This window comes from Streptomyces sp. NPDC005263 (assembly GCF_042872365.1).
GTDB lineage: Bacteria > Actinomycetota > Actinomycetes > Streptomycetales > Streptomycetaceae > Streptomyces.
Window position 1 is genome coordinate 227,295 of sequence record NZ_JBIAKJ010000001.1, and the last position, 56,841, is coordinate 284,135.

The following is a 56,841-nucleotide window of genomic DNA, read 5'->3' on the forward strand; positions in this document are numbered from 1 at the left end:
TGGCTCTCGCGGCGACCATTCGCCGGCACCAGCGTCCTCAAGCCGGGCGAGCTCTGGGTCCGGGAGAGGGCCCGGGGGCGAGCACCTGGCCGTTCCGCACGTCGGACATCGTCATCAGCCGCTTCCAGGAGGACCCGCCCATGTACGTGGACCCACCCCGCCGGAGAGCCTTGGCTCGCGTCGCCACCGCCGTAAGCGCGACAGCCGGTCTGCTGGTCCCACTGGCCGCGACCGGCCATGCCGCACCGGTCCCGGCCGTTCCCGAGGCTCACGCCCCCTCAGGCATCAAGACCGTTTCGTCCGGGCTGACCATCCCGTGGGGAGTGAGCTGGCTGCCGGACGGATCGGCTCTGGTCAACGAACGGGACTCCCTCAAGATCTTCAGGACCACCCTGTCCGGCAAGAAGACCGAGGTCACCGCGTCGCCACGGATCGCCGCTCCCAACAGCGGCCAGTCGCTGCTCGGGATCGCCGTCTCGCCCAACTGGAGCCGGGACCACTACGTCTTCATCTACCACGGGGCGAAGGAGGGCAGCCGGATCGCCCGGCTGACGTACGACGGCACCAAGCTCACCGGGTACAAGACGCTCGTGTCCGGCATCAAGAGAGGCCTGCACAACGGCGGCCGCATCAAGTTCGGCCCGGACGGCTACCTCTACGCCACCACCGGTGACGCGGACAACAAGCATTCCGCGCAGGACAAGAAGTCCCTGAACGGCAAGATCCTGCGCATGACCAAGGAGGGGAAGCCGGCGCCGGGCAACCCCTTCGGCACCCTCGTCTACTCCTACGGCCACCGCAATCCGGAGGGTCTGGCCTGGGACTCGCGGGGCAACCTGTGGGAGACGGAGATCGGCGACAACACGTACGACGAACTGAACCTCATCAAGCCCGGCAAGAACTACGGCTGGCCCACCTGCGAGGGCACCTGCTCCACCGCGGGCATGACCAACCCCAAGCACCAGTGGCGCCCCGCCAAGGGCGTGCCCAGCGGCCTGGCGTACGCCGACGGCGCGCTGTACGCCGCCGCCCTGAAGGGCAAGCGGCTGTGGCGCATCCCGGTCACCGGCACCAGCATCGGTACCCCGGTCGCGCACTACACCAACGGATACGGCCGGCTGCGGGACGTGGTGAAGGTCCCGGGCAAGAACGCCCTGTGGATCACCACCGACCAGGCCGGCAAGGGCGCGGACCGAGTGCTCCAGGTCAACCTCGGCTGACCTCGGCTGTGTGGTGACCGTCGTTAGGAAAGACGGTCGAGGAGGCCCCCGGAGCCGGATCGGTGCGGCTCCGGGTGCCTCCTCCGTTGGCCTGAGGGCTGAAGTGCTCACGCCGGGCGGGATTGGCGCGGTGGGGTCATGGCCCAGCGGATGGTCCGGGTCAGGGCCTGGCCGGTGGGGCGTACGGCGAGGTTTTCGACGACCGGCACCCGGGGCAGCCGCAGCATGCCGCGGGCCCAGGGCGGGAGCAGCGCGACAGCGTTCGCAGCCAGCCCGCCGTAGAAGGGCCGCACCGCGAGGGGCAGCGGAGGCTGGAACAGCAGGAAGCGGGCGGCGGCCCGGGCCTCGGATGTGGCGCTGAGTTCGTGCCGGTAGGCGGTCAGGCGCTCCGACAGCTCGCGGCGGTCGCGTGGAGGGTCGATCGCCCCCAGTGCCTCGGCGACGCGCGCGGTGTCGGCCACGTAGCCGTCGTAGCCCGCGGCGTCCAGCGGGCGGGCGCCGAAGCGTTCGTGGGCGCGCAGGAAGCTGTCCGTCTCGGCGGCGTGCACCCAGCCGAGCAGGTGCGGATCGGCCGCGTGGTACGGCGTGCCCTCGGCCGTCGTCCCGCGGATCCGCTCATGGATGCGGCGGACGTGGTCGACCGCCCGCTGAGCGTCGTCGGCGGTGCCGTACGTCGTCACGGCCAGGAAGGTGCTGGTGCGCTGCAGTCGGCCCCACGGGTCGCCGCGGTAACCGGAGTGCCCGGCGACGGCCGCCATGGCGAGTGGATGCAGGGACTGCAGCAGCAGGGCGCTCAGCCCACCGATGAACATCGACGCGTCACCGTGGACGGTGCGGATCGGGCGGTCCGGTTCGAACCAGCGCGGTCCGGGAGTGTCGTGGATGCGGGCACGCGTCGCCGGTCCGTCGGGGCCTGCGACACGGCGGAACAGGGCTTGGCCCAGCTGTTCACGGACAACGGTCAGCACGGTCGGCCTCCCCTCTCCTGCTCCCAGTGTCCGTGATGCCGCCCGGAACCGGGCGCGGCGGCGAGGGTCGCCGAGTGGGGCCCGCGATGGCGGGTCTGCTGTTCCTGTCGATCACGACACCGGTCGTCGTGGCCTTCAGCGCGTGATCACCCAGTCCGGCACCCAGGTCCGGGTGGCGTCCTGGTCGAGGGCGATGGCGGCGAGGTGCGCGCGGAGGGTGGCCAGCGCCGGGTGGGGGTTGTCTCGGTGCCAGAGGAGCGAGTGCGGGTAGACGGGCGTCGGGTCGGTCACCGGGATACGGCGCAGGCCGTGGCCGACAGGCCAGACGAGGCGGGTCTGCTCGGTGGTGAAGGTGGCCAGGGCCGGGGTGTCGGCGACGGTGTCGAGGAGCGCGTCGGAGCCGAAGTTGGGGCCGGTCGCCTCGATGGTGAGGCCGAACTCGGCGGCGAGGTCGTCGTAGTAGGCGGTCCACTCGGTGCCGGGGACGAGGCCGGGCATCCAGATCCGGTGCCCGGCGAGCTCGGCGAGGGTCACCGAGCGGGCGCCCGCCAGCGCGTGGGCGGGGCCGGTAAGAAGCTGGTGCGGCTCGTCGAGCACCCGGACGGACTCGATGTCGTCGGGAAGGGGCCGGCCGGGCGCGGCGACGGCACGGAAGGACGCGTCGATCGCACCGGACCTGATGGCTGCGACGGCCGTCTCGACGTCGAACAGCATCACCACGTCGAGCTCGATCTCGGGGTAGGCGCGGTGGAAGCCGCGCATCAGGCCCGACGGCGCGACGCGCGAGGCGATCACGTCGACGCGTAGCGGACGGCGGCCGGTGCGTACGGACGCCACCGCGCGGTCGGCTACGCGCAGCAACTGGCGCGCGTGGGGCAGGAACGCCTGTCCGTCGATGGTGAGCTCGGCGCCGCGCGGGGTGCGGGTGAACAGCCGCACCCCGAGGTGGCGCTCCAGCGCGGCGATGCGTTTGGAGACGGCCTGCTGGGTGACCGCCAGCTCGGCGGCGGCCTCCTGGAACTGCCCCGCGTCGGCGGCGGCGACGAAGGTCCGAACACTGTCGAGGTCCATGCACCTACCCTACGGACACAACCATCCGTTGTGGCTGGCGGCCCTGTGGTTGTTTGATACCCAGGTGCGTGGCTCGCTTTGATGATTCCGATCGCGGATCGGTTGTGCGGAGTGAGTGACGGGGGCGTCGGGCATGAGGAGCGGACACCGGCTGGGAGATCTGCTGGGACCTCGGTTGGGGCGGCGGTTCGGGTGGCTGTGGGGAGCGTACGCGACCAGCACGCTGGGCACGTGGCTCGCCTTCGGCTCGTTTCCGCTGATCGCGATCCAGGTGCTGCACGCCGGACCGGCCGAGGTCGCCGCGCTCGCCTCCATAGGGGCCGCGGTGGGTGCGGCCGTGGCGGTGCCGCTCGGCCCGTGGGTGGAGTTCCGCCGCAAGCGGACGGTGCTGATCGCGATGGACCTGGTGCGGTTCGCGGCGCTGCTGACGATCCCCGCCGCGTTCGCGCTCGGCGCGCTCACCTTCCTTCAGCTCCTGGTGGTCTCGGTCGTCGTCGCGGCGGCCGACGTCGCCTTCCGTGCCGCCTCCGGCGCGTACCTGAAGACACTGCTGCCCGCCGAGGACCTGCTCGTCGCCAACGCCCGGTTCGAGTCCACGTCCTGGACCGCGACGATCATCGGACCGCCCCTGGGCGGCGCGGCGATCGGGCTGCTCGGTCCGGTGGCGACGGTGGTGGCTGACGGAGTCAGCTACCTGCTCTCGGCTCTGGGCATCCGCGCGATGGGCGGGCACGAGCCGCGGCCCGAGCGCCGGAAGGCCGCGCGCCTGCGGGCCGGGGACCTGCTCGACGGCTGGCGGTACATCCTCGCCGACGGGGCGCTGCGCCCGCTGTTCTTCAACACCGCCTTGTTCAACGGTCTGGTGATGGCCGCCCAGCCGCTGCTGGCCGTCCTGATGCTCGGCCGGCTCGGGTTCACACCGTGGCAGTACGGCCTCGCCTTCGCCGCACCCTCGATCGGCGGGCTGCTCGGCTCGCGCCTGGCCCGGCCGCTCGTCACTCGGTTCGGACAGCACCAGGTCCTGGTCGTGTCCGGGTCGCTGCGCGCGGTCTGGCCCATCGGCCTTGCCTTTCTCGGGCCGGGCACCGCGGGGCTGCTGCTGGTGATGGGCGTCGAGTTCGGACTCATCTTCTGCTGCGGGGTCTTCAACCCCGTCTACGCCACCTACCGCCTCGAGCGCACCGCGACGGACCGGGTCGCCCGCACGCTGTCGGCCTGGCTGGTGACGACCAAGGCCTCGACCGCGCTGCTGACGGCCGTGTGGGGAGTGCTGGGCGGCCTGCTCGGCCCGCGCACGGCCATCGGTCTGGCCGGCGTACTCCTGCTGGCGACCCCTCTGTTGCTCCCCCGCCGCGCGGCAGCGCACCTCGCCGAACCGGCCCCGGAGCCGGAGCCCGAGTCAGGGCCACGGCCGGAGTCACGCCGCAGCTGACGGGCCACCACCGTCGTCACCACTCCGGCGACGTGCGTGAACGTCTGCCGGTGGCTGTCGAAGAGGGCCGCCAGGTCCTGGCAGGGTGACACCCTCGGCACCTAGGGTGTCGGAGGTGAGCGACGCCAGCGGGGTCGAGATAACCACCGCTCGGCGCCGTGGTCGCGCCCCGGCTGCAGGGGCGCATGCGTCTTGCCACCCTGGCCGGTGCCCTGCTGTTCGGCGCTGCGGCCTTGCTCATCCCGTCACCGCTGGTGGCGGCGCCGGTCGCCCTGGCGCTGCTGCTCGCGCCGGCCGCGAACGCCGCGCTGGTCGCCGTCGTACTGCGCAGCGCGCCGGAGGACGTGCGCGGCCGGGTCATCCATTGACAGCAGGTCAGGCCAGGCCGCGGCCGTTGGCGGTGCCGCCTCGCCACAGCGGGGCGACCATGAGGTCTCCGGCGTTCAGGTCACCGCGTCGCCCTTGAACCCTCTGCCGAAGACCTCACTCCATGAGCCTCAGAGTGGGTTGAGACGTGCCCTGAGCAGGCAGAACTCGTTACCTTCGGGGTCCGTCAGGACATGCCACTGCTCCTGCCCTGTCTGGCCGATGTCGGCCGGGCGGGCACCGAGCTTCAGCAGGCGTTCGAGCTCGGCGTCCTGATCCCGGTCGGTCGGGTTGACGTCGATGTGCAGCCGGGATTTCCCCTTCTCCGGCTCGTCCCTGCGACTGAGAATGATCGTCGGCTGCGGACCACCGAAGCCTTCGCGCGGACCGATCTCCAGCGTGCCGTCGTCCTCACGATCGAGTACGACGAAGTCCAGGACCTCGCACCAGAACCGCGCCAGCACCTCGGGATCGCGGCAACCGAGCACGAGCTCACCGATACGACATGCCATGACGAAACCTGCTCTCAGTCCGGGAACTGCGGGGAACACCAACGCGCGAACCTCATGGGCCCCAGCAGTGAAAACAATTCCGCGACGGTATCGGACAAGGAGACCGTGGGCGACATGATTTCAGGCCCGCCCACCCCTTCCGATCCAGCTCCGCTCCTGTCCGAAGGGGCAAGAACCTAAAGGGGCGAGAACCTAATGGTGCCAGGCACGCCCGCCGGTGTTGTGGATGAATCGCTGCAGCACCTTGAGGGTGGTCAAGTACTCCTCGTCGGAGACACCCGCGTGCCGTTCCGCCCACAGCTCTTCCTGAAGGGCCGCGGCCTTCTCGTAGAACGCCCTGCCTTCGGCCGTGATGCTCAGTCGTCCCTCGGGATCCTCGGTGATCCAGCCCCGGGCGATGGTCCTGTCGATCTCCCACCCCATGGTTTCCGAGCCGGTGTCGAGGTAGTTCCTGAAGAGACTGGTCAGTTCGTCGCGCGTGTGAAGGGTGTGGGCGCGTGCTACCCGAGCGAGGACCCACCACTGCGGCTGGGTGGTGCCGATCCGGGCCAGTGCGCCCCCGGTGCGGGTGACGACGGCCTTGAAGGCGGCCCAACTCCAGTAGCCGATGGGTTGCTGGATCAGTTCGGCGTCGTTGTGCGAGTAATCCACTGCCGGTCCCCTCCGTGACTTCTGGTGCGACAGGACCGACCGTAGAAGCTCAACACGACTTGAGGTCAAGACACTTCGATTGGGCTGTGTCTCGGCCCGCGCCAGTCCAGACAGAGCACGGTGGCGTCGTCCCGCACGGAGCCGTCGCAGGCGTCGGTGACGGCGGCGACCAGAGTGCGCACGACCTCGCGCGGGTGCTCGGAGGCTGTAGCACGGATCAGGTCGGGCAGGTCCACCGCTCCCGCTTGACGTTCTTGCATGCCGTCGGTGTAGAGCACGAGGCGGTCACCGGGACGCAGGTCGAGGTCCTGCACCCGATACGGGCCCTGCCCGACGACACCGAAGGGCAGATTCACGGCCAGGTGCAGTTCCTCGACCATGCCGTCGCGCAGCCGTAGCGGCCAGGGGTGGCCTGCGTTGACGAGCTCGGCACGGGTCCCGTCCAGGGCGATGCGCACCAGCTGGCCGGTGGCGAAGGTCCGTCGGCCGTGGTCGAGGAGGGCCTGGTGGGTCTGACGAGCCTGCTCGGCAAGGTCCTTGCCGGCGCGGCGGGCGCCGCGGGAGGCGTTGACCAGGAGGGTGGCCATGAGCGAGGCGTCGACGTCGTGCCCCATGGCGTCGGTGACGGACAGGTGCAGGGCATCGTGGTCGAGGGAGTAGTCGTAGGTGTCACCGGCGATGTCGGAGGCCGGCACCAGGGCGCCGGCAAGGGCGAATTCGGCGGCTTCGCAGGAAGAGGCCGAGGGCAGGAGCTGGCGCTGGATCTCCGCGGCCAGGCTGACCGAGTGGGTGCGATTGCCCCAGTGGTAGAGGTCGGTGAACCGGCGGTCGGTGACGATGATGTACGCCAGCGCGTGCGCGGCCTCTTCGACCTGATCCAGCACGTCCTGCGTGGCCTGGGCGAGGAACAACTCCAGGACACCGATGGTGTCACCGCGGTTCGTCACAGGGGCGAGTACCCGCTGCCCCTGCTCACCCTCCGTCGTGCGCACCAGCTTCTGGGACTGCAGGACCTCGTCGTAGACGCTGCCGGCGAGGGGGACCTGTTCGGCGCGGCGCTCCCGTTGCGTGGCCACCTTCTCGCTGACGCGCAGCAGGCGTCGGCCGACGACGTCGACGAACAGGAACGACACGTACCGTGCACCGAACCGGTCGCGCAGGTTGCGCGCCACCACATCGAGGGAGCCCACCGGCGCGGCATTCTCCGCCGCTGTCAGCACCTCAGCCAGTCCGATCCGATCCCGCGCCACATCAGCCTCCTTGGGTTACGGACTCTTCTTCCCGCCGAGAGGACCGACATGACAGGTGCGACACACGCCACAGCACGTACGCGCCGGGCGATGGCGCGGCCCGTCCGGTCGCCGGCCTGGCAGGATGGCGGCATGGAACGTGTGCTTGGAATCGGTGGATACTTCATGCGGGCCTCTGACCCGGCGGCCCTGGGCGCGTGGTATCGCGAGTGCCTGGGCCTGGACGCCGACGAGAACGGCCTGTGGCACCAGGGCGCCGGGCCGACGGTGTTCGCGACGTTCGATTCCGAGACCGACTATTTCGGGTCCCGCGCACAGCACACCATGCTCAACTTCCGCGTCCGCGACCTCGATGCGATGCTCACGCAGTTGCGCGCCAAGGGAGCGGACGTGGCCGCGGAGACGCAGGACATGGCGGGTGTCGGCCGATTCGGCTGGGTCACCGATCCCGAGGGCAACCGGGTCGAGCTGTGGCAGCCCGCCTGACCTCGTTCCACGCGGGCGGTGACGTGCTGGTGGCCACTGGTGCCCCGACAGCCGCCAGTCCGTGCACGGTGTTGTCCAACGGGACCACGTGCGCGGTCACTTCGTCGATTCGGTGGCGCGGCGGTATTCGGCGTTGATGCGCTGGGCTTCCTCAAGCTGGTCTTCGAGGATGATGATGCGGCAGGCGGCCTCGATGGGGGTGCCCTGATCGACGAGTTCCCGGGCGCGGGCGGCGATGCGCAGTTGGTAGCGGGAGTAGCGGCGGTGGCCGCCCTCGGACCGCAGCGGGGTGATGAGGCGGGTTTCCCCGATGGCGCGGAGGAAGCCCTGGGTGGTGCCGAGGATTTCCGCGGCCCGGCCCATCGTGTAGGCGGGGTAGTCGTCGTCGTCGAGACGGCCGTACGTGTCGTCTGCTGTCATCGCACCTCTCTGCGGAACGCGTCGAGGGGTCCTGGTGCTTGTCGCACCAGGACCCCGAAGGAACTGCTAGACCATCTGCCGGCCTTGTTACTGCGCCGGCTCCCTGTTTCCGCGGACCCGACCGAGATGCTGTCGGGGCTGCGGGGATCGCGGTTGCTTGACCGGAGACCACCTCACTATCGATGTCCTGCGGTACCCGGGTTCACGATTTCAGCCCGGGCGATCCTGATGGCGCGGGTTCCTCCGTTCTTTCCTCGGTGCTCACGTTCGTACTTGCGGGGTACTGCGTGCTGCTGGGTACTGCGAACTGCACTTGCGGTACTGCCACTGCGGGTACTGCTGACCGGCAGTTCGTTTCTGCCAGGTCCTGCTGTCTCTCTGGGTTACGAGAGAAACCATAACCATGCCAACGCCCAATGTCTACTCTGGCTGGCATAGATTTCCATGTGCCCGGCAGTGGGGAAATCGTGCTCGAACGGTGACGGGGCGCCCCGATGTCGATCAGCCCGCCATCCGGGTGAGGGCGGCCTCACCCGAGTGGACGGCGCGGCGGTCTCGCGGATCCGTGTGTCCCGGCAGGCGGGAGGCACCCACCTGCTCATGAGGAGGCGGGCGGCTCGCTTTGGGCCTCGGGCACGGCAGGGGTGCGGCGCTGGAAGGTCGCGTAGAGAAGCCACAGGGAGGGGACCAACAGGACCGCTCCGACGGCCAACGCGATCAGACACGCCGACAGCACGGACCTGTTCGAGGCAGCTTGATCGACTGTGGTGCTCCCGACGAGCATGGCGGGGTACTGCGCCACGCCCCAGGCCCACAGGATCGCGGCGACTGCCAGCGCGGCGGCGGGGCGTGCCACCACGTACCGGCGTCTGTTGAGCAGGATGAGTCCGGCGACGCCCGCGACGATGCTGAGGATGACGAGGGGCAGGGCGCGGTGGGTCAGACCGTGGAAGAGCTCGGGGGCGTCGGCGTGCAGGACGGCGACGCCGGCGCAGGCGACGGTTCCGCCGGCCACGCCGCTGATCGTGGCGCGGTGCGCGAAGGCCGAGGCGAGCGTGGTCCGGCCGTCGCGGGCGGCGTCGGCGCACAGGTATACGGCGGCGAGGTGGGCGCAGGTGAGGACGGCCAGGACGCCGCCGAGGACCGAGGTGGGGTTGAGCCAGCTCGTGATGACGTCGCCTCCGGCGATGCCGGGCGGGACCCGGCCGGAGGCGACACCGCCGGCCACGGCGCCGAGGAAGAACGGTGTGATCAGCGAGGAGAGGGCGAAGCAGGCACCGAACAGGCGCTGTTGCCACAGCTCACTGCTGGCCTTGCGGAAGGCGAAGGCGGCCCCGCGGGCGATGATGCCGAGCGCCGCGAGAGTCAGGGGCAGGTAGAGCGTGGACATCACGGCGGCGAAGACGGGTGAGAACGCGGACCACAGCAGCACGATCACGAAGATCAGCCAGACGTGATTGGCCTCCCAGACCGGCCCGATGGAGTGCTCGATGAGGTGGCGCTGCGCCTGTCCTCGTCGGGTTCCGCCGGCGAGCAGATCCCACACGCCGGCGCCGAAATCCGCGCCGCCGAAGAGGGCGTAGCAGGTGAGGCCCACCCACATGACAGCAAGAGCCGTGTCCGCGAGCACGGTCACCTCCAGTGGTACCGACGTGAACGGAGCGAGGGTGGTCTGTACGCCGAGCTGTACGACCTATACGACGGGGTAGCTCTCGACGTCCTCCTCCTGCGGCGCCATCGGCACGGCCGTGTTCTTGGCCAGGCGGCGAAGGACGTACACCGTCGCGACGGTCATGGCGGCGTAGACGACCAGGACCAGCCACAGACCGGTCATGAGGCCGGGCGCCGGATTGACGGCGTCCCGCACGGTCATGATCCCGTAGACGATCCAGGGTTGCCGCCCGAGTTCGGTGACACACCAGCCGCTCTCCAGCGCGACGACCGAGGCGGGACCGCCCAGGGCGGCCAGCCCCAGGAAGAGGCGGGAGCCGCGCTGGTCGAGCAGTTCGCCGTCCCTGTGTCGCCCGCGCCACCACGACACCAGCAGCCAGACCCCGAGGGCCAGCAGGAAGAACCCGATGCCCACCATCAGGTCGAACGCCCAGTGCACTCCGGTCACCGCCGGCCACTGGCTGCGGGGCACCTTGTCCAGGCCCTGGACGACCGTGCCGGGGTGGTACCCGACCAGCAGGGAGAGCCCGCTTGGGACCTCCAGCCCGTAGCGCAGGGAGTCGTCGAGGGCGACACCGCCGAGGGTGAGCGGGACGTGGGAGCCGGTGGTGTAGACGCCCTCCATGGCCGCCAGCTTGGTCGGCTGGTACTCGGCCAGAAACCGGGCGGCCCAGTCGCCCACGACAATCTGGAAGGGCGTCACCACCGCCCCGAGCGCGAACGGGATGCAGAAGCCTGCCTTGTGGTAGGCGTCCCGGCGGCCACGGAGCAGGGCGACCGCGTAGACCGAAGCGGTGAGGAAGGAGGCCATCATGAACGCGGCCAGAATCATGTGCACGGTCTGCGGCGGGCTTGCCGGGTTGAGCATGGCCGCCCACGGGTCCACGCCGATGACCTGGCCGTCGCGCAGGGTGAAGCCGCGGGGCTGGTTCATCCAGGCGTTGGCGCAGACGACGAAGAACGCCGAGGCGACGCCGGCCACCACGATCGGCAGGCCGGTGAGCAGATGCCGCTTGGGGGGCAGCCGGTCCCAGGCGTAGAGGTAGATGCCCAGGAAGATCGCCTCGATGAAGAAGGCGATGCCCTCCAGCGCGAAGGGCAAGCCGAGCACTTGCCCGTACGTTCCCATCAGTCCGGGCCACAACAGCCCCATCTCGAAGCTGAGGATCGTGCCGGAGACAGCGCCGACCGCGAACAGCACCCCCATCGCGCGGGCCCATCGACGCGCCAGCAGGCGGTGTACGGGTTTGCCGGTACGGATGCCGTACCACTCCGCGATCAACGTCAGCGCCGGCAGCCCCACCCCGAGGCAGGCCACGACGATGTGCCAGGCCAGCGAAAACCCCATCTGCGCGCGAGCCGCGGCAAGGTCACCTTCGGACACCTTGTCCGCGGCCAGGACGGCGATCGGCCAGGGAGCGGATGTCAACGGGTCGAACACGGGCACGAGTCGCTCCCCGAGTGGACGTGGGACGAGGCACGGCTTGCGGAGGGGCGTCGGAGAGTCCTTCCGCAGGGAAGGCGGCCCCAGCCCTGTTCCCGTACGTCAGTCCGCGGTTCTCGACACGCCGAGAACACGCCCGTCAGCCGACGACGACGCTATAGCTGTCACCGGGGAGGGCGGGGGTAGCCACGCGGCCACTCGTTGAAGGCGGTTGTGTTCCTCACCCTCGTGCCGTCGCTCAGGCGACGGCTGAGCACCTCGGTCCGTACGCCGGGCTTACCGGCACGGACAGTGATTCAGCGCCGACCGGGCGACCGCGCAGGTCGCGCCGTCGCCGTTCGCGTCGGCGCCTTTACAGGGAGACCCTCACAACCTGTCATGCAGTCGGCAGGTACGGCTGGTCGGCATGGTCTCTGCCGAGCAGCTCGGCTGCCTGGTGCTGCGTATGATCGGCGGCCATCTGGGCCTCGGCCACGACGTCGCCTCGTTCACGGACCAAGTCCTCGTAGATGGGGATGTGATCGCTTCCGCTGGGAGCAGGTGTCACAGCACTGTTCCTTCCGATGTCGTGCTCATTCCGGCTTGGGTGATTGCCAGGAATTCCGTCAGGCCCGGTTGAGCCGGGCGGCAATCCCATGACCGATCAGCAAATATATGACGGCCGGTAGACCATAATTGAGGACAACGCGTAGGCCGTCTGTGTCCATGGTGAAAATATCCTGTGCCCACCCGGACAACCAGTCCGCCGTTCCTCGCACGAACTCCACAAATGTGTTGGCCTGGTTGGCGTCGAGCAGGTAGAGCACGATCCACAGGCCCAGCACACCGGCCGCGATGTCAGCGATCGTGCAGATCGCAAGGGCTGCCCGCCGTGTCGCGGCCTGGTTGCGCGTGGCGTGGTCGGCCCTCGGGGGCTGGTCGTAAGGCTGATATCCGGAAACCGGGTCGGTGTTGTTCACAGTAAATCCGATCTGGCATGCGCTGTGTCGGCAGGTCCTCCCGGAACCGAGATTCAGCCTCGGCCAGTGACCCATTCTCCCTACTTCTGCGCCTTGCAGACGCCATCGTGTTACACCCGCACCAGCGGAGGCCTAAATATGGCGCCCTGTCCGGCGACTTACCGAAATGTTCGTCGGGAGGCATTTTGCGAACCGCACGGAAGAAGCTGTCCTGCGGGTGATGACGGCCGGCAGGCTCAGAGCAGGCTGACGGTGCCGTGCCCGAACCGGTGCCTGGGGCGGGCCGTGGTGGTGGGAGCCGGGCGCATACGCCGAGCGGCGGCGGTGAAGGACGTACCGCGTCTGCCGTCTTCTGTCGCGATCACACTGCCGCCAGGGGCGGGTGCGTGGATCGGGGCGGCCACGGAGCGGGCAGGCGACCGGGGGGAGGGCACCTGCCCGCTCCGTGGGCAAGACCCGCTCACGGGGGAAAAGCGGGTCTTGCGAGGGGCCGTGGTCATGGCCCTACTGCTCATAGCGCAGCGGGCCCCGCGAGTGTCACAGCCTCCGCGTTTCTCGCTCCCCACCTCGTCGCGTGGGCGGGCATCGGGAGGTTGCGTTCGGTGTGCACCGTCGACGTCCGGGTATACGCACGACCGAAAGCCGCCCAGAGCGGCGACCACGACGAAAGAACCCACATGGTCATCCCGCTTATGAAGCAGGCGGCAGATGAGCAGAGCACGGACGAGCTCACCACGCTGCGCTGCAGCGCGGTGTGGACCGATGGCGCGGCTTGCGCGATCGACGCTCGCCAGGCCCTTCGCGCCTTTCTCGCTCACGCCCCGCGCACCGGCCGCGCCCCTGTTCCCGCACTCGTGGCCATGGACGCCGAACTCACCGTCAGCGAACTGATCACCAACGCCATCCGGCACGCCCCCGGTCCCTGCGGGCTGAGCGTGCACCTCTCGAGTGAAGAACTGACGATCACCGTGTGGGACAACTCCACCGAGCAACCAAGGGTGAGGCAGGGCAACCGGCACCGGGTCGGTGGCCACGGCCTTCACATCGTGCACTCGGTCAGCGACAGAGTCATCTCGACGTTCTACGGCCGAGGGAAGCAGATCACTGCCCATCTACGCCTGGCGCCTCACGAGGCAACCGCTTCGAGCAGCGGCGCTCCGAGCGAGCCGGTCAGAACTGACAGGTGTCCATCCACCGCGTGACCAGGGACGTGTTGTTCTTGTCGGCGTCACGTGCCGGACCGCACAGGAACTGGCTGAAGCGGGTGTCGGCCCGCAGCCAGAGGCTGAAGAACGACACGATCCACTTGCCCTGCTTGGCCTTGTTGCCGTATCCGGTCATCGGGCACAGATGATCGCCGGGAACCTCGATGTAGAGCTTCTCGGCCTGGGACATGGAGTTGTACCAGGGCACCGCGTAGGTGTCGCCGTTTGCCACGGGGTCGCTGTCACAGGTCAGGAAGAACGTCGGCTCGGTGACTCCGGAGAAGTTGGCGTTCACGTGGTACGGCGCTGTGGGCACGCCCGCCCGGAAGCGCGGGTCGTCCCGGAGGGCCGCCATGACGCCACCGCCCCCCATCGAGTGACCGGCGGCTCCCAGGGTGCCGTTGACCTTCCCCGATATCGGGTTGCCGGAGGCGTTGCCGAGCGCCAGTAGCTGGGTGCCGGCGGCGGAGATCTGACGGCCCCGCGATTCGGGATCGTCGGTGAGTGTGTTGGTTCCGACGTTGATGACGACGAAGCCCCAGGAGGCGAGGCGGGGTGCGAGCCACTGCAGGTTCTGCTGGGTGCCCTGATAGCCCGGCATCAGTACGACGCCCGGGTACGCGCCGCCGGTCGTCGGGTAGGTGACCGTGCCTGAGCCGTATCCGACGGTCTGGGGGACGGTGTAGGTGGCCGTGGTCAGCGGACCGTCGGCGGCCTCGAGGGAAGCGGCGGTCGGGTCGGGGATCCCGGTGCCCGGAGGGGTGCCGCCCCGGGAGCCGTACACCTGGAACTCCCACAGCGAGTAGCCGTAGGCGGTGCCGCGCTGGGTGCCGTGGACGCGGACGTACCTACCCTTGCCGTTCACGTCGAGGGTCTGCACGCCGCCGACGCCGGTCGTGGTCGAGTAGAGGGTGCTCCAGGTGGTGCCGTCGTCGGAGGTCTGGACCTGGAATGCGCGGCCGTACCCGGCCTCCCAGCGCAGCACCACTTGGCTGATGGCGGCGGTGGCACCCAGATCCACGCTCAGCCACTGTGGATCACTGAACGCGCTCGACCAGCGTGTCCTGGGGTTGCCGTCCACCGCCGCCGACGCGGGGGTTGAGGTGTTCTCGGTCGACGAGGACGTCGCGGGCCTGCCCTGGGACAGCAGGTCGGCGGCAGCCGCCGGCGGCGCGGCGGCGGTCAGCAGGGTCAGGGCCAATCCGATGGTGGTGGCCAGCGCGATCAGCGCCTGCACGGACCGGGGCCGGGTCCGTAACGGCACGGTCGTGGTGGTTGAAGGACTGCGTGGACGCATCGTTGTACCTCCGGAATGCGGTGAGAGCGCGGTAACCGGACAGCGAGGTGCGCCCGCACTGTAAGCGCTGCCGGAGCGAGCCGGAAGGTGAGCTCTCACGGTGCGGAAGGAGAAGAAACGGCCGGAACCCTCGTGACCCGGGCGGGTCGAAGCGGACAAGGAGCGGAATCCTGTGACCGGCAATCACTCGGAACGGGGCCGGGACTGTTCGAAGAGCCAGTCGATGACCACGTCGTTCTCGTATGTCTGAACCCATGCCAGGTGTGGGTTCACCGGTGTCGTTCCTGGCGTGTAGCTCGTGAACAGTACGTGACTGCGGGTGGCCCGGGCCTGCCGCAGGAGCGCCCGGGAGCGGGCCTCGAACTGGGCCTTCGGCAGATCGTTGGCCCACTCCCCACGGGTGACTGGTGCGCCGGCGGTCTCCAGCGCGTTCATCAGGGTCCAGGTTCCGGGCTTGCCGAACCGGCCCTCACGGTAGGGGACGACCGGGTCGTCGACCGAGTGGTCGGCCCAGATCGGAATGTGTGTGATCCGGTCCATGGTGGCCGGGTCGCCCCAGCCGGCCGTGGGCAGGGCGGCCGCGAACACCTCGGGTCGCTTCGCCAGCAGGCTGTAGATGCCGCGCCCGCCCGAGGACAGGCCGACGACATAGAGCCGGCTTCTGTCGATGTTTCGGGAGTGCTCGCCCACGAAGGTGTCGATGAGTTCGATCAGCGCGGCCTGGACCTTGGCGTCGGTCCAGTCGGTGCCGTCGGGTCCGTCCATGGGCCGAGGCAGGGGAATCTGCGGAGCGAGGACGAACGCGGGGTTGCGGCGCTGCCGTTGCGGTGTGGCGAATGTGACCGCGACCCGGTTGGAGGTGAGCTGGGTCATGTTGTTGTCCGCGACTTCGCCACCGCCGTGCAGGGTGACGACGAGGGGGTACCGCGTGCGCGTCTGAGGATTTCGTACGTATCCCTCGGGCTGGTACAGCCGGAAGTCCAGTTCGAAACCGGCGGAGTCGGTGAAGGAACCGGCGGCGAAGCGGTCGACCACCGGGGTGATGACGTCGTCGTTCCGACTCGCGAACGGTCCGGCCTTCAGGACCGGTTCGCCTCCGGGGGCGCGCACGTCCGCCACCTGCCTGACGGAGTACGCCCGGTCCAGTGGAAGGGGATCGGTGCCGGCCGCCCGGGCGTTGGCGTCGTTCGGGTCGAGTTCGACGATCAGCCGGTCCCCCGGCCGTCCGGGGCGAGTTCGGTCGTCCACCTCGGCGGCGGAGTTGGAGTAGACCCGGGTCACGGTGCGAGCCGCGGTCTGCCCGCCCACCGTGGCCTTCACCTCGAAGGCGGCGGGCGCAATCACCGCGCCCGGTAAGTCGATGGGGTGCCCGTACTGGATGGCGACGGCTGTCACCAGCCAGTTGTTCCTCGGCGTCACCCGCGTGATGAGGTCCGTCCGCAGGACCGGATTGAATCCGGAGGCCGCTTGTCGTCCTGCAGAGGTGCTCGTCGTGGTGTCGGCGGCCGCAGCGGTCGCGGTGCTCACGGCCGGCGCCGTGACCGCGCCTGCCGTGACGGCGAGCACCGTACGTCTGGTGATGTGTCCCATGGGCCCTCGTCTCAGTCGGTGGGGCATCCGGACCAGATGCCTCCGTGTGTGGATCCGATCGGCCGGGCGACGGTCGTGGGAGCGGGCGCGCGTCCGGTCATGGTGCACGGCAGCAGGACGGCGACCGTGGCGAAGCACGGGTCTGTCGGCATGGGGCGGCTCGCTTTCTCGGGGGAGGACCCGCGGCGGCGGCCGAGGGGGCAGACCGAGGTGCTACGCGAGAGTTTCGGAGCAGTACCGGATCGGTGTCCAGGATCGGAACCGAGATCTGTGCATGCGGTAGGCGCATCAATGCGAGTGGGCGCGGCTTGCCGCCCGCGCCGCGGGCCGCACCGCGCCCATCGCGGGGTCCGTCAGGTGATCGTGTTCGACGCCAAGTGCGTTCAAGGAAGGCCTGTGGCCGATTCGCGACATCTGGTGGGAAAGCCCGCTGCCCAAGTCGAAGGGCAGCGGGCGGTGATGACGGGTTACGTCAGGTCAGGAGGTGTGGACCTCCAGCGCGGCGCGGACCGCCGACTCCAGGGCGCCCTCGATCCAGGCCGGCTTGAGGGAGGTGTGGTCACCCGCGAAGTGCATCGGGCCTTCGGCCAGCGGGATGGAGGTCAGCAACTCGGTGTGCTGGCCGGGCAGCAGGACCGACGCCTCGCCGTAGGCATAGGGGTCGCGCAGCCAGCTCTGGGTGCGTCCGGCGCCGGTGTAGAAGACCTCGACGCGCTGACCGTAGACCTGCTGCAGTCCGCACAGGGCGTGCGGGTAGCGGGCCTCCTCGTCCAGGGAGTCCCAGCGCAGGGCGTCGTCCGCCCAGCTGTAGGAGGCCAGCACCACTCCCCCGGAGCTGCCGGGCACCGGATGGGAGGGGTGGTACATGAACCGGTTGGCGCTGTCCGACACCGAGCCGCCGCCCACGACGTGTACGGCCTCGGGCTGGTCACGTGAGACGGCGCGGTTGGCGGCGTAGTGGGTGCGCTGGGCCGGGGTGATGTGGCCGGCCGGCACGGAGGAATGGGCACCCAGCAGGCTGCCGTCGGCGGGGGCGCGACCGGTGCGGTAGGCGTCGTACAGCTTCGGGTCGATCCGGTCCAGCTCGCGCTTCCAGTCGGCCTCCGTGAACTCCCACCAGCGGCGGCTGAACTCCAGCAGCACCTTCGTGGCGCTGTCATAGTGCAGTTCCGTGACCGCGCGGCGCTTGCGGTACGACATCAGGGGGCTGATCTGTACGTGCCGTAGACCCGAGAAGGGAACGGTGACCACGGCGGCGTCCGCGGTGAACTGCTCGCGCACCACCGGGCCGTCGCGCCCCTCGGAGACCGTGTCCACCCACACCTGGGGGCCCTTGGCGCCGACGTGCCGGGTGTCGGAGGAGGGACGGTCGGGATGGTGGTACTCGACGCGGGTGACCCGGCGGTCGAAGCGGACCGTGTCGCGCACCTGCTCCAGCAGTGCGTCCGGAAGTACCGCCGTGCCGCCCTCCAGCTCCCAGAAGGCGGTGTCGGGGCTGATGAGGGAGGAGCCGATGAAGCTGTGGATGAACGACAGGGGCAGGCGTGAGGTGAGGTTCTCCAGGGTGCCGATCAGGTCGACCGTGCGTTCGTCCAGCTTCGCGTGCTCGGTCAGGAAGCGGAACATCGACCAGTCACCGAAGCGTTGGATGACCCTGGCCCAGCCCTGCACCCGTTCCGGCAGCGGCTTGTCGATCCGTTTGCCGTCGGGGCCCAGGGTGCTGAACTCGTCGCGCACCGGGTCCAGCACCGACCGCAGGATGGTGGCGGCGGGAGTGTCCCAGCGGGCGCGCGGCACGCCGAAGGACCGATTGATGCGGCGGGGCGCGCGGGCGTACTCCTCGCGCCGCATCCGGATGCCGTTGACGTAGATCCAGGTGCGGTTGGCGGGACGGCCGTCAGCGTCGACGTCGACGTAGTGGAATCGCCGCTTCTTCAGGTTCAGTTGGTCGATCAGACCCATCACCAGCGGGTGGCTGGAGGGCAGGCGCATGGCACCGGCCTCCGCGTACTGGCGGGGGTCGGCGAAGGGCTGCTCCGCCCGTTCGTGGCCGCCCCGGCGGAAGGTCTTGATGCGTCCGCCCGCCCGGTTGCCGTTCGCCTCGAGAACGGTTACGTGGTGGCCCGCCCGCTTCAGCAGCGACGCCGCCACCAGGCCGGCCGGGCCTGCCCCGATGACGAGGACCTTCTTGGGCGTGGCCGTCCGCCGAGCGGGCAGTCCGTCCTTGAGTACGCGCTCGTAGCCTGGGACGAGGGGGCGGTCGTGGTCGTCCACGACCAGCAGGGCCCGGGCCACCGCCAGGCATCTGTCGAAGTCCGCGCCCCTGGTGGGCGCCGGTGCGGCAGGGGCGGCCTGGACGGGCATCGCCGCGGCAGGCGACCCGGCCAGAGCCGTGGCCGCCGCCGTCGTTCCCGCCGCCGTGGTGAAGGTACGCCTGGACAGACCTGAACCTGCCGGGACGGCCTCGTGATCTTCAGTCATGCCGCACTTCTACCGGCCGGCCGACACGACCCGCCCGCCTGCGCCGCGGCGTTGCCCCGAACGAGCGATGTGGAGGTCAAACCACTGACGCCCGGTCGGACATCGACGGGAGCGGCTCCTCGGCGATGTCCCCGAAGGGATGAAAGACAGCCAGTGATCCGCGTGTCACGGCCCTCTCGTCGGCACACTTCCAGGTGGCCGCGTGGCCGGGCGACGGCCGGTGGGGGAACGGGCGGGGCAGACCGGGAGCGGCATGGCGGCCGCCGCCGGGCCTCGGCGGAACAGGGGGCAGGCGTGGGACGAACAGCTTCATTCAAGGGCAGGGCACGGTACTGGTTCGACACCACGTTGGCACGCGGCACCTCCGCGCTCGTCGGCTGGCTGGCCCTGGGCTGCCTCGTCATCGTCTTCCCGGCGAGCGCCGTGCTGGTGTGGACGGACCCGCACGCGCCCGCGACCCGTTCGGGGAGGCTGGCAGCGATCTGGCGGCTCACCGGTGAGACGCTGCGGCTCGGCGGGGCGACAGGCCCGCTGCTGCGGGTGCTGTTGTCGGTGCTGCTCGCCCTGGTCGCGCTGGTGTACGTCTCCACCCTCGTCGGTCTGATCACCACCGGACTCACCGAGCGGCTGACCGCGCTGCGGCGGGGCCGCTCCACGGTCATCGAGCAGGGGCACTCGGTGGTGTTGGGCTGGTCCGAGCAGGTGTTCACGGTGGTGAGCGAGCTGGTGGCCGCCAACGCCAATCAGCGCTACGGCGCGGTGGCCGTTCTGGCCGACCGGGACAAGACCAGCATGGAGGAGGCCCTCAGCGGCAAGGTGGGGGCCACCGGCGGTACTCGGCTGATCTGCCGTAGCGGTCCGCCCACCGACCCGGCTCTGCTTGCTCTGGCCAACCCCGGCGCGGCCAGCGCTGTGCTGGTGCTGCCCCACGACGATCCGTCGGCAGACCCGGAAGTGGTCAAGACGCTGCTGGCGCTGCGGTCCGCGCTCGGCGAGGAGGAAGGGCCGCCCGTCGTCGCCGCCGTCCGAGACGACCGGTACCGGCTGGCGGCCTCCCTCGCCGCGGGAACGCACGGCATCGTTCTGGAAAGCGACGCGATCACCGCCCGGCTGATCGTCCAGTCCGCCCGCCGTCCGGGGCTTTCCCTCGTGTACCGCGACCTCCTCGACTTCGCCGGGGACGAGTTCTACCTCACCTTCGATCCGGCTCTGACCGGCCGCTCCTTCGGCGACACGTTGCTGGCCTACGCCACGTCCAGCGTGGTGGGCCTGCTGCGTGACGGCAGGCCCCTGCTGAACCCGCCGCCGCAGACCCTGATCGGCCCCGGCGACCAGCTGATCGTCATCACGCGGGACGATGACACCGCGCGGCTCAGCGACTGCTGCGGGCTGGTCGACGAGTCGGTGATGACGCCCAGGCAGCCGGGGAGCACGCGGCCCGAACGGGTCCTGATCCTCGGCTGGAACCGGCGGGCCTCGCTCATAGTCGACCAGTTGGGCCGGTCCGCCGTGCACGGCTCGGTCATCGCCGTGGTGGCGGACCGCAAGGAGGTGACGGCCGAGCAGTTACGGGACGCCCACGCGGACTTCGCGCCTCGGCTGAGCATCACGTTCCGGCCCGGGGACGTCACCCGGCCCGAGACACTTCGGTGCCTGGAGATCGACTCGTACGACAGTGTCGTGGTGCTGGGCCCGGACCCCGCCCCGGGTCAGCGGCCCGACGACGCCGACAACGGGACCCTCGTCACGCTCCTCGTCCTGCAACAGCTGCAACAGGAGACCGGGCAGGAACTGCCGGTGGTCACCGAGATGATCGACGACCGCAACCGGACGCTCGCGCCGATCAGCTCCGGGTCCGACGTGATCATCAGCGGCAAACTCATCGGCCTGCTGATGGCCCAGATCTCCCAGAACCGGCACCTGGCCGCCGTGTTCGAGGAGCTGTTCTCCCTCACCGGCAGTCAGGTCCACCTGCGACCGGCGACGTCGTACGTCCTGCCCGGCTGTGAGGCGTCCTTCGCCACGGTCGTCGCAGCGGCGCGGCAGCGGGGCGAATGCGCCATCGGCTACCGCCGCCACGACCGGGCCACGGCCGTGCCCGACCACGGAGTGCGGATCAACCCGGACAAGAGCGAGCGACGACGCTGGATGGAGCGCGACGAAGTGGTCGTGATCGCGCGGGACGCGGCCTCTGGCGGCACTGTGGTGGCAGGACCGCGCGCGGACCGACCGGCCAGTGGCCCGGTTCCTACGCCGTGACTTGCTCGGGGCGTCGGGGTCGCCGGGGGCGCTTCGGGGCGCGTACGACCAGCGCCATCAGGGCGGCGACGAGGCACACCGCGCTCAGCGTCGTCCACACCACGTCATAGGTGCCGAACAGGTCACGCGCGGCGGCTCCGAGGAACGCCGAGGCTCCCGCGCCCAGTTGGTGGGCGGAGTTCGTCCAGCCGAAGACGATGGGGCCGTCCTCGCCGTAGACACGACCGCACAGGGCGATGACGGGCGGGACCGTGGCGACGTCGACCAGACCGTAGACGGTCACGAAGACGATCAGAGTGAGCGTGACCGTGGACGAGAGCACCATCGGCAGGACCAGCAGGGTGAGCGCGCGGATCGCGAAGTACGCGGTCAGCAGGCGGCGGGGATCGAAACGGTCGGTGAGCCAGCCCGAGAGGACCGCGCCCAGGGCGGAGAAGATCCCGATGAGGGAGAGCATCGACGCGGCGGCCGTGGCGTGCATGCCCTGGTCGTGGGCTGCGGGGGCCCAGTTGCTCCACATGATGCCGTTGGTGGAAGCGCCGCAGATGACGAACATGCCGGCCAGGAGCCAGAAGGGGCCGGTGCGTGCGGCGGTGAAGAGCACGGCCAGGGTGCGCCGTGCCGCACCGGAGGCCGGTGCCGGTTTGGGCACGAACGTCGGTGCGCCATAGGGCTTCACGCCCACGTCGGCGGGGTGGTCACGCAGCAGCAGGAGGACCAGCGCGGTCACCGTGAGGGCCACGAACGCGAGTGTCACGACCGGCGGACGCCAGCCGTAGCGGCCGACGGCCCACGCGAGGAGCGGCAGGAAGAGCAGCTGGCCCAGGTGGCTGGATGAGCTGAGTACGCCGGTGACCAGCCCCCGGCGCCTGTCGAACCAGTGGCTGGTGATGCTCGCGGCGAAGGTCATGGTCAGGCAGCCGCTGCCGAGACCGATTAGCACGCCCCAGTACGTGACCAGCTGCCACGGCCGGGTCATGACGCTGGTGAGCAGGGCACCCACGGCGACCAGGACAAGGGCGCCCACGACCACCCGGCGGACGCCGATCCGGTCCATCAGGGCCGCCGCGAAGGGCGCGGTGAGACCAAAGAGCACCATGTTCACCGAGGCGGCGAGGGCGATGTGTCCGCGGTCCCAGCCGTAACTGTCGTGCAGGGGAGTCACCAGCAGGCCGGGGACGGTGGTGAAGGCACCGGCCGTGACGATGGCCGCGCCCGCTGCGACGGCGACCGCCCAGGCCCGGTGGAAACGTGGTCCCGGGCTGTGCGGTGCGGTGGTCGGTGAGGTGGATGTCAACTGGGCCATGGTTCAAGCCTGCTGGGAGAACCTCCCCCTCACGAGAGTCCAGATGGACCACATGCGCAAGAATATGGCCATGCCTGTTTTCTGCCACCCCGGGCGGCATCGCATCGCCCTCCTGGTCCGTCAGGTCCTGCTCCCCATCGAGCTGGGCATCGTGCACCAGCTGTTCGGGCAGGCCAGGTCGGGCGCTTCGGTGGACGGGGAGCCTCTGTACGAAGTCGCCACCTGCGCCTTGCGGGCCGGAGACATACGGACGGACGGCGACTTCACCGTACGTGTCCGGCACGGCCCCGAAGCCTTGGCGGAGGCCGACACCGTGATCGTCCTTTCCTCCTACGAGGACTACGTCCAGGAGACATCGGACCTCGCCGCCCCGCTGGCCGAGGCGTTCGCCCGTATCCGGCCCGGCACCCGCATGGCGTCCATCTGCACCGGCGCGTTCGTGCTGGCGTCCGCCGGCCTCTTGGACGGGCGTCGGGCAACCACCCACTGGCGCTACACCGAGTTGTTCTCCAGGCTGTTCCCGCAGGTCGCACTGGACCCGGATGTGCTGTACACCGACGCGGGCGACGTGTTGACCTCCGCGGGCTGCGCCTCCGGGATCGATCTGTGCCTGCACATGATCCGGAGCGACCACGGCACGGCCGTCGCCGGTGACGTCGCCCGTCGCGCGGTCGTTCCGCCGCATCGGGAAGGGGGTCAGGTCCAGTACATCCGCCACCCCGTACCGGCTCCCACGGCGTCGGCCACCTCGGCCGCCCGCGAGTGGGCGCTGCGGCATCTGCACGAGCCCATCACGCTCGGCCAGTTGGCGGCCAGAGAGGCGATGAGCGTGCGCAACTTCAATCGTCGCTTCCGGGACGAGGTCGGCACGACGCCGATGAGCTGGCTGACCCGGCAACGCGTCGAACTCGCACGGGAGTTGCTGGAGGAGAGCGACCTGCCCGTCGACCAGGTCGCCACCCGCGCCGGCCTGGGCACGGCGGCGAATCTGCGCCAGCACTTCCACGCTGCCCTGGGCACATCGCCGAGCGCCTACCGTATGACGTTCCGTGGGCCGGGTGATCCGGCGAGCGACGTATGAGCGGCTCTCGTACCGGGCGGCCCCACCGCGCCGTCGGTCAGAGGTCGAGCGCGGGCAGGTGGGCCAGGCCGGTGTCGAGCATGATGCGGTCGACGGTCTCGTGCAGGGCGCTGTCGGCGCCGATGACGGTCTCGGTACCGTCCGGCAGCAGATCACGGGGCCGGTACCAGTCGCGCAGCTGGGTCTCGTGGACGTCAGTCGATCAGGCCGATGTTCGCCGCTCCGGGCCGGTCCCGTTCACGGATCACGATGCGGCGGAGGTTGTCCTGGCCGACCAGGGCCAGGCCGCGGCCGAACTTCTCGCGCAGGCCGACCGCGACGGACGACTTGCCCGCGGCGCTGTTGCCGCGCAGGACGACCAGCCGGGTTTCCTCGGTTCCCACCATCACGGCGGTCACGCTACCGACGGTGGGTGACATCGGGTGGGCGTATGGGCCGGATGGGCCGACGTGGCCACCGGGTTGACCGAGGGGAGGCCGCTCTGGCGCCGCCTCTCGACAGGCGGGCCAGGGCGGCGTCGTAGCGTCCGCGGGCGTCGTGCGGCCGTCGGGACTGAGGCTCAGGCGGCGCTGTGCGCCCGGACGCGGTGGAGGTCCGTGAGGTCGACGGCGTCGGCCATCGCCTTCAGGCCCGCGTCGTTGAAGTGCAGATGGTCGCCGTTGTCGTAGGCGGGCAGGATGCGGTGGGGGTCGGCCGGGTCCCGGACCACCGCGTCGAAGTCCGCGACGGCGTCGAAGAGTCCGCTGGTGCGGGTGAAGTCGTTCACGGTCTGGCGGACGGTCTCACGGGCCTCGGTGTAACCGCCGTTCCCGCCGTAGGGGGTGATGGTGGCGCCGATGACTCGGATGCCACGCGCGTGGGCGCGCCACACGATCTCGCGGTAGGCGTCCTCGAACGCGGCCGGGTCCGTCTGATTGGGGTTGCCCTTGATGTCGTTGATGCCCTCCATGACGATCATCGCGCGGACCCCGGAGCGGGACAGGACGTCGGCGTCGAGCCGGGACAGGGCGCTCGGGCCGGTGCCTTCGAGCAGGACGCGGTTGCCGGAGATACCGGCGTTCAGGACGCCGAGCCGGCGGTGCGGGGGCAGCGCGAGCAGCCGTTCGGCGAGCCGGTCCGGCCAGCGGCGGTTGGCGCTTGAGGTCGATCCCGAGCCGTCGGTGATCGAGTCGCCGAGTGCGACGACGCTTCCGATGCTGCGCGAGCCGACCACGTCCACGCCGGTCACGTAGTACCAGGATCCCGTGGTCTGGGTGTAGGCAGATCCGGCCTCGTCGGTGGTGTGGTCACCGGAAGGGGCGAGGAAGTTGGTCTGCAGGGCCGACCGGTGGTAGGTGGCCGGGCCGGTGTCGGTCGGTGTGTAGACCGTGATCAGGAGGTTGGCGCCGGAGGGCACCGCGAGCGGCACAGGATCGGTGACGACGTCCTTGCCGGCCGGGACGGTGACCGAGGTGGCGCCGCGGAACGTGGCGGTACGCATCGTGCCGGCGACGGCGTTCGGGCTCTTCGGCGCGCCGTCCTCCTGCAACGCGACGCTCACGGCGCCGAGTTCGAGCGGCGCGGTGCCGAGCCGGTTGGTGATGCGGACGCGTGCGGCGCGGCCACCGACGCTGATGTGGACGACATTGCGGATGGAGGTGCCGGGCAGGGCCGGGACGGTACCGGACGCTGCGGCTTCCCAGGTGCCGGTCCAGCCGGGGCGGTTGGCGGGGGCAGGCCCCGCGTCGGCTCTCGCGGGCAGTCCGCCCGCCGTTCCCAACAGGACGATCGCCAGCGATGCCACCAAGGCGGCGAATAAGTACCGGTTCTTGAACATGCGGGTTCGCCTTTCCAGTAGTCCGTGTCCGTGGGGTGCGCGGAGTCGACCGGAGGCTGAGCGATTCGCAGACAATCAGCAATTCATCGGATGTGTCAATGGGTTGAACCACGGTCACGTATGTGACCGACCCGTCCGCACAGGCCGCCCTGGGAACGGACCGGTTCGCGGACTGTCAGTGCGACTCGCGGCTCACCTCGGAGCCGCTGGAGCCGACGAGGAAGTCGAGGTCGGCGCCCGTGTCGGCCTGCTGGACGTGATCGACGTAGAGGCGTTCCCAGCCGCGGCGGGGGGCGGCGAATCCGTCGATGGTGGCCTGGTTGGGCTTGCGGGCCGCGAGTTCACCGGCGGGGACGTCGACGTCGATACGGCGGGCCTCGACGTCGAGGGTGATGACGTCCCCGGTGCGGACGAGGGCGAGGGGGCCGCCTGCCGCGGCCTCCGGCGCCACGTGCAGGACGACGGTGCCGTAGGCGGTGCCACTCATCCTGCCGTCGCAGACGCGGACCATGTCACGGACGCCCTGTTCGAGGAGCTTCTTCGGCAGCGGCATGTTCGACACCTCGGGCATGCCCGGGTACCCCTTGGGGCCGCAGCCCCGCAGGACGAGCACGGAGTCGGCGTCCACGTCGAGGTCGGGGTCGTCGACGCGGGCGTGGAAGTCCTCGATGGAGTCGAAGACGACGGCCCGGCCCCGGTGTCGGAGGAGGTGCGGGGAGGCCGCGGCGGGTTTGATGACCGCGCCGTCGGGGGCGAGGTTGCCGCGCAGGACGGCGATGCCGCCCTCGGCGACCAGCGGCTGGGCGCGGGTGCGGATGACCTCACCGTCCCAGATCGGCGCGTCGTCCAGGTAGCTCGACAGGGGTTCGCCGGTGACGGTCAGCGCGTCCGGGTCGAGCAGGTCACGGACCTCGCGCAGGACGGCAAGCAGGCCTCCGGCGCGATGGAAGTCCTCCATGAGGAAGCGGCCGGCCGGCTGGAGGTCCACCAGGACCGGCACCCGGGAGCCGACGCGGTCGAAGTCGTCCAGCGTGAGATCGATGCCCAGTCGGCCCGCGATCGCCAGGAGGTGGACGACCGCGTTCGTCGAGCCGCCGATGGCGGCCAGCGCGACGATCGCGTTGCGGAAGGACGCCTTGGTCAGGAAGGTGCCCGGGCGCCGGTCGGCGCCCACCATGTCGACTGCCAGCAGGCCGGTGTGGTGCGCGGCCTCCAGCAGACGACTGTCGGGAGCGGGCGTGCCGGCCACCCCGGGCAGGACCGTGCCCAGCGCCTCCGCCACCAGCGCCATCGTCGAGGCCGTGCCCATGGTGTTGCAGTGCCCGCGGCTGCGGATCATCGACGACTCGGAGCGGGTGAACTGCTCCTGGGAGAGCGTGCCCGCGCGCACCTCCTCCGACAGCTGCCACACCCCGGTGCCGCAGCCCAACAGGCCGCCGCGGAAGGTGCCGTTGAGCATCGGACCGCCGGGGACCACGACCGCGGGCAGGTCCACCGAGGCGGCGGCCATCAGCAGCGACGGGATCGTCTTGTCGCAGCCGCCGAGCAGCACGACACCGTCGATCGGGTTGGCCCGCAGCATCTCCTCCGTGGCCATCGCGGCCATGTTGCGCCACAGCATGGCGGTGGGCCGCACGTTCGTCTCCCCCAGCGACACCACGGGCAGGTCCAGCGGGATGCCACCCGCCTCGTACACGCCGTTGCGGACCGAGGCCGCCACCTCGTTCAGGTGCGCGTTGCAGGGAGTCAGGTCGGAGGCGGTGTTGGCGATGGCGATCTGCGGCCGGCCGGTGAAGGCGTCCCCCGGTACACCTCTGCGCATCCATGCCCGGTGGATGTAGGCGTTGCGGTCCTGACCCGCGTACCACTGGTCGCTACGGAGCTCCACCCGGAATCTCTTCCCACAGTCCTGCAACGGTCCCTACGTCGGTACAGAGTTGAACCTCGTGAAGCATACGCAGGCCGTCGATGGATCAACAGCCCACCGGCCATGCGGGGCTTCCCCCCGCCCGCCGCGTACATGGCCCCCCGAGCGCGGGGAAACGGTCTGGTGACGACGCCCGGCCACCGAACGGAGACCTCCATTGGCGCACCACGAGAAGGACTCACCCGCCGCCTACCTGCCCCTGCTGCGTACCTCCGTCGACCGGCTGCTCACGTCCGCCTCGGCGCTGTCCGACGAGGACGTACGGGCATCGTCGCTGCTGCCCGGGTGGACCCGCGCGCACGTGCTCACGCACCTCGCCCGCAGCGCCGACTCCCGTACCCGGCTGCTGACCGCCGCCCGGACGGGCAGGGACCTGCCGCAGTACGCCGACGCCGACGAACGGGACCGGGAGATCGAGGAAGGCGCGGCATGCCCGGCCCTCGCCCTCGTGGAGGACGTCGAGGCCTCGCTGCGCCGTTTCCTCACCACGGCCGACGGCCATCCGCAGGACGCCTGGGAGGTGCCGGTGCGGTGGCTCGGTGGCGGTCTGCGGCCGGTGCGTGGCGCCGTGGGAAGCATGCTGCGCGAGGTGGAGGTACACCACACCGACCTGGCCACCGGCCATCGCCCGGCCGACTGGCCGGCCTTCTTCGTGGCACTGGAACTGCAGACCACGGTACGGAACCTGCGCGACAGTCCTGAGGCCCCGGCCATGGTGCTGCGTGCCGACGAGGACCAGGTGCCGCACCCGGTCGGGGGCGGACGCGGGCCGCGGGTGTCGGGACCCGCGGCCGAACTGCTCGGCTGGCTCACCGGCCGGTCGGACGGACGCGCACTGGCTGTCGAGCCTGCCGGGCCCCTCCCCCAGGTTCCGGTCTGGCGGAGCTGACCGCCGGCCGGGCCGGCCGAGAGCGGACGCGGAGGGCGTCGGCCGGCGCGCCCGCCCGGCCCGGTACCCGTCGGCCCCGTACCCGCACGGTCAGGACAGCGCCGCGGTGACCGGCTCGGTGATGGGCAGCACATCCGGCTGGGCCGCCGCCACGTAGTCGGCGGTGTCCAGTCGCAGGGACCGGTCCAGCCTGGCGGCGTTGAAGAACATCTCCGGCTGGGTCAGCAACGTGGGATCGACCAGTAACGCCAAAGAGGGGTCGAACGAGAACGGGGGAATCGCGCCGCTGACAGCCCCGGCCAGCTGTTCGGCGACCTCCTGGGGCGCGAACATCGCCTTCACGCCGTCGTAGTGGCTCCGCACCGCCTCGGTGTCGACGCGGCGGTCGCCGGGAACTACGGCCAGCACGTACCGCCCCTTCTTCTTCGTGACCCCCACGCGTACGACGATGCACTTGGCCGCCTGTCCGAGGTGGTTGCCGCGCAGGGAGCTGACCTTCTCCGTGTGTCCCTCCTCCGGGTGCTCGATGACGCTGTAGCGGGCGCCGTTCGTGTCGAGCAGGTCGATGATGCGCTGGTAGGTGGAGGTGCCGTCCACTGTCTCTCCTCTGCTGTGCCCCGGTACCGGACCGGGGCGCCCTTTCATCCCCATGCCACGGCGTTCGTGAGGGTGTCGTCGGTGAAGCCTATGAAAAAGCCCAGGGTGGTGCGGGTGACGCCGTGGACCTCGAGGATCTCGTGATAGTAGGTCGGGTTGATGAGGTACACGTCGTATGTCTGGGGCCGGAAGACGTGCCGGGGGACGGTGCCGACCACCTCGCTGCGGTAACCCAGTTCACCGGGCACCTTCCACCGCTCGTCGTCCGGCTCCCAGGGTTTGGCGTAGGTGATCAGTTCGCCGCCGCTGTCGCACTCCTGCAGGCAGACCACGCAGCTGAGCTGTCGTACGACGTCGGCGACGCTCCAGGTGGTGCTCTGCGCGTCGCGGGCGATGTGATCGTTGTGCAGGGGGTTGCGCACGCCGTCGGCGTGGAGCCGGATGACGGCCTCGCCGTAACCCCGGCCGTCCCGCTCGCGGGCCGGTTCCAGGCCGCGCAGCCCGAAGGTGTCGCGCAGTGCGGCGCGTACGCGCGTCGGCAGGTCGAAGCCGGCGTCGGCCATGCGCTGGTTGGCACTGGCGGACAGGGCGAAGTACCGGTCGGGTTCCTGGAGATGGGCGGCCAGGTAGGGGCCGACGGTGGTGAGAGAGCCGTTGGTGTAGTTCACCGTCGATGCCAGGCCCAGCAGGTCATGGGCTCGGCGGCGTGCCGCTTCCAGTACCTCGTGTCCCAGCAGCCCGTGCAGCCGGATGACCGCGGTCTCGCCCGCGCTGAGCCGGCGAAGGGGCTCGACCCCCAGGGCGGTGTGCCCCGACACGTCGTAGGTATGGCGGTCCCAGGTGATCTCATGCTGCACGACGGATGCTCCTCTCGTGCCCGGTGGTGAACGGCAGGTCGATGATGGTGGCGGGGGGAAGTGCCTCCCAGTGCTCCGCGGCCGCGAGGGCGGGCACCGGTTCGGAGGCGATGATGTCCGCTTCCGGCAGCCGCAGCCGGCGCAGGGTGAAGTAGTCCTGGTACGGGGCCTCCGGGATCGTCCAGTGCACGACATAGGCCCGCCGGGGATTGAGCAGGAGGGCGTTGCCGCTGGTGCCGCCGGGCGGTATCTCCCGTAGCCGCCGCAGAGTGGACTCCACGTCGAGTTCCCACTGGCCGTGCGGCAGCAGGTAGTCGAAGTACTCGGCGGAGTCGAAGGCCGACGCGCTCAGCCCGAGGCGCTGGTACACCGTGGGCAGGAAACCGTTGTGCATGAAGTACCAGGGGCCGAAGTCGTCGAGCCGTTCCAGGGGATGTGCGAAGCGCAGTCCGGTCTTCTCGGGCAGGGTGGCGTGCCGGACGTGGACGGCGAGCATGTCGGTGCGCAGGTCCTCCAGCCCCGCGGATTCCCGGCTGTCGACGAACGCGCGGTGGTCGCGGTGAGCGGCCAGGGCTCCGTCGTCAGTCCGCCACACCGCTCCCCAGCCGTTGGGGTGGACGCGTGTGGGCACGTCGTCGAGAGCTGTGACGCCGGTGCTCATGGAGAGTGCGGCGTCGAGGATGGCGGTCGCTTCGAAGCGTCCGCGGGCGATGATGAGTCGGCACATATGTCCTCTCCCTGGGCGGTGGCGCAGTCGATGAGCAGTTGTCGGGCGCCTGCGGCGTCCTGGGCACGGACGATGACGCGCCCCAGGACCACGGCGTGGCGCTGCCTGTCGGAGGCGAGCGCTCCGACGTGCGCCGGGTCGAGGGAGGCCAGGGGCGGCGCCGGAGCAGCGGGCACGACGTCCACCAGGGCACCTGATCGGCGTAGTCGTTCGGCCCGGCGCAACTGGGACGCCCGCGTGCAGGCCAGCTGCCCGAAGATCGGGCCGTCCGCCGGTGGTGTCCCGGCGTCCCACGGGCACCGGTCGTCGAGGTGGGCGGCCAGGGCGAGGTCGGCCCAGCGCACGCCCAGGGCCCGCTCGGCCAGAGCAACCAGGCCGCCTCCCGAGAGCCGGAAGCCCATCTCGACGAAGTACAGCGGGCCGGCGTGGGCGGCGATCGCGTCGAGGTGGAAGGGACCGTCGCGGTAGCCGACGGCCTTCAGACAGGTCTGCGCGAGGGCGGGCAGCTCCGGGTCCGCCGCGTCCGGCGGCAGCATCAGGTGGCCGGCTTCCCGGAAGCCGCACAGTCCGTCCTCCGGCTGCGGCTCCAGCTGTACGACCTTCTCGCAGACACTGAGCACCTGCGCCTGGCCGTGCCGGGCGACACCCTGCAGGGAGAACTCCGTGCCCGCCACGTACTCCTCGACCAGCGTCCCGGTGAACGCACCGCCGCCGTAGTTGGCGGTCCGTGTGACGCGTCTCCGGGCTCGGCGGTCGTCCTCGGCGTTCCTGACGAGGAAGACCCCGAGCCCGCCTCCGCCGTCGACGGGTTTGACGACCCGTGGGTACGAGAGGGCCTCCATGCGTTCGTGGCCGGCCAACGCGTGGCGGGGCTGGCGGACGTGCGGGGCCCGTTCGGTCAGCGTCGATCGTTGACGGGCCTTGTCCGGGGCGCGGAACGGCTCCCGGCCGCGGGGATTGGGCGGTACGGACAACGCTTCGGCGGCGTCGAAGGCGGCGGCCGCGTAGCGTTCGAAGCCGGCGAGAAGTACCGCGGGTGTGACGTCCGCGGCGCGCAACGCGGCGATGATCTGCCCGGGCTCGTGAGGCCGCTCGACCTCGATCTCACGGTCGAAAGGGGCCCGGCCGAGGTGCCTGCGCCAAGCCAGGTATGCGGGAGTCTCCACGAGGACGGCCGGCATGTTCCGCGCGGCGGCGCTGCTCCGGTAGGGGTCCAGGCCGTCCCGGGTGGCACCCACTTGCACGAGAGCCGCAACGGACGCGTTCATGCGTCACCGCCCTGACAGCAGTTCGCGCACGGTGGGCCCGTCCGCGCTGTGCCTGGTCTCTATCAACTCCTTGTGCGGATCGTCCTGCAGGATGCGGTGCAACAGTCCCGCGGAGTCGGGGTGGTCACTGACGTACAGGTGTCGCATCTGGTCGAGCGTCAGGCCGCTGACGTCGCGGAGGGAGCTTTCCAGATCCCGGTCCTCACCTGTGACGGGTTCGTCGGCGGGGGCGGCCAGCAGGGTCCGGATCGCTGCTTCTCGACGGGCCAGCCGCGGGTGCTCACGTTGGAGGAACGTGCTCAGTCGCTTTCCGTGGGCGGTGAACGGGGCATGGACGAGGCAGATCAGATGCTGCGAGGTGAACCCGTACGCCTCCATCGCGAAACGTTCTACCGCTCGGCGTACGGAAGCCCTCGTCACCGCGCTGCCGTAGCGCTCGGCCATCTGATCGATGAGCCGCTCGGGAAAGGCCTTGCGTCGCATCAGCCGCAGCGCGAAGGACACGTACTCGTCCATGCCTTCGTCGTAGGAGCGGCCGTAGACATGCTCACAGGTCAGGCCCCGTAAATGAGCCATCAGGGCCGGATTGGCGCAGTCGGACTCGGTGAAGCTGAAGGCGATGTCGTCGAACCTGAAGTCCAGGAACCCCGTGAGCAGGTCCCAGTGGCTGCCGGATTCGTAGTCGGTGTCCTCGAAGATGGAGAAGAAGGACAGGTCGACGGGTACGTCGGCATGGACTCCGTGCTCATCCGGGGACGTGGTCTCGCCGTGGATGGCGCGGGCGTAGGCGCGTCCTACGGTGTCCAGCGCGCCCAGCACGCGCGGGAAGCCCGATCGTCGCATCGATCGCGGATCGTGCCCCACCCGACGGGCCAGGCGGTTGATCCACACGGTGTAGTCGCGCTGCTCCGAGCGCGAGTCGCCGGTGATGATGAGGTCGGCCCCCCGGCCGTGCGCGGCCGCCAGGCCGAAGGAGTTGACCATGGAGAGGTTGCAGGCATTGCAGAAGGTGGGGCGGGCCTGCGCCGCCGTGCGATGCCCCGTCATCAGGATGTCCGTGCGGTTGCGTGCCGCGACCGCCGGGTCCGCGGGCAGGTCGGGATGGAACGGCCGGATCCGGCCGGCGTCCAGCAACAGCAGTTCGCAGGACGGATCGTCGTACATGCCGAGCGCGCGGTAGACCCGGTCGATGTTCTCCATCACCGCGTGCGGCATCCCCGCGTGCCGGTTGGTGGCGCTGCGCAGGGTGAAAGGCGCTCCGTCCCGTTCCGCCACGACCAGTTGGACGGCTCGTACGAACGCGAGTGTGTAGCTGCTGTCCTTCCCTCCGCCGTATCCCACCATCACGGTGCTGTCGCGGACGCCTCCGTGCTCCTTCAGCGCCTGACGCAGACGGTCGGCGGTGGTCCGCGTCGCGGCACGGTCGTGGGGGGAGAGATGGTCGAGCAGCCGGGCGAGGACGGTCGCGTGGGCGGGGGCGGGGGGGTCCACAGTGGTCATGGTGCCGTGCAGGGTCATGGGTCCTCTTCGAGGTCGGGGTGTCTTCGCAGACGTGCGTCATACGGTGGGGGCGGCGGTGCGCGCGCCCGTGGTGAACACGGCGTACCGCACCTCGCAGGTACGGCCGCCGGACTGGTCGCCGAACCACAGCTGGTCGGGGCCGGGGAGCATCTCGCTGAGCTCCAGCGGTGCGTCACCGGACACCTGGGCGGCCGTCCGGGCGAGCTGAGCCACCAGCAGCGGGCTCTCCATGTCGCAGTACAGGGGCTTGGGTTCGCCGGGGCACCGTACATAGACGTGGCGTGGCAGGCCGAGTCGCTCCTTGAGCGCTTGCAGTCGGGTGAAGGCGTCGGGTTCCTCGTCGACGGAGGCGGCGGCGATGGTGGCGGGTGCCAGCCGCCACAGCTCGCGCTGGAGCACCACGTCACCCACCCGGATCCGCGGCAGGTGCACACGGTCGGAGCCGTGCACTGCGCTGGCATCTGTGGTCGTCGGGAACCCGAACGGGGCGAACGGGTTGTGCCGCAGCATCGGCCAGGCCAGCGGCGGCAGCACCAGCCGCAGCCGGCTGCCGTCGGGAGCGAGCAGCCGAAGCTGTCCGTCGACGAGCTCCACCGACAGATCCGCCAGCCGCAGCCGGTCGGGCGCCGCGGCGCCGGACCGGTCGTGCGCCTCGATGTCCAGGCCGAGCGGGGCGATGCGGGGGAAGGTCTTGTTCAGGTGACACTGCGTCACATCGGCCATGGTCTCTCCCGGCCCGACCAGGGCCGCGTACCGCTCGGCCACCTCGCGGCGGTAGTCCGGGAAAGCCTCGTCGACGAAGGGAGCGATGGAACCGTGGCTCAGGTGGTCGTCCATCGCGTGCAGATCGCCGATGACGAGGGTCAGCTCACCACGCGCCAGATGGGCCCGGCTCGCTGCGGCGATCATGAGGTCGGGGTTGCACACGGCGGGCTCGTCGAGACCGTGCCGGTCGATCAGGGCCATCACGCGGGACCGGTCCACCCGGTGTTCGTGCGCCGTGCTCGTGGCCGGTGGCAGCAGGGACTCCTCCAGCTCCTCGCCGATGGCACCGACCCTGGCCTCACAGCGCTGATAGCCCTCTTCGAGCAGGTCCAGATCGGCGACGAAGGAGGTGAGGTAGTCGCCGACCGGAACCCGGGTGCGGGGGCCGAAGCTGCGGGCGAACCACTCCCCCAGCAGCTCCCGTTCCAGGCGCAGGCGCCATCGCGGACGCAGCAGGAACAGGTCGTACAGGAGGGACAGGTCGCCGCTCATGCGGCTCACCACCGGTTGGCCCAGGACCAGGTCGTCGGCGACTCCCGTGCAGTGCTCGTGGAACAGGCTGCGGTCGCTGTAGAAGCCGTGTTGCCGGCGGTGCGGCGGCTGCCCGGTGATCTCGGTGAACTCCTGTTTGAGCCGGTCCAGGGCGGGCGGACGCCCATCGGGGACGGCTGTCTGGAGGGCGGCCACGGCCTGGGTGAGACGTGCGCACTTGTGTACGGCTGGGTGGTCGCGGCCCAGCGGGGCCAGGTGCCGGCGCACCATGCCCAGGGCGTCCTCGATGCCGTAGGGCAGGTCGGGTTCGGCCATCACGGCGCCCAGTTCCCGCAGGGTGGCGATGTCCCGCAGCACGTCCGCGGGCGGTCGGCCGGTTGCCGTGGCCAGCTCGGCGACGCTGGTGTCGCCGTCGCAGCGGGTGAACAGCTCGGCGAGTTCGGGGCGCAGTCGGACCGCTTCCTCGGGCCGTACGGCCTCGTGCACCTCAGTGCTCAGGCGGCGCTGATCGAGACGGACCACCTGGAGCAGCTCGCCGTGCCGCCGCGCGCCGGGTGCGGGGCGGGGCCGAGCGAGATGCCGCACGTCCTCGTGGTCGCGGTGCAGTGCCTCCACGACGGCTTCCACCGCCCACCTGGACAGCGCCGTGCGGCGCCGCAGGGGGGCCGGCCGCCAGTGGACGCCTTCCCGCGTGGCTTCCAGGCGTGCGGGAGCGAGCGGGCCGAAGTGACTGGTGGTGTCGTTCTTGGCGCACACCCGCTGCAGGTAGCGCACCAGGGTGGTGAGGTTGTTGCGGTCCTGCTTGCGCCACGATCCGGACCTCGGGTCTGCCTGGTGCAGCCAGCGCACCAGCCGGGGGTGGGCCGACTCGTTGGAGACCAGCAACATGTCCCGTAGTGAGGAGGTGTCCCGGAAGAAGTCCAGCACCCGGCCGGCCGTACTCAGATACGACGCGCGGTAGCCCTCCTGATAGACGCGGTCGGCGTCGTCACGGCGGCGCAGGGCCTCGGCGTACCGGTCCAGCGTCTCGGTGAAGTGGGGCGACAGCGGTTCGTCGCGAGGCGGGTAGGGGCGGCCGCGGCGCATGGCCCGGAGCAACGAACGGTCGGCGGCATTGACCGCCCGGTCCTGTGAACGCGCTGCCTCCTGGGCGAAGGAGTCGACCTCCGCCTGGGCGGCCAGCCGTTGTCGGGCCAGCTCGGCACAGCGGGAGTCGCCCAGCGTGTCGAGCCACCCGAAGGGGTAGCCCGCCATGCGCAGGACAGCCACGGACGCGGGCTGCCAGGGCAGCGACGGCCGCCCGGGGGCGGGGCGTGCGGCGGTGTCTGGGGAGCTGACAGTCATGCGTCTCCTTGGGGCCGCTGGAAGGGAGGACCGGAATCAGGACAGCGCTTCTTTTTCACCCGCCCGGTCCGTCCACCAGACGCGGCGGGAGTCACGCAGGGCTCGTCGCGCCAGCGAGCCGACGGGTGCCGCGCTGAGCAGGAACACCAGCGCCAGAACCACCCAGCCGACCTCGCGGAGTCCGCTGACCAGAGAGGTGACAAGCGCGGGGCCCAGGGCTGTGGTGCCGGCCTCCGTGCTGGCGGTCAGCCCCTGGTACTGGCCCTCGGCCTCCTTGACCATGAACCCCAGGGAGAGCCCCCACCGGGACGAGACGTAGTACAACTCGCCGACGATGTGGGCTGCCATGCCGACGACGATGACCAGGGTGGCCAGCAGCGCCTGGTGGGCCCAGGCTGCCGCGGCGAACAGCAGGCAGCAGCCGGCCAGGGCAACGGCGGAGACACGGCTGGCGCGGACGGAGCGCGGGATGTTCACGGCCCGCCCGCTCACCCGTACCTGGAACAGGGCGATCGCCAGGGAACTCAGCGCGACCGCGAGGCCGGCGGTCCACAGGGGGGCCTCGGTGCCCTCCGCGATCCACAGGGGCAGACCACTGGAGAGCAGGGCCCAGCACAGCGCGAGAAGCGCGGTCGTGCTCATGAGCCCCACATACGGCAGGTCACGCAGCGCCTCGGTGCCCGACCGCTGCCGCTCCACGGGAACGGACGGCACCGACGGGAGGGCCAACGTGATCACCGCGGTGATGAAGAATGTGGCGGCGTTGACCAGGATGGACGCGACGAACACGGACCGGCTTCCGTCCGCCAGCACCAGCATGGCGACGCCCGCGCCCGCCGCATAGGCGATGTGCTGCACCACCCGGCCCTGTGCCAGGACCCGCAACTGGTCGTCCTTGCCCAGCAGTTGGTACACCAGGCTGACCCGTACCCCGACTCCCGAACTCTGCACGGCGGAGAAGCAGCACGAGACGACGAGCAGCGACCAGAAGTCACCCGCGAAGATGTAGGCGATCGAGGCCAGCCCGCGCAGCGCGATGACCGCGACGAGCACCTCGCGCGGACCATACCGGTCCGCGGCGGTGCCGACCGGCATCGCGGCGAGGAAGCCGGCCACGCCACCGATCCCGATGGCGAGTCCCATGCTCTCGGCCGGGATGTGCTGAATGCGGGTGAAGAAGATGGCCCAGACGCTGAACCACAGTCCGTCACCGAAGCCGTTGACCGCCTGCCCGGCCAACAGCAGGGGCACAATGCCGCGCTTCTTCATCGACGTCCGATCCTCTGTCCCTGACCTCATGCCGCCACGGCGACGTTCTGTGCGGCCCCGTGCCGCTCCACACTGATCACACCGTCCTGGCCGTCGGCGAAGTACCGTGCCAGGCATCCGGCCGGCGCGTCACCGATGACGAAGGGGCCCAGCACGGGCGCCACCCGAGAGGTGAACACCTCTCCGTCTTCGCCCAGCGTGGAGACCGGCCAGCGCAGGGACTCCACTCGCTGCTGCGCGATGCTGTCCTGACGGTCCACGGCCTCGCGCACCGCCGCGTGCCAGGTGCCGGCGTCGGAGTCCCGGCCCATGATCACCTGCTCGCCCTTCATTCCGGTGGCGCCCTTGAGCAGGAACTCCTCCTGCCTGGCCAGCAGCAGTTCCGCCAACGGCCAGGTGCGGCCCTGATAGGTGACGGGACGGTCACCGGTGACTCGGGTCCAGGGCACATACCGGTGCACCAGCAGACGGTCCTCCTCGGTCATGGCCGGGTGTCCTTCGGAGGCGACGCCGAGGAGCTTCTTGTTGAAGAGCAGGGACGAGGTCTCCGAGGCGATCAGCTGGCAGCCCGCCTCGATCACCTCGCCGACGGGGCCCCAGTCCACACCGAGTTCGGACCACTCCTGCACCGTGAAGTGACGCAGGCCCACCGGGTAGCGCAGCTTGCCGGACGGGTCGACCACCCCGTCGACCAGGTCCTCGGGCTCGAAGAACGCGGCGTCGAAGCCCCGCGACCTGAGGTAGTCCACCTCGACGTCGAAGTAGCGGGTGCTGCTGACGCCGCGGACCAGGTCGGCCACGCTGCCCTGCAGAACGACCGCTCGCCGCACGCCTTCGGCGGCGCACATGGCGTCGAACATGTCGGCGCGGGCCTTGAACGGCCGGTGGGCGAACAGGGGTTGGTCGGCGTAGATGACATCCACCCAGGTGTCGGCGAGCAGTTGGGTCTGCACCGCCGCCCCGACGCCGCCGCCCGCGTTGTACTCGATGAACTTCACGCCGTCGGCGGTCACGAAGGCGTCCGGCCGGGCGATGCACGCCGCGTACCGCCACTCCCAGGACTCGTCGGAGGTGAACAAGGGGCACTCGGCGGGGTCCACGCCCAGGGCGGCGAGCCGTTCGGAGCGGTCGCCGCCCAGGTGGTGGGCCACCTTGAGCAGCACCCGGAGCACGTCGGCGGCCGCCGTGTGCAGTTCCTCGTAGACCGGGCGGGGCAGCAGGACCGGCTGCAAGGGGACGGCTCGGGGTGGGAAGGGCACCTCGCGCATACCGTGCAGCAGTTGCTCACGGATGCGCTCGGCGGAGGAGGCGACGAGGTCGGTTCCGGGCAGGCGCAGCTGTGTCGCGGGCATAGGGCTTCCCTTTCCAGAGCTGGACGGTCAGACGGTGGGGTGCTGCGGGCGCTGCCCCCAGGCCTGGAAGAGCAAGGGGTGAACGACCACGGTGCCCGGTGACTCCAGGTGGTGCCGCAAGTCGGTGACGCATCCGTCGAGTTCGTCGGCGGTGATCAGTCCGCGGTTCACCAGGGAGTCCCGGCAGAGCTCCGCCCGGTCCACCAGCAGGGTCTGGTAGGGGTGGTCGGGCTGGAACACCCGTGCGGAGGCATCCACGTGTACGTCCACCAGTCCGGCCTCCCGCAGCAGGCGCGGCAGTCGGCGGCCGAGACGGACGTCCATCCCGTTGAGCCGCCACAGTTCGGCGATCACCTCGACCAGCCGGTCCCATGCCGGGTGCGGCGGGTCGCACAGCCGAGTGACCCAGTCCACGTCCTGGACGACGAGGGTGCCACCCGGCCGGGTCAGCGCGACCATTTCCCGCAGGACGGCATCCGAGTGGGGAACGTTCATCAGCACCAGTCGGGTGTGGACGAAGTCGAAGCTGCCCGGGCTCTCGCCGCTCTCCGCGGCGTCACCGTGCACCAGACGCACCTGTCCCAGGCCGCGGTGGTCGATCTCCAGCCCGGCGCGTTGCAGCATCTCGGCCTGTACGTCCAACCCGACCACCTCGCCGCCGGGTCCGACGCGTTCGGCCAGCAGGTCCAGAATGCCCAGCGGACCGCAGCCGACATCGAGAGCCCGGGCGCCGGGGCCGGGACCACACCGGGCCAGCAGCCGCTCGGCCTCCGGGCGGAACAACTCGCCCTGGAACAGCATCCGGTCCAGCTCGCTGGAGGCGGCGCCCATCAGGTACTGGTCTGCCACGGTCACGGGGTGGCTCCTTGGAGAGAGGGAGGCGGGGAAGGGGCGGGGGACGCGGGGGCCGGCAGCGAACGCAGCCGGGTCCGCAGCCGTCGCAGGGTGTCGTGCACCTGCGGCAGATCGGACGGCGTCCACAGGTCGGGGGCGTCGGACCAGTGACGGCGCAGCGCCGCCAGTGCGGGCGCCTCCAGCCGGACGGTTCCGTCCGAGCCGACCGCCGTCCCGTCGAGTCGGCCGCGGTCGGTGTTCCACTGGATGGCCTCGCGGTGTGACAGACCGGCAGGGAGCCGCAGTTCGACGCGGCGATGGCCCACTGTCACGGGATATCCGCCCGGCAGTCCGGCCGGCCCCGGCAGGTGGCCGTGGTACTCCGGCCCGGCACCCACCAGCGCGGCGAGCGGAGCGGCGCCCGCCACCGCGCCCACCTCGTTCAGCTGGGCACGGCCGCGGTGACGGACCGCTTCGAGTTGAGCGGCCACATCGGTGGCCGTGCCGTCCAGCCAGCCCCGCGCCTCCTGCGCCGCCGAGGGGGGCGTGTGCAGGTGGGCGTGGTGGGCAAGCAGGTGCAGTCGCCGTGGGTCGTCCACGTCGAGCCGCGTGCACAACGCGGCGGCCAGCGTGGCGACATTGCCCAGCCCGCACATCACCGGGGCGCCGAGGGCCGCGAGCACGGGGTTCACGGCGTCGGGGAAACACGCGTTGACGAGTACGGTGTCGGGCGCGGCCCGCTCGCAGGCGCGGGCGTAGCGCACCGCGTGCGCGGCTTGCAGGGGCAGCGTCAGGCCGAATCCCGCGTCTGCCAGCAGAGCGGTCCAGGCCGACGGGTCGGTGGTGCGCTCGGCGGGACTGTGTTCCGAGGTGCAGACCACCAGCGCGGTCGGCCGGACACGGTGCAGCAGTCGCTCGATCCCGTCCGCCTGACGGGGATCGGCGTGGTGGGCCTCGCAGGTGGTGGGCGCGCCTCCCAGTGCCGCGTGGTCGCGTGCCAGTTCCCCGAGGTCCTGGGCGCGTCGCCCGTCGGAGCTGAGGACATGCAGGGCGAGTGGCTCTGGGTGCCGGGCCAGCGCGCGCACCAGCGCTCCGGCGAAGGCGCCGGTGCCCGCCACCGCGATGCTCGGCGCGCTCACCGGCTCTCTCCCAGGAGGGCGTCGATGTCCAGCAGGCGCGGTTCGGGCAGGCCCGGGCAGCGGGCGCTGAGGTCCAGCCGGGGCGGACGCCGCGCATCCGTGAAGTAGGTGGGCACCAGTCGCTGCCCGCCCGGCCCCGGAACCCAGCACAGCAGCGGATTGGCCACCAACAGGTCGCGCACGCGTGGGGTGTCCCGGCGGATGTAGAGGCGTATCTGCTTGTGGGCGAAGTGATTGGGGGGCGGCACGACCCTGGGGGCGAACTTGCGCTTCCACTGGAAGATGCCCTTGCTCATAAAAGCCTCGGTGCCGAAGAAGTCCACGTGCGGCACCCGGTGTTCGCGGGCCCATCGCAGCAGCAGGTGGTAGACCGCCTTGAACGCCCCGTCCGCGTAGTGCTGTTCGTCGCCGTCCAGCACACCCAGCAACCGGGTCGTCAGTGTCCGGCCATCCGCGGACCAGTGGCACAGCACGCCGGCCACCCGCCGGTTGCCGCTGGTGACGAACAGCAGTGTGCCGTGCGGAAGGATGGCGTGCCTTGCCACCTCCGCGCTCTCGCTGCGGCTGCGGTCGCCGTGCCGTCGCCACATGGTGGGTCGGTGCATGCGCCAGTAGAAGAAGTCCAGCGCCGCGGAGGACGAGTCCTCCTCCAGCCGCCACTCGTGCCGACGCTGGTTGCGGTTGAACTCCCACCGTTCGCGGCGGGAGATCTGCCGCTGCAACTCGTCCGCCGTGTCGGGTACATCGACCACCAGGTGCACGCGGAAGGGGGCGGTGACGGCCCCGCCCGCGGGCAGTCGTCCGATCCGGCTGCTGTCCGCGCCCACCACCACGAGATCGGCCTGCGGAAACCGGCCGGCTGCCAGCTGCTGCCAGCCGCCCCGTTCCCTCCTGCGCTCCACGACGGGTACGCCGAGCTGGGCCCGCTGGTGTTCCATGAGTTGCAGGATGTTGGCCTCTCCCTGCGGAAGGCCGAGATAGGCGATGACGGGTTCTCCCGGCGGGCCGTGTGAGATCGTCGCGTTCACCGTGCGGGAAGCGGTGTCGCACACTCGGCGGGCGGTACGCCATCCGACGTGCGGGCTGTTGTTCCAGGTGTAGGCCAGCCTGGAGCGGACCGCCGAGGCGGCGCGGTGGTTGTCCGTCGGTGCCGAGTCGGTCGTAGCGGCGTGCAGTTCGGGTGAGAAGAGGGCTGTCACGGGTGTCTTCCTTCTGGGAAAGAAGCGGGTGCCGGTGTCAGGCGGCTGCCCTCCGCACCAGGGCACGCAGGTCGTCGACCGAGTCGACGGGCGTGAGGTGGTCGAACGACGCGGGACGGAAGTCTCCGGTGTGGTACGAACCGGAGGCATGCACCAGAACCTCGGAATGCGTGAGCAGGCCACGGTCGATGGCGTTGAGCACGCCGGTGAGAGCCATCACCAACGACCATTCCCGCAGTCGTCGCGGGTCGGCGGGCAGCTCCACCTCGTGCGGCGCGAGCAGTTCACGGATCGCGGGGTAGCGCTCGAGGCACTCCGCCAGTGAGACGACGATGCCACCGCCGCCCTGACGGCGGATGATCTCGTTCATCCGCGGCGAGGTGGCCGGTGTACGGGTGTAGAAGGTCGGGTCGAGCTGTTCGTCCGGAGCGTAGGCGGCGAACGGGAAACGCGGGTCCTCGTCCTGGACCACCAGTCCGCCGCTGTTCCTCCAGCGGGGCCGGTAGTCGAACCGGTCGTGGTACAGGCTGGCCACCATGTCCGGGGTGCCGAGGTGCTGGACGAGGAAGTAGCCGGCGCCTTCCGCGGGCCATTCGCGGCCGGTGTGCCACTGCTGGCCGTGAAAGTGCCCGAGGAGTCCGAACGCGCTGGACACCGAGTGGGCGTGGATGCGGGGACGGTGCGGCAGGCTGTCCCGTTCGAAGAGGGCCCTCACCGCGTCGGCGACCATGTAGTTGGCGAGGTCGAGCGTGTGCCACAACCGGATGCCCGCCGCGGCGAACAGGGCCTCCGCTTCCTCGTCCACCACAGTTCGTGCGAGGTGTTTGACGTGTCCGGGGTCGTCTGCGCGCAGCACCGCGACCGGGTTGGCCCGGCGCACTCCGCCCTCCCGAGTCAGCGGGGAATCCCACAGTTTGGCGGCGGAGACGGACGGCACCACGGAGACGATGCGCAGTTCCTCCTCCGTCGCCAGGCCTGTCTCGTGAGCGCGCAGTACCGCGTCACGGAGCGCGGTGGCCTTGTTGGCGCTGGACGGAGTGACGATCATGATCGCTTCACCGGTGCGCCTGATGTGGGCGACCGCGCGGGCGACGATGATCAGGGAGGCGAAGGTCTTGGTCGTGCGGGTTCGCGGGTTGTGCATCAGGTTGAGCAAGCCGATGCTGACGCCTGTCCGCCGGCCGAGTTCGTGGGCGCTGACCGTGGACGGGGCGAAGAACCGCTCAAGGGCGGGGCTGGGCTCGGGCAGTTCCCAACGAGGGGCGAATCCCGCGCTCGTGGAGGTGGCGGCGGCAGCTGCCAGGATCTCGCGCAGTTCGCGGTCGTAGCGGGCGAGTGACGCGGTGCAGACCGTGCCCTGGGAGGCGGTGGCGTCAGAAAGGTCCGAGGCGTGGGTCGTGGTCGTCATCGGGCGACCCCGTGCAGCAGGTCGCCGCGGGTCAGTTCCGCGACGGGGGCTTCGGCGGGGTCGTGCCCGGTGATGACGGGCTGGTTGTGCTGGTCCACGAAGACGATGTGGGGGCGGATCGCGCGGGCCTCGTCGTCACTCAGCATCTGGTAGCCGATGATGATGACGAGGTCGCCGGGTGAGATCAGCCGGGCCGCGGCGCCGTTGATCCCGATGATGCCGCTGTCTCGTTCACCTTCGATGACGTACGTGGTGAGCCGGTTGCCGTTGTTGATGTCGACGATGTCGACCTGCTGGCCGGGCAGCAGGTCGGCCGCGTCCATCAGTGTGCGGTCGATGGTCACCGAGCCGACGTAGTGCAGGTCCGCCTGAGTGACGGTGGCACGGTGGATCTTGCTGTGCAACATGGTCCGGTACATGGTTGCTCCTGTCGGAGTCGTCAGCCGGCGATCTGGATGCGGCGCAGGTGGCGGTTGCGGTCACTGAAGGCATTGCGCGCGTGCAGCAGGCGCCAGTTGTCCCAGACCAACATGTCGCGCCGGCGGTAGTCGATGGCGACGTGATCGCGCTCGAAGGTCTTGTGCCAGCGGACCTGCAACTCCGCCACCGGGTCGTCCTCGTCGCGGATCAGGTTGTTGCAACTGAACCGCACGATGCGTCCCTTGGCGTGCTCCTCCAGGATCGGGTGCTGCGTGTGCAGGTCGAGGCCGAGCCGCTGCACGCCCTCCGTGGTCTTCCACGCGTAGTCCGTCGTCAGGAAGTGCTGCCGCTCCTGTTCGGACATCGTGTCCACCAGGGGTCGGGTGTCCATGAGGGTGGTCTCTCCGCCGGGCCCGTTCGCCGGTGTGACGCACCACAGGGCGATGTAGTGCGGCGGTGTGATGGCGAAGTCGTAGCCTTCGGAGTGCGGGGTGAGCGGGCGGGTGTTTCCCGCGTGGTAGACGTCGTCCATGCCTGGTTCCGGACGTACGTCTCCCACCACGGCGCCGGTGTAGTTGGGTACGAAGTCACCGAGTCCCCGGCAGAAGCGCACGGGGTCGAACTCCTCGGTCACGTTGCACAGGAGCACGTAGCCGTGCTCGTCCATGAGCTGGTGGAAGGTCCGCAGCAGCAGCTCTTCCTGCAACGGCTGACCGTTGAAGTCGAGCTGCGACAGGATGCTGACGGGGGAATGCGCCATGAACTCCTCCGTACGGGTTGTCGGGTAGGGGTGGTCCGGCGGGTGGCTGTCCTGCCGCCGGCGCCTGCTGTGGTGGCGCCGGACATGACACGGCTCAGGCGTCCCCGGACCGGTGCGCGTGCCGACGGAGGGCATCCGTGACGGGGCGCGCGGGGCCGTCGGGCACACATGGCATCGGTAGCCGGTGGCCCTGTGTCACGTGGTGTCGACGGCAAGGGAACAGTGCCACACGCCCACCGGAGCAGGAAGCCCCGTTTCTCCCCCAACTCGCCTCCCTAACGGCCGAGTTCCGGTCGATCCCCGGACAGGCGTTACCCGGTGTCACGCCGGTTGGAGAGCCTGGTCGCCGCGTGTGAGTTCGTTCGCCGGGCGGGACGGGAGAGCCGCCAATGACGACCGAAACGCTCCTATGTCACTCCCCCTGCGCATGAGGCAGTCAGCGCCCTCTTCATCCCGAATTATCGGTCTCATCCGTTTGCCTCATCGGGCCTCGTTCTGCGTCCGCGCAGGCCCGCGAGCCGAGACCCGCACGTCTTCCGCACGTGTCACCCATGGCTTTCTACTTACGGAGGCGACGGCTCCACCACTGGCCGCACGCGAAGGTCCGGGCATCGCCACCGGTCCGGACGGATGCGGGAACATGTCCGCCGCAGCCACCAGGCCCTCATGGCGGGCATGGACGAACGCCGGCGGGAGAGCCCACCGGGGCTGGAGAGCGCGACCGGCGTACCTGGGGCAGCGTCCTTCCGACTTGGGATAGCGTCCTTCTCACTAAGGCAAAGTGAGAGGGACAGCGTGCAGTTTCAGGTGCGTGGGTGGGGTGCCCGCCAGTGGATCGCGTTCGCAACGATCGGGTTCGGGTCGTTGTTCTTGGTCATCGGGCTGATCATGGCGGGGGTGTCGGCCTCGTTCCTGTCGGATGCGCAGCGCGCCCGGGGCACAGTGGTGGCGCTGGAGTGGCGCGACGACCACAGCAGTGCATCCCGCAAGCATCGTGCGAACAACCAGCCCGTGGCGTACCCGGTTGTGGAGTTCACGCCGGCGGACGGCACGCGGCAGACGTTCCGGAACTCGACGGGTTCCAATCCACCGTCGTACGAGGAGGGCGAACGGGTCGAGGTGCTGTATCGCGCCGATTCCCCCGGGGACGCGCGGATCAACGGGTTCGCCTCGTTGTGGCTGCTGCCGCTGATCTTCAGTGGGATCGGGGTGCTGTTCGCGGGGATCGGCACGACGGTCGCGTTGTGGAGGCGTGGGCGTTCCTGAGCCGCGGGTCCGGGACAGCCGACACCGCCTGTACCGCCAGGTGTGGCGGTCAGCATGGGGCGGCGCTCCGCCAGAGCGACCTCAGCTCTTGACGGCCTCCGCGATCCGCAGGGCGGCCTGGGCGGGTGTGAGGTGCGTGGTGTCGATGACCTCGGCTTCGGCGTGCAGCCAGGTCCGGGCCGCCTTGGCGTAGGGCTCCAGGTAGGCGAGGCGGAAGGAGGAGGGGCCAAGATCCGTGTCCCCCTCGATGCGCCCCCGGAGCGTGTCCTGGTCGGCGTGGAGGACGAAGTGCCGTACCGGGATGGCGTGTTGGGCGAGGCCTGAGCTGATCTCGCGCCAGTACTCCTCGACCAGGACGGTCATCGGCATCACCAGGGTGCCGCCGGTGTAGTCGAGTACGCGGTGAGCGGTCTCGACGACGAGGGGCCGCCACGGCGGCCAGTGCTGGAAGTTGTTCGTCGCCGGCAGCCCGGGCGTGATGTCCATGAGCGTCTCACCGACCTTCTCGGCGTCGAACACCCTTGAATCCGGGAGGAGTTGCTGGACGAGTGCACTGGTCGTCGTCTTGCCGGCGCCATGGGTGCCGTTGAGCCATACGATCATGGGGCCTGACGTTAGCGATGTCCGGTCCGCGGTGGACGCGGTTCATGTCACAGAACCGACACAGGCGAAGGTTCTGCGAGGGCCGTCGAAAAAGCCGAAGAAAAATCCGGCGGGGATGTCGAGAACACGTGTCCGGCTCCGTCCCCGCTTCGAACGCGACCACAATGGGCCGCACGCGCACCGAGGAGAACCACGATGGCCAAGTACCTGCTGCTCAAGCACTACCGCGGCGCCCCGGCTGCGGTCAACGACGTCCCCATGGACCAGTGGACCCAGGAGGAGATCACGGCCCACATCAGGTACATGCAGGACTTCGCGGACCGGCTCGAGAAGACCGGCGAGTTCGTCGACGGCCAGGCGCTCGCCCCCGAGGGGACCTTCGTCCGGTACGACGGCGAGGGCCGCCCGCCGGTCACCGACGGCCCGTTCGCCGAGACCAAGGACCTCATCGCCGGCTGGATGGTGATCGACGTCGACAGCTACGAGCGCGCCGTCGAGCTGGCCGGGGAACTGTCGGCCGCGCCCGGGGCGGGCGGCAAGCCGATCCACGAGTGGCTGGAGCTGCGCCCGTTCCTGTCCGCGCCGCCCACCATCACGGAGTGACCTCCGAAGTGAACGAGGTACTGCTCCGGAGCCTCACACCGGGCGTGCTCGGGATCCTCGTCCGCCGCGGAGCCGACTTCGCGGCGGCCGAGGACGCCGTACAGGACGCGCTGGTCGAGGCGGTCCGCGTCTGGCCGGCCGACCCGCCGCGGGATCCGAAGGGCTGGCTGGTCACCGTGGCCTGGCGCAGGTTCCTCGACGCGACCCGGGCGGACGCCGCCCGCCGTCGGCGTGAGGACCTCGTGGACGAGGAGCCGGCGCCCGGGCCCGCGCCCGCGGTGGACGACACGCTCCAGCTCTACTTCCTGTGCGCCCACCCGTCACTGACGCCGTCGTCCGCGGTCGCGCTCACGCTGCGCGCCGTCGGCGGGCTGACCACCCGCCAGATCGCCCAGGCCTACCTGGTACCCGAGGCGACCATGGCGCAGCGCGTCAGCCGGGCCAAGCGCACCGTCTCCGCCGTACGGTTCGACCGGCCCGGCGACGTCGCCACCGTGTTGCGCGTCCTCTACCTGGTCTTCAACGAGGGCTACTCGGGCGACATCGACCTCGCCGCCGAGGCCATCCGGCTCACCCGGCAGCTCGCGGCCGCGATCGACCACCCCGAGGTGGCGGGGCTGCTCGCCCTCATGCTGCTCCACCACGCCCGGCGCGCCGCCCGGACCGCACCCGACGGCAGCCTGGTGCCGCTCGCCGAGCAGGACCGCGGCCGCTGGGACACCCGGGCGATCGCCGAGGGCGTCGAGATCCTGCAGGCGGCCCTCGCCCGCGACCAGTTGGGCGAGTTCCAGGCGCAGGCCGCCATCGCGGCACTCCACGCGGACGCGCCCACCACCGAGGAGACCGACTGGGTGCAGATCGTCGAGTGGTACGACGAACTCGCCCGCCTGACCGACAGCCCCGTCGTCCGCCTCAACCGCGCGGTGGCCGTCGGCGAGGCCGACGGACCACGCGCCGGCCTGCGGGCGCTCGCGGCGCTGGACGAGTCACTGCCGCGCCACGCCGCGGTGGCGGCCTAACTGCACGAGCGCGACGGCGACCTGGCCACGGCGGCTCGCCTGTACGCCGAGGCGGCCCAGAAGGCACCCAACCTCGCCGAGCGCGACCACCTGACGCGCCAGGCCGCCCGGCTCAACGCCAAGCGGTCTCGCTGACGCGCCACGCTCGGGTTTCTCCCGCACAGGGAACGAGACGGTGCCACGCGATCTGCTCCGGAGGTCCGGCCCGACACGGAGTTCATGTTGCGGACGTCGGGTCGTTCGGACCTGCTGCCGGGGAATACCGAGACCTTGCGGCCGGGCCGGCGGTAGAGTCCGCACGTGCGTTGATCTCCCGGGCGGCGGCCGAGCGCCGTCGCAGACGGTACGGGTGGCCCCGACCCAGGTGGGGCCACCGGTCGCAAGGTCGGCATACCCGTCCGCACGCCGCCGGAGATCACGTGATGACTGCTCAGCAACCCCTCGGCTACGACGCGTTCGTCGAACTCGCCGCCGCTGACCCAGCTGTCCTCGGCCTCGTCCTCAAGGGTTCCCGGGCCCACGAGGGCATGACCACCGAGTACTCCGACCATGACCTGTACGCCGTCCTCGCCGATGGCGCGACGACGGACCTCACCCGGTTCACGGGGCACCGCGCCCCGGATCTCGACCTCGTCGTTCTCTCCCTCGAGGAGTTCCGCGGCGCCGGAGGTTTCGAGCGGTACGCCCTCGCCCATGCCCGCGTCGTGCTCGACCGGCTCGACGGAGGCATCGCCTGGATCCTGGCGGGCATGGCACGGCTCGACGCCGCGGAGGCCTTCCGGGAGGCCGGCGGGTGGCTCGATGCCTACGCCAACTCCCTCTACCGCTCGGTCAAGAACGACCGCGACGGGCATGCGCTCGCGGCCCGGCTGGACGCCGCCGACAGCCTCCGGTTCCTGCTGGAGCTGCTTTTCGCTCTCGACCGTCGCCCCCGCCCTTACAACAAGTATCTGCGGTGGGAGCTTGACCGTCGCCCGCTGCCCGGCTGGGACACCGGCCTGCTGCTCGACGCCGTGGACCGCATCTCGACGAAGGGCGATGTATGGGCGCAGCGTCGGCTGTTCGCCCAGGTCGAGGCGGTGACACGCCGGGCCGGTCACGGCGCGGTGCTGGACGCGTGGGGTGCGGACTTGGACCTGATGCGACCGCGGTAGGACCGCGCGTCGCGTGCTCGCGCGAGCACGCGCTGGGGACGAGCCGACCACGCACCGCGACAGGTGTCCCGCGGTAGCGCCGCCGTGTTCGGTCCGGTGGTGCCGGTCAGCGCTTGCGCGTGAGGGCGAACCGGCCAAGGCTGGGTGTGAGGGGTGTACCGGTCGGCCCGTCATGCCGCCCGTTCGGCCCCAGCCACCACTCGTTCCCGGGTGTCACCTTCCTCTCAGGGACGACGAGGAGGTGCAGTCCCATGCGCGAGGCCACGCGAACGACGCAGAGGTGGTGGCGGTGGCGGAGCAATCCGCTGCGTCGGCGCGCGGACATCGTCGAAGCCTGGATCGTCCTGGTCGTCTGGACGGTCATCGCGGCGGGCGGCATCCTCGCCGGCCTGGTGGCGGGGCACGCGGCGGAGGAGTCCTTCGCCCAACTGCGGCGCGAGCGCCACGCGGTCGCGGCCGTCCTCGTGAAGAGCAGGGCCGAACCGGTACCGACGGGGGAGGCCGGCGCATCCGAGCGTGTCCGGGCGAAAGTCCGCTGGACGGCGTCGGACGGCTCCCCCCGTACCGGCTGGACGCTGGTGGGTTCCGGGCACAAGCCCGGATCAGGGGTCGTGATCTGGACGGACAGCCGGGGTCAGCTGGCCGCGAAGCCGCCGACCACGGGTGCGGCGGCCGCCGAGGCGGCCCTGCTCGGCACGGGGGCCGCACTCACCTTCGGAGGGCTGACGTTCGCTGCCGGACGCTTCGCGCGGTGGCGGCTCGACCAGGGGCGTTACGAGGAATGGAGCCGTGAGTGGGCCCAGGTGGGACCGCAGTGGGGGCGCAAGGCCAGATGATGCGGGCACGGTCGCCGGTTGCGCAGGACGACATCCGCGAAGGAGCTGATGACCATGACGACTCCGGTGGGAGTCCCGAACCGGCCGGTCCGGGTGTACGCGCGTATCGACTCGCCGCTGTCCCGATGGCTGTGGCTCGTGAAGTGGCTTCTCGCGATTCCGCACTATGTGGTGCTGTTCTTCCTCTGGATCGCCTTCACCGTGGTGACCGTGATCGCGTTCTTCGCCATCCTGTTCACCGAGCGCTATCCCCGCGCCCTGTTCGACTTCAACCTGGGTGTTCTGCGCTGGAGTTGGCGGGTCGCCTACTACTCGTACGACGCCCTGGGAACCGACCGTTACCCGCCGTTCAGCCTGGGCGAGGAACCGGACTACCCGGCACGGCTGGACATCGCCTACCCGGAGCGCCTGTCCCGCGGGCTGGTGCTGGTGAAGTGGTGGCTGCTGGCCATCCCGCAGTACATGGTCATCGGTTTCTTCCTCGGCGGCGCCCACCTCGGCTGGTGGTCCGGCGGGCTGATCACCCTGCTGACGGTCATCGCGGCCGTGATCCTGGCGTTCACCGAGAAGTATCCGAAGGACCTGTTCGACTTCATCATCGGCCTCGACCGGTGGGTCCTGCGAGTGTGCGCCTACGCCACTCTGATGACCGATGCCTACCCACCGTTCCGACTCGACCAGGGCGGCTCGGAGCCCGCGTGAAGTGCGGCGGCTTCCCGTCATCCGGTGCCGGTGGGGAGCCGTACGGCGAAGGTGGTCGATCCCGGGCGGCTCGCGAGGGTGACGTTTCCGCCGTGGGCCTCCGCCACCGCTGCCACGATCGACAGTCCGAGGCCGGTGCCGGTGCCGCCGCCCGCGTCCTCGGTGCGGCGGCGGTCCGCGCGTGTGAAGCGTTCGAAGACCTTGGGCCGCACGTCCGGGGCGACGCCCGGCCCGTCGTCGTGGATCTTCAGCACGGCCGTGTCGTCCTCGGTCTCGAGCGAGATGGTCACCGTGCTGCCGAGTGGTGTGTGCAGGCGTGCGTTGGCCAGGAGGTTGGCCAGCACCTGCTGGAGCCGGTGGGCGTCGCCCGGCACCGTCACCGGCTCCTCGGACAGTTCCAGCGTCCAGCGGTGTCCGGGGCCCGCGGCCTGCGCGTCGGTCACCGCGTCCAGGACCAGGCGGGTCAGGTCGACGGGAAGGCGCTCCAGGGGGCGGCCCGCGTCGAGGCGGGCGAGGAGCAGCAGGTCGTCGACCATCTCGCCCATGCGGGCCGCCTCGGCCTCGATCCGCTCCAGCGCCCGCACCACCTTCGCCGGCACCGGGCCGGGGTGCAGCAGCGCCAGTTCCGCGTGACCGCGCACCGATGCCACGGGCGTACGCAGCTCGTGACTGGCGTCGGCGGCGAAGCTGCGCAGCCGTTCCTCGCTCGCGTGCCGTTTGGTGAGTGCGTCCTCGACGTGGCCGAGCATCGCGTTGAAGGCGCCGGCGACGCGTCCGACCTCGCTGCGGGGGTCGCTCTCGGGCGCGCGTGGGGCGGGCGCCACCTCGCCGCTGGAGAGCGGTAGTTCACTGACCCGGGTGGCGGTCGCGGCCACTCTGCTGAGCGGCCGCAGCGACCAGCGCACCCACAGCGCTCCCGCGACGCCGGCCACGGCGAGCGCCGCGCCGAAGACGACCGCGGCGACGAGTTCCAGCCGGTGGACGGTGGCCTCCACGGGCTCCATGGGCAGCCCGGTGATCAGGACGTCACCGTCCTGCCCGTGGGCCGCCATCACCCGGTACTCGCCCAGGGAGGAGAGACGGGTCGTGTGCCCCTTGCCGTCGGCCGGCAGCCCCGCGAGTCTTCTGGTGTCCTCGGCGCCGAGCGAGACGGGCACGGTGCCGGTGCCGCTGCCGGACGCGACCACCGCGGAGTTGGTGACGGTGTCGCCGACCAGTCGTGCGCCGAAGGTGCCGACGGTCTGACGGCGGGTGTCCCCGTCGCCCCCTTCGTCGCCGTCATGGTCCGGCGGCCGGTTCCCGCCGTGCTCCAGGCTGGCCGGGAACCGTGCGCCCGTCTCGCGCAGCTGCTGGTCGAGCCGGCCGGTGAGGAAGCCGTTCAGCTCCACCACCGCCGCCACCCCGACGGCCGCGCAGCTGACCGCGAGCAGCACGACGAGCCCGGCGGTCAGTCGTGCCCGCAGCGTGTGCGGCCAGGGGAGGCGTTTCGGCCACCGGCTCGCCCCGGGCCGGACCGGGTCGCGCGCGGGTCGCTGCCGCGGCCCCGCCCTCACCGGGCCACCGGCTTGAGCACGTAACCGGCGCCGCGCACTGTGTGGATCATCGGCGGGCGGCCCGCATCCACCTTCTTGCGCAGGTAGGAGATGTACAGCTCGACGACATGGGCCTGCCCGCCGAAGTCGTAGGACCATACGCGGTCGAGGATCTGTGCCTTGCTGAGCACGCGTCGCGGGTTGCGCATGAGCAGGCGCAGCAGTTCGAACTCCGTCGGGGACAGCTCGATGAGTTCGCCGGCGCGGGTGACCTCACGGGCCTCCTCGTCCATGACGAGGTCGCCGACGGTCAGCCGCGACCCGTCCTCCCCGTCTCCGGGCTGCCGGGCCATGCCGGCACGGCGCAGCAGCCCGCGCAGGCGGGCCACGACCTCCTCCAGGCTGAACGGTTTGGTCACGTAGTCGTCGCCGCCCGCCGTGATGCCCGCGATGCGGTCCTCGACGGCGTCCCGTGCGGTCAGGAAGAGCACGCACACGTCGGGGCGCACCGCGTGCAGCGAGCGCAGCACGGCGAAGCCGTCGGTGTCCGGGAGCATGACGTCGAGGACGACCGCGTCGGGCAGCAGCGCGCGTGCCTCGGCGAGGGCGGAGACGCCGTCTCCGGCCGTGCGTACCTCCCAGCCCTCGTAGCGCAGGGCACCGGAGAGGACCTCCGCGAGGTCGGGGTCGTCGTCGACGACGAGGACCCGGAGCGGGGTGCCGTCGGTCCGGGTCAGAGCGGGGCGGCCGGAGCCGCGGTGGCGGGGAGTGTTCATCTCAGGTACCAGGATGCGGTCTCGCCGCGTCCCGGGCCGCTTCGCCGACCTCTGAGTTCGCTGTGAGTCCGCCACACCGTCCGTCGGCTCCGACTGGCCCGGCGGCCCTTCTGACCTGCGGCGCGGCCCACGCAGCCGACTGCGCGCTGAGAGCGGGCTCAGAAGTTGCGTCGGCACAGTGTCCTCCCGGACGGCCACAGGGACGTACGGACAGCCGAAGGGACATACGGATGACGACGGCGTACGCGCGACAAAGGGTCGCCCCGGCGCCTCCCGCGCCACGGCACTCCCCCGCCGGCCCGGTACTCGCCGCCCTGTGGGGCGGCGCCGCCGCCATGATCGCCATGTGGTGGTACGACACGGGGTCGGTCGTGGGCACCGCGGGGTGGCTGACGGGGGCCGGGCGGATCGCGGGTCTGCTGTGCGGGTACGCCTGCGCCGTCCTCGTCGGTCTGATGGCCCGCGTCCCGATCCTGGAGCGGCGGATCGGGTCGGACCGGGTGGCGCGCTGGCACGCGAGGGCGGGCCGCTACACGATCTGCCTGCTGGTGGCCCACGTGGTACTCATCCTGCTCGGGTACGCCGCCCAGGACAGCGCCTCGGTCCTGCACGAGACGCTCACCGTGGTCCTGGACTACCCGGAGATGCTCAAGGGCACCGCGGGCGCCGTCATCCTGTTCGCGGTCGGGCTGGTCTCGGCCCGCGCGGTGCGACGCCGGGTCGGTCACGAGTTCTGGTACTACGTGCACCTGCTCACGTACGCCGCGGTCTTCCTCTCCTTCGGCCACCAGCTCGCCCTGGGGTCCGACTTCACCGGCGACCGGGCCGCTCAGGCCGCCTGGTACGCGCTGTACCTGGGCGTCGCGGCCCTGGTGGTGTGGTTCAGGATCCTCGCCCCGGTACGGCTGAACCTGCGTCACCGGCTGCGGGTCGACTCCGTGCACCGGGAGGCGCCGGGCGTGTACTCCGTCGTCGTTCGTGGTCGACGGCTGCACGAGATGGACGCGCGGCCGGGGCAATTCCTGCGCTGGCGGTTCCTCACCGAGGGCATGCGCTGGACCTCCACGCCGTACTCCCTGTCGGCGCCGCCGCGTCCGGAGCTGCTGCGCATCACCGTCAAGGCGCTCGGCGACCACAGTGCCGCCGTCGGCCTGCTGCGGCCGGGCACCCGGGTGTGGGCGGAGGGCCCCTACGGGGCGCTGACCGCGGACCGGCAGAGCTCGCACAAATCCCTGCTGATCGCGGGCGGGGTCGGCGTCACCCCGCTGCGCGCCCTGTTCGAGACACTGCCCGGCGACGTCACCTTCCTGTACCGCGCCCGCACGGCCGAGGACCTCGCGCTGGGCGCCGAGCTGGAGGCCGTCGCCCGGTGGCGCGGGGCGAAGGTGCTCTACGCGCTCAACGGTCCGCACGGCCGGCGCCCGGACCTCACGGCCCGCTCCCTGCGCGCGGCCGTGCCCGACCTGGACGCCCACGACGTGTACCTGTGCGGCCCGCACGGGTTCGCGCAGGACCTGTACGAGGAGCTGCGCACCGCCGGGGTCCCGGAGCGTCGTATCCACCACGAGTCCTTCGAGCTGTGAGGCCGTCTTGCACACATTGAGGAAGAACCGTCCGCTGCGGCGCGTCGTGCTGGCGAGTGCCGCCACCGTCTCCGGGATGGTGCTGTTGCTGTCGCTGAAGCCGCACACGACACCGTCCGTCGCCGGGCTGGCAGCGTCTCCGGCACCGTCCAGCAGTAGTTCGAGCTCCCCGGGGGAGACGGCCGGGTCGGGTGGATCGAGCGGCTCGGCCACGGGCACCCGGACCGTCACCGGGGACTCGGTCCAGACCCGGTACGGCCCCGTCCAGGTCCGCGTCACCCTGAAGAACGGGAAGATCACCGACGTCACCGCGGTGACCTACCCGCAGGAGAACCCGAGGGACCAGCAGATCAACGCGTACGCCGTCCCGCAGCTGACCAGAGAGGCGCTCACCGCCCAGAGCGCCGACATCGACACGGTCTCCGGTGCGACGTACACCAGCGAGGGCTATCAGGCGTCACTCCAGTCGGCCCTGGACGCCGCGGGCCGCTCGTGATCAGTGCGCCTAGCGCCTCCGCGCCGGCACTCGCCACACCAGCGTGGTGCCGCCGCCCTCGGGTTCGCCGAGCTCCAGTCGGCCCCCCAGTTGCTCGGCGCGCTCGGCCAGGTTGTTCAGGCCGCTGCGGCGGCCGTCCGCCGGGATGCCGACGCCGTTGTCGGTGACCGCCAGCCGTACCTCCCGTCCGTCGGTGGTCAGGACCACCTCGGCCCGGGCGGCACGGGCGTGCCGGGCGACGTTGGTCAGTGCCTCGAACAGGACCGCCACCAGGTGGTCGGCGACCTCCTTCGGCACGTCGGTGTCCAGCAGGCCCTCCATCCGCACGCTGGGGGCGAAGCCCAGGACCGGCGTCGCCTCCCCGACGACCCGTACCGTGCGGGCCCGCAGCCCGGCCTCCCCGGCGCCCTCGCGGGCACGCAGGCCGAAGATCGTCGTTCTGATGATCTTGATGGTCTCGTCCAGGTCGTCCACCGCCCGGGCCACGCGTTCGGCGGCCTCCGGGTGCTCGATGAAGCGGCCCGCGCTCTGCAGGGTCATACCGGTGGCGAACAGCCGCTGGATCGCCAGGTCGTGCAGGTCGCGGGCGATCCTGTCGCGGTCCTTGAGCACGGCGACCTGCTCGGCGTCCTGGCGGCGTTCCGCCAGCTCCATCGCGACGGCGGCCTGCGCGGCGAAGGCCTGCAAGGTCTCCGTCTCCGTCAGCGAGAACGCCTCCCGGCCCGCTTCCCGCGCCAGCAGGACCACACCTCGGGCACCCACCTCGCCCGTGCCGATGGGCACCGCCACGGCGGGACCGAGGCCCCCGAAGCGCGGCGGCTCCAGGGAGATCCGTTCGTCGTGGCCGACGTCCTCGCTGGTGACCGGTGCGGCGCCGGCGAAGGCGAGCCCCATGAGGCTCCTGTCCAGGGGCAGGACGAGCCCCCGGTGCGCCTCCGCGTCCATGCCGACGGCGATCTCCACGGCGAGCGACCCGGTGTCCTCCATGGGCAGCGCGACCGCCGCCAGCGCCGACCCGGTGATCTCGATGGCCCGTTCGGCGATCAAGCCGAGGACCTCGGTGCGCGCCCGGCCGGACATCAGGCTGTGGGTGATCTCCGCGTTGGCTCTCAGCCAGCGCTCACGCAGCCGGGACTCCTCGTACAGGCGGGCGTTGTCGATCGCGACGCCGGCCGCGACGGCCAGGGTCGCCAGCACCGACTCGTCCTCCTCGTCGAACTGCAGCCCGCCCCGCTTCTCGGTCAGGTACAGGTTGCCGAAGACCTGGTCGCGCACCCGGATGGGGACGCCGAGGAAGGTGTTCATCGGCGGGTGGTGGGACGGAAAGCCGTACGAGGAGGGGTGTTCGGAGATCTTCGCCAGCCTCAGGGGCTCGGGGTGGCTGATCAGTTCTCCGAGGATGCCGTGCCCCTCCGGGAAGGGGCCGATCCGGTCGATCTGTTCCTGGCTGACTCCGATGGTGTGGAAGGCGGACAGCCGCTTGCCGTCCGGTCCGATCACGCCCAGGGCCGCGTACTCGGCGTCCACCAGGGTGGCCGCGGCCTCCACGATGCTGTACAGCGCCTGCTCCAGGTTCAGGTCCCGGCCGACCGAGAGCACCGCCTCCAGCAGGCTGTGCACCCGGTCCCGGGTGCCGCGGGCCGTGTCCAGCCGGGCCTGCAGCTCCTCCAGCAGTTCGTCCAGCCGCAGCTGAGGCAGCCGTACGCGGGCATCCTCCAGGCTTCCCACCTGCGCTCCTCCAGGTCCCCTGACGCGCGGACGGCACCGGTCCGGTCAATTGCCACGGTAATGGCCCGCGGCTGGGGGTGGTAGCGGAGCGGGCCGAGTGCGCGTGCGTCGTCGATCACGGCCTCTTCGCGGTCACCTCGGCGGCCGGAGGTTCAGGAGGGACAGGAGGGAGGTGCACGCCGTCCGGGGCGCGTCCGCCGAAGAGTTCGTGCCCGGTGACCAACTCCGGATCGATACGCACGAAGACGTCCTGCGGCGCCGGCGCCCAGGAACGCGGGCCGGTCCTCAGC

The 56,841-nt window shown here is 70.6% G+C and carries 49 protein-coding genes and 2 pseudogenes (1 of these 51 cut by a window edge); 16 read left to right on the plus strand and 35 right to left on the minus strand.

The window, feature by feature from the left end; genetic code table 11:
• Window positions 1-140: 140 nt before the first annotated feature.
• The gene (locus tag ACFYRY_RS01085; protein ID WP_389138739.1) at window positions 141-1,220 is read left to right on the plus strand and encodes a PQQ-dependent sugar dehydrogenase; all 1,080 of its coding nucleotides are present in this window, start codon (window positions 141-143) and stop codon (window positions 1,218-1,220) included.
• 107 nt (window positions 1,221-1,327) lie between these two features.
• Here the strand turns inward: ACFYRY_RS01085 and ACFYRY_RS01090 are convergent, their stop codons facing one another.
• Together ACFYRY_RS01090 and ACFYRY_RS01095 are read right to left on the minus strand one after the other, a co-directional pair.
• Entirely contained in the window at window positions 1,328-2,188 is an 861-nt protein-coding gene (locus tag ACFYRY_RS01090) for an oxygenase MpaB family protein (RefSeq protein ID WP_389138741.1), read from the minus strand.
• Between the two features lie 135 nt (window positions 2,189-2,323).
• Complete coding sequence (locus tag ACFYRY_RS01095) at window positions 2,324-3,259, minus strand: LysR family transcriptional regulator (RefSeq protein ID WP_389138743.1); 936 nt, start codon at window positions 3,257-3,259, stop codon at window positions 2,324-2,326.
• Between the two features lie 133 nt (window positions 3,260-3,392).
• On the opposite strand from ACFYRY_RS01095, the gene ACFYRY_RS01100 reads away from it, so the two are divergent.
• On the plus strand, window positions 3,393-4,691 hold the full coding sequence (locus ACFYRY_RS01100; RefSeq protein WP_389138745.1) for an MFS transporter: 1,299 nt from the start codon (window positions 3,393-3,395) through the stop codon (window positions 4,689-4,691).
• Window positions 4,692-4,876: 185 nt separating this feature from the next.
• Window positions 4,877-5,059: a hypothetical protein gene (locus tag ACFYRY_RS01105; RefSeq protein WP_389138747.1), complete on the plus strand. Its 183-nt coding sequence runs from the start codon at window positions 4,877-4,879 to the stop codon at window positions 5,057-5,059.
• Window positions 5,060-5,188: 129 nt separating this feature from the next.
• On the opposite strand, the gene ACFYRY_RS01110 is transcribed toward ACFYRY_RS01105, so the two are convergent.
• The 3 genes from ACFYRY_RS01110 to ACFYRY_RS01120 form a co-directional block, all read right to left on the minus strand.
• Window positions 5,189-5,569 (minus strand): VOC family protein, encoded by a 381-nt coding sequence (locus ACFYRY_RS01110; RefSeq protein WP_389138749.1) that lies wholly within the window; start codon window positions 5,567-5,569, stop codon window positions 5,189-5,191.
• A 192-nt stretch (window positions 5,570-5,761) separates the two neighbouring features.
• The gene (locus ACFYRY_RS01115; protein WP_389138751.1) at window positions 5,762-6,220 is read right to left on the minus strand and encodes a MarR family winged helix-turn-helix transcriptional regulator; all 459 of its coding nucleotides are present in this window, start codon (window positions 6,218-6,220) and stop codon (window positions 5,762-5,764) included.
• Between the two features lie 65 nt (window positions 6,221-6,285).
• Entirely contained in the window at window positions 6,286-7,470 is a 1,185-nt protein-coding gene (locus ACFYRY_RS01120; RefSeq protein ID WP_389138753.1) for a PP2C family protein-serine/threonine phosphatase, read from the minus strand.
• Between the two features lie 132 nt (window positions 7,471-7,602).
• On the opposite strand from ACFYRY_RS01120, the gene ACFYRY_RS01125 reads away from it, so the two are divergent.
• Window positions 7,603-7,956, plus strand: a complete 354-nt coding sequence (locus ACFYRY_RS01125) for a VOC family protein (protein WP_389138755.1) — start codon at window positions 7,603-7,605, stop codon at window positions 7,954-7,956.
• A gap of 96 nt (window positions 7,957-8,052) precedes the next feature.
• Here the strand turns inward: ACFYRY_RS01125 and ACFYRY_RS01130 are convergent, their stop codons facing one another.
• The 4 genes from ACFYRY_RS01130 to ACFYRY_RS01145 form a co-directional block, all read right to left on the minus strand.
• A complete protein-coding gene (locus ACFYRY_RS01130; protein WP_389138757.1) occupies window positions 8,053-8,376 on the minus strand; it encodes a MerR family transcriptional regulator in 324 nt (107 codons plus the stop codon).
• 598 nt (window positions 8,377-8,974) lie between these two features.
• The gene (locus ACFYRY_RS01135) at window positions 8,975-10,006 is read right to left on the minus strand and encodes a cytochrome d ubiquinol oxidase subunit II (protein ID WP_389138759.1); all 1,032 of its coding nucleotides are present in this window, start codon (window positions 10,004-10,006) and stop codon (window positions 8,975-8,977) included.
• Window positions 10,007-10,069: 63 nt separating this feature from the next.
• A complete protein-coding gene (locus ACFYRY_RS01140; RefSeq protein ID WP_389138761.1) occupies window positions 10,070-11,494 on the minus strand; it encodes a cytochrome ubiquinol oxidase subunit I in 1,425 nt (474 codons plus the stop codon).
• Between the two features lie 602 nt (window positions 11,495-12,096).
• The gene (locus ACFYRY_RS01145; protein WP_389138763.1) at window positions 12,097-12,450 is read right to left on the minus strand and encodes a hypothetical protein; all 354 of its coding nucleotides are present in this window, start codon (window positions 12,448-12,450) and stop codon (window positions 12,097-12,099) included.
• 602 nt (window positions 12,451-13,052) lie between these two features.
• On the opposite strand from ACFYRY_RS01145, the gene ACFYRY_RS01150 reads away from it, so the two are divergent.
• Window positions 13,053-13,652, plus strand: coding sequence for an ATP-binding protein (locus ACFYRY_RS01150; protein ID WP_389138765.1), 600 nt, complete (start codon window positions 13,053-13,055; stop codon window positions 13,650-13,652).
• Here ACFYRY_RS01150 and ACFYRY_RS01155 read toward each other — a convergent pair.
• The 3 genes from ACFYRY_RS01155 to ACFYRY_RS01165 form a co-directional block, all read right to left on the minus strand.
• Window positions 13,621-14,919: a discoidin domain-containing protein gene (locus tag ACFYRY_RS01155; RefSeq protein ID WP_389138767.1), complete on the minus strand. Its 1,299-nt coding sequence runs from the start codon at window positions 14,917-14,919 to the stop codon at window positions 13,621-13,623. The two genes, ACFYRY_RS01150 and ACFYRY_RS01155, sit on opposite strands and share 32 nt — an antisense overlap.
• 216 nt (window positions 14,920-15,135) lie before the next feature.
• The gene (locus ACFYRY_RS01160; protein ID WP_389138768.1) at window positions 15,136-16,542 is read right to left on the minus strand and encodes a prolyl oligopeptidase family serine peptidase; all 1,407 of its coding nucleotides are present in this window, start codon (window positions 16,540-16,542) and stop codon (window positions 15,136-15,138) included.
• Between the two features lie 477 nt (window positions 16,543-17,019).
• Window positions 17,020-19,023: a flavin monoamine oxidase family protein gene (locus ACFYRY_RS01165; RefSeq protein ID WP_389138770.1), complete on the minus strand. Its 2,004-nt coding sequence runs from the start codon at window positions 19,021-19,023 to the stop codon at window positions 17,020-17,022.
• A gap of 294 nt (window positions 19,024-19,317) precedes the next feature.
• Here ACFYRY_RS01165 and ACFYRY_RS01170 point away from each other — a divergent pair, with 294 nt between their 5' ends.
• Entirely contained in the window at window positions 19,318-21,282 is a 1,965-nt protein-coding gene (locus ACFYRY_RS01170) for an NAD-binding lipoprotein (protein WP_389138772.1), read from the plus strand.
• Here the strand turns inward: ACFYRY_RS01170 and ACFYRY_RS01175 are convergent.
• Window positions 21,272-22,588, minus strand: coding sequence for an MFS transporter (locus ACFYRY_RS01175; protein ID WP_389138774.1), 1,317 nt, complete (start codon window positions 22,586-22,588; stop codon window positions 21,272-21,274). The genes ACFYRY_RS01170 and ACFYRY_RS01175 overlap by 11 nt on opposite strands.
• A gap of 64 nt (window positions 22,589-22,652) precedes the next feature.
• Here ACFYRY_RS01175 and ACFYRY_RS01180 point away from each other — a divergent pair, with 64 nt between their 5' ends.
• A complete protein-coding gene (locus ACFYRY_RS01180; RefSeq protein WP_389141004.1) occupies window positions 22,653-23,669 on the plus strand; it encodes a GlxA family transcriptional regulator in 1,017 nt (338 codons plus the stop codon).
• Window positions 23,670-23,706: 37 nt separating this feature from the next.
• On the opposite strand, the pseudogene ACFYRY_RS01185 reads toward ACFYRY_RS01180, so the two are convergent.
• The 3 genes and pseudogenes from ACFYRY_RS01185 to ACFYRY_RS01195 all read right to left on the minus strand — a co-directional run bounded on the left by ACFYRY_RS01185 (window position 23,707) and on the right by ACFYRY_RS01195 (window position 27,373).
• A pseudogene (locus ACFYRY_RS01185) lies at window positions 23,707-24,055 on the minus strand (hypothetical protein).
• A gap of 173 nt (window positions 24,056-24,228) precedes the next feature.
• Window positions 24,229-25,485, minus strand: a complete 1,257-nt coding sequence (locus ACFYRY_RS01190) for an SGNH/GDSL hydrolase family protein (protein WP_389138775.1) — start codon at window positions 25,483-25,485, stop codon at window positions 24,229-24,231.
• Between the two features lie 175 nt (window positions 25,486-25,660).
• Entirely contained in the window at window positions 25,661-27,373 is a 1,713-nt protein-coding gene (locus tag ACFYRY_RS01195; protein WP_389138777.1) for an IlvD/Edd family dehydratase, read from the minus strand.
• 196 nt (window positions 27,374-27,569) lie between these two features.
• On the opposite strand from ACFYRY_RS01195, the gene ACFYRY_RS01200 reads away from it, so the two are divergent.
• Entirely contained in the window at window positions 27,570-28,301 is a 732-nt protein-coding gene (locus ACFYRY_RS01200) for a maleylpyruvate isomerase family mycothiol-dependent enzyme (protein WP_389138779.1), read from the plus strand.
• Between the two features lie 90 nt (window positions 28,302-28,391).
• Here ACFYRY_RS01200 and ACFYRY_RS01205 read toward each other — a convergent pair whose 3' ends face one another.
• From ACFYRY_RS01205 to ACFYRY_RS01270, 14 genes are read right to left on the minus strand one after another with little or no spacing between them, the layout of a single operon-like run.
• Window positions 28,392-28,898: a YbaK/EbsC family protein gene (locus ACFYRY_RS01205; protein WP_389138781.1), complete on the minus strand. Its 507-nt coding sequence runs from the start codon at window positions 28,896-28,898 to the stop codon at window positions 28,392-28,394.
• A gap of 44 nt (window positions 28,899-28,942) precedes the next feature.
• Window positions 28,943-29,755: a hypothetical protein gene (locus ACFYRY_RS01210; RefSeq protein ID WP_389138783.1), complete on the minus strand. Its 813-nt coding sequence runs from the start codon at window positions 29,753-29,755 to the stop codon at window positions 28,943-28,945.
• Window positions 29,745-30,482, minus strand: a complete 738-nt coding sequence (locus ACFYRY_RS01215) for a class II glutamine amidotransferase (RefSeq protein WP_389138785.1) — start codon at window positions 30,480-30,482, stop codon at window positions 29,745-29,747. The genes ACFYRY_RS01210 and ACFYRY_RS01215 overlap by 11 nt, the downstream gene beginning before the upstream one ends.
• Window positions 30,413-31,750, minus strand: coding sequence for an acetyl-CoA carboxylase biotin carboxylase subunit family protein (locus ACFYRY_RS01220; RefSeq protein WP_389138786.1), 1,338 nt, complete (start codon window positions 31,748-31,750; stop codon window positions 30,413-30,415). The genes ACFYRY_RS01215 and ACFYRY_RS01220 overlap by 70 nt, the downstream gene beginning before the upstream one ends.
• A 3-nt stretch (window positions 31,751-31,753) precedes the next feature.
• Window positions 31,754-33,250 (minus strand): PqqD family protein, encoded by a 1,497-nt coding sequence (locus ACFYRY_RS01225; RefSeq protein WP_389138788.1) that lies wholly within the window; start codon window positions 33,248-33,250, stop codon window positions 31,754-31,756.
• A gap of 57 nt (window positions 33,251-33,307) precedes the next feature.
• The gene (locus ACFYRY_RS01230) at window positions 33,308-35,872 is read right to left on the minus strand and encodes a lantibiotic dehydratase (RefSeq protein WP_389138789.1); all 2,565 of its coding nucleotides are present in this window, start codon (window positions 35,870-35,872) and stop codon (window positions 33,308-33,310) included.
• A 36-nt stretch (window positions 35,873-35,908) separates the two neighbouring features.
• Window positions 35,909-37,141 (minus strand): MFS transporter, encoded by a 1,233-nt coding sequence (locus tag ACFYRY_RS01235; protein ID WP_389138791.1) that lies wholly within the window; start codon window positions 37,139-37,141, stop codon window positions 35,909-35,911.
• A gap of 26 nt (window positions 37,142-37,167) precedes the next feature.
• Window positions 37,168-38,493 carry a hypothetical protein gene (locus ACFYRY_RS01240; RefSeq protein WP_389138793.1) on the minus strand — a complete coding sequence of 442 codons (1,326 nt, stop codon included), beginning with the start codon at window positions 38,491-38,493 and terminating at the stop codon, window positions 37,168-37,170.
• A gap of 27 nt (window positions 38,494-38,520) precedes the next feature.
• A complete protein-coding gene (locus ACFYRY_RS01245; RefSeq protein WP_389138794.1) occupies window positions 38,521-39,348 on the minus strand; it encodes a methyltransferase domain-containing protein in 828 nt (275 codons plus the stop codon).
• Window positions 39,345-40,466, minus strand: a complete 1,122-nt coding sequence (locus ACFYRY_RS01250) for a hypothetical protein (RefSeq protein WP_389138796.1) — start codon at window positions 40,464-40,466, stop codon at window positions 39,345-39,347. The genes ACFYRY_RS01245 and ACFYRY_RS01250 overlap by 4 nt, the downstream gene beginning before the upstream one ends.
• Entirely contained in the window at window positions 40,463-41,665 is a 1,203-nt protein-coding gene (locus ACFYRY_RS01255) for a hypothetical protein (RefSeq protein WP_389138798.1), read from the minus strand. Before ACFYRY_RS01255 ends, ACFYRY_RS01250 begins: the two co-directional genes overlap by 4 nt.
• A gap of 37 nt (window positions 41,666-41,702) precedes the next feature.
• A complete protein-coding gene (locus tag ACFYRY_RS01260; protein ID WP_389138800.1) occupies window positions 41,703-43,073 on the minus strand; it encodes a DUF6002 family protein in 1,371 nt (456 codons plus the stop codon).
• On the minus strand, window positions 43,070-43,492 hold the full coding sequence (gene panD, locus ACFYRY_RS01265) for an aspartate 1-decarboxylase (protein ID WP_389138802.1): 423 nt from the start codon (window positions 43,490-43,492) through the stop codon (window positions 43,070-43,072). Before panD ends, ACFYRY_RS01260 begins: the two co-directional genes overlap by 4 nt.
• Before the next feature lie 20 nt (window positions 43,493-43,512).
• On the minus strand, window positions 43,513-44,253 hold the full coding sequence (locus tag ACFYRY_RS01270) for a TauD/TfdA family dioxygenase (RefSeq protein ID WP_389138804.1): 741 nt from the start codon (window positions 44,251-44,253) through the stop codon (window positions 43,513-43,515).
• Between the two features lie 795 nt (window positions 44,254-45,048).
• Here ACFYRY_RS01270 and ACFYRY_RS01275 point away from each other — a divergent pair.
• Window positions 45,049-45,519 (plus strand): DUF3592 domain-containing protein, encoded by a 471-nt coding sequence (locus ACFYRY_RS01275; RefSeq protein ID WP_389138806.1) that lies wholly within the window; start codon window positions 45,049-45,051, stop codon window positions 45,517-45,519.
• Window positions 45,520-45,600: 81 nt separating this feature from the next.
• Here the strand turns inward: ACFYRY_RS01275 and ACFYRY_RS01280 are convergent, their stop codons facing one another.
• The gene (locus tag ACFYRY_RS01280; protein ID WP_389138808.1) at window positions 45,601-46,122 is read right to left on the minus strand and encodes an ATP-binding protein; all 522 of its coding nucleotides are present in this window, start codon (window positions 46,120-46,122) and stop codon (window positions 45,601-45,603) included.
• Window positions 46,123-46,317: 195 nt separating this feature from the next.
• Here ACFYRY_RS01280 and ACFYRY_RS01285 point away from each other — a divergent pair, with 195 nt between their 5' ends.
• The 5 genes and pseudogenes from ACFYRY_RS01285 (at window position 46,318) to ACFYRY_RS01305 (ending at window position 50,436) form a co-directional block, all read left to right on the plus strand.
• Window positions 46,318-46,725, plus strand: coding sequence for a YciI family protein (locus ACFYRY_RS01285; protein WP_389138810.1), 408 nt, complete (start codon window positions 46,318-46,320; stop codon window positions 46,723-46,725).
• Between the two features lie 8 nt (window positions 46,726-46,733).
• Window positions 46,734-47,879, plus strand: a pseudogene (locus ACFYRY_RS01290) (RNA polymerase sigma factor).
• 287 nt (window positions 47,880-48,166) lie between these two features.
• Complete coding sequence (locus ACFYRY_RS01295; protein WP_389138812.1) at window positions 48,167-48,898, plus strand: hypothetical protein; 732 nt, start codon at window positions 48,167-48,169, stop codon at window positions 48,896-48,898.
• Between the two features lie 251 nt (window positions 48,899-49,149).
• Complete coding sequence (locus ACFYRY_RS01300; protein ID WP_389138814.1) at window positions 49,150-49,734, plus strand: hypothetical protein; 585 nt, start codon at window positions 49,150-49,152, stop codon at window positions 49,732-49,734.
• Between the two features lie 54 nt (window positions 49,735-49,788).
• Window positions 49,789-50,436: a DUF4389 domain-containing protein gene (locus ACFYRY_RS01305; protein ID WP_389138816.1), complete on the plus strand. Its 648-nt coding sequence runs from the start codon at window positions 49,789-49,791 to the stop codon at window positions 50,434-50,436.
• Window positions 50,437-50,453: 17 nt separating this feature from the next.
• Here ACFYRY_RS01305 and ACFYRY_RS01310 read toward each other — a convergent pair whose 3' ends face one another.
• Window positions 50,454-51,989 carry a sensor histidine kinase gene (locus ACFYRY_RS01310; protein ID WP_389138818.1) on the minus strand — a complete coding sequence of 512 codons (1,536 nt, stop codon included), beginning with the start codon at window positions 51,987-51,989 and terminating at the stop codon, window positions 50,454-50,456.
• The gene (locus tag ACFYRY_RS01315; protein WP_389138820.1) at window positions 51,986-52,744 is read right to left on the minus strand and encodes a response regulator transcription factor; all 759 of its coding nucleotides are present in this window, start codon (window positions 52,742-52,744) and stop codon (window positions 51,986-51,988) included. The genes ACFYRY_RS01310 and ACFYRY_RS01315 overlap by 4 nt, the downstream gene beginning before the upstream one ends.
• 230 nt (window positions 52,745-52,974) lie before the next feature.
• Between ACFYRY_RS01315 and ACFYRY_RS01320 the strand changes: the two genes are divergently transcribed.
• Together ACFYRY_RS01320 and ACFYRY_RS01325 are read left to right on the plus strand one after the other, a co-directional pair.
• A complete protein-coding gene (locus tag ACFYRY_RS01320; RefSeq protein WP_389138821.1) occupies window positions 52,975-54,327 on the plus strand; it encodes a ferric reductase-like transmembrane domain-containing protein in 1,353 nt (450 codons plus the stop codon).
• A gap of 7 nt (window positions 54,328-54,334) precedes the next feature.
• Window positions 54,335-54,823 (plus strand): FMN-binding protein, encoded by a 489-nt coding sequence (locus tag ACFYRY_RS01325; RefSeq protein ID WP_389138823.1) that lies wholly within the window; start codon window positions 54,335-54,337, stop codon window positions 54,821-54,823.
• A gap of 9 nt (window positions 54,824-54,832) precedes the next feature.
• Here ACFYRY_RS01325 and ACFYRY_RS01330 read toward each other — a convergent pair whose 3' ends face one another.
• Complete coding sequence (locus tag ACFYRY_RS01330; RefSeq protein ID WP_389138825.1) at window positions 54,833-56,551, minus strand: GAF domain-containing protein; 1,719 nt, start codon at window positions 56,549-56,551, stop codon at window positions 54,833-54,835.
• A gap of 115 nt (window positions 56,552-56,666) precedes the next feature.
• A protein-coding gene (locus ACFYRY_RS01335; RefSeq protein ID WP_389138827.1) for a pyridoxamine 5'-phosphate oxidase family protein crosses the window boundary here: on the minus strand, window positions 56,667-56,841 show its final stretch. It continues 311 nt past the right edge of the window; 175 of the gene's 486 nt are visible here — the last part of the coding sequence; the start codon falls outside the window, past its right edge; it ends in the stop codon at window positions 56,667-56,669.

Bases quoted from the DNA above. Each gene is read 5' to 3' on its own strand.
- panD (WP_389138802.1), bottom strand. From the start codon at position 43,492: ATGTACCGGACCATGTTGCACAGCAAGATCCACCGTGCCACCGTCACT.
- ACFYRY_RS01180 (WP_389141004.1), top strand. From the start codon at position 22,653: ATGGCCATGCCTGTTTTCTGCCACCCCGGGCGGCATCGCATCGCCCTC.
- ACFYRY_RS01260 (WP_389138800.1), bottom strand. From the start codon at position 43,073: ATGACGACCACGACCCACGCCTCGGACCTTTCTGACGCCACCGCCTCC.
- ACFYRY_RS01305 (WP_389138816.1), top strand. From the start codon at position 49,789: ATGACGACTCCGGTGGGAGTCCCGAACCGGCCGGTCCGGGTGTACGCG.
- ACFYRY_RS01130 (WP_389138757.1), bottom strand. From the start codon at position 8,376: ATGACAGCAGACGACACGTACGGCCGTCTCGACGACGACGACTACCCC.
- ACFYRY_RS01085 (WP_389138739.1), top strand. From the start codon at position 141: ATGTACGTGGACCCACCCCGCCGGAGAGCCTTGGCTCGCGTCGCCACC.
- ACFYRY_RS01100 (WP_389138745.1), top strand. From the start codon at position 3,393: ATGAGGAGCGGACACCGGCTGGGAGATCTGCTGGGACCTCGGTTGGGG.
- ACFYRY_RS01175 (WP_389138774.1), bottom strand. From the start codon at position 22,588: ATGGCCCAGTTGACATCCACCTCACCGACCACCGCACCGCACAGCCCG.
- ACFYRY_RS01315 (WP_389138820.1), bottom strand. From the start codon at position 52,744: ATGAACACTCCCCGCCACCGCGGCTCCGGCCGCCCCGCTCTGACCCGG.
- ACFYRY_RS01230 (WP_389138789.1), bottom strand. From the start codon at position 35,872: ATGACTGTCAGCTCCCCAGACACCGCCGCACGCCCCGCCCCCGGGCGG.
- ACFYRY_RS01160 (WP_389138768.1), bottom strand. From the start codon at position 16,542: ATGGGACACATCACCAGACGTACGGTGCTCGCCGTCACGGCAGGCGCG.
- ACFYRY_RS01270 (WP_389138804.1), bottom strand. From the start codon at position 44,253: ATGGCGCATTCCCCCGTCAGCATCCTGTCGCAGCTCGACTTCAACGGT.
- ACFYRY_RS01110 (WP_389138749.1), bottom strand. From the start codon at position 5,569: ATGGCATGTCGTATCGGTGAGCTCGTGCTCGGTTGCCGCGATCCCGAG.
- ACFYRY_RS01220 (WP_389138786.1), bottom strand. From the start codon at position 31,750: ATGAACGCGTCCGTTGCGGCTCTCGTGCAAGTGGGTGCCACCCGGGAC.
- ACFYRY_RS01285 (WP_389138810.1), top strand. From the start codon at position 46,318: ATGGCCAAGTACCTGCTGCTCAAGCACTACCGCGGCGCCCCGGCTGCG.
- ACFYRY_RS01215 (WP_389138785.1), bottom strand. From the start codon at position 30,482: ATGTGCCGACTCATCATCGCCCGCGGACGCTTCGAAGCGACCGCCATC.
- ACFYRY_RS01190 (WP_389138775.1), bottom strand. From the start codon at position 25,485: ATGTTCAAGAACCGGTACTTATTCGCCGCCTTGGTGGCATCGCTGGCG.
- ACFYRY_RS01240 (WP_389138793.1), bottom strand. From the start codon at position 38,493: ATGCCCGCGACACAGCTGCGCCTGCCCGGAACCGACCTCGTCGCCTCC.
- ACFYRY_RS01125 (WP_389138755.1), top strand. From the start codon at position 7,603: ATGGAACGTGTGCTTGGAATCGGTGGATACTTCATGCGGGCCTCTGAC.
- ACFYRY_RS01105 (WP_389138747.1), top strand. From the start codon at position 4,877: ATGCGTCTTGCCACCCTGGCCGGTGCCCTGCTGTTCGGCGCTGCGGCC.
- ACFYRY_RS01320 (WP_389138821.1), top strand. From the start codon at position 52,975: ATGACGACGGCGTACGCGCGACAAAGGGTCGCCCCGGCGCCTCCCGCG.
- ACFYRY_RS01095 (WP_389138743.1), bottom strand. From the start codon at position 3,259: ATGGACCTCGACAGTGTTCGGACCTTCGTCGCCGCCGCCGACGCGGGG.
- ACFYRY_RS01165 (WP_389138770.1), bottom strand. From the start codon at position 19,023: ATGACTGAAGATCACGAGGCCGTCCCGGCAGGTTCAGGTCTGTCCAGG.
- ACFYRY_RS01235 (WP_389138791.1), bottom strand. From the start codon at position 37,141: ATGAAGAAGCGCGGCATTGTGCCCCTGCTGTTGGCCGGGCAGGCGGTC.
- ACFYRY_RS01300 (WP_389138814.1), top strand. From the start codon at position 49,150: ATGCGCGAGGCCACGCGAACGACGCAGAGGTGGTGGCGGTGGCGGAGC.
- ACFYRY_RS01280 (WP_389138808.1), bottom strand. From the start codon at position 46,122: ATGATCGTATGGCTCAACGGCACCCATGGCGCCGGCAAGACGACGACC.
- ACFYRY_RS01225 (WP_389138788.1), bottom strand. From the start codon at position 33,250: ATGACCACTGTGGACCCCCCCGCCCCCGCCCACGCGACCGTCCTCGCC.
- ACFYRY_RS01295 (WP_389138812.1), top strand. From the start codon at position 48,167: ATGACTGCTCAGCAACCCCTCGGCTACGACGCGTTCGTCGAACTCGCC.